This window comes from Leifsonia sp. Leaf264 (assembly GCF_001422325.1).
Classification (GTDB): domain Bacteria; phylum Actinomycetota; class Actinomycetes; order Actinomycetales; family Microbacteriaceae; genus Orlajensenia.
In genome coordinates this window covers 1-57671 of the sequence record NZ_LMMR01000010.1, presented here as the reverse complement: position 1 = coordinate 57671, position 57671 = coordinate 1, and the positions used below count along the sequence as shown (strand labels likewise).

Below are 57671 nucleotides of genomic sequence, written 5' to 3'. Positions count from 1 at the left end.
CCGGGCTTCATCGACCTGCACGGCCACGGCGGAGGCGGAGCCGACTTCGACCACACCGCCGACGACATCCGCACGGCTCTCGCCGTGCACCGGGCGCACGGAACGACCCGCTCTGTCCTCAGCCTCGTGACCAACCCCGTCGACGCCCTGGCGACCAGCCTCGCCGTGATCGCCGACCTCGCGGAGTCCGACCCGCTCGTGCTCGGATCGCATCTGGAGGGGCCGTTCCTCGCCGACTCCCACCGCGGCGCGCACAACCCCGAGCTGCTGATCGAGGCGGATGCCGCAACCATCGCCGAGCTGCTCGCCGCCGCCCGCGGAACCCTGCGCCAGGTCACCATCGCCCCCGAGCTGCCGGGAGGGCTCGACGCCGTCGAGGCCTTCGTCGATGCCGGAGTCGTCGTGGCCATCGGCCACTCGGCTGCCACGTTCGAGCAGGCGCAGGTCGCTTTCGACCGCGGGGCGACCCTCGTGACGCACGCCTTCAACGCACTGCCCGGCATCCACCACCGTCGGCCGGGTCCTCTCGTCGCGGCCTTCGGCGACGAGCGCGTGACGTTGGAGCTCATCCTCGACGGCGTGCACGTGCGCCCCGAGGTGGCGGCGTTGGCCTTCACCGCCGCACCGGGGCGCATCGCCTTGATCAGCGACGCGATGGCCGCTGCCGGGTCGGCCGACGGCCACTACGAGCTGGGCTCACTCGACGTGACCGTGACCCACGGCGTGGCGAGGCTCACCGACGGCGGATCGATCGCCGGATCGACGCTCACCCTGGACGTCGCGCTGAAGAACGCCGTCGAACTCGTCGGCCTCGACCCCGTCGTCGCCGTCACGGCGCTCACGCTCACTCCGGCGCGCGTGCTCGGACGCGACGCCGACCTCGGCCTGCTGGCCGAGGGCTACGCTGCAGACGCCGTGCTGCTCGATGCGGCCTTCGCCGTCGATCGGGTCTGGGCGAACGGCGCGGCGCTCTAGCCGCCGCACCCGCTCGCTGAGGCCCGAACTCAGGCCGAGGCCGAAGCCCACGCAGAGAACGGGCACTTCCCGCCGCGCCGCACCGGCCGCGCCCTACAGCGGTACGCCCTCCGGCCGCTGGGCCCACGCGTGCCTGTAGTAGTCGGCATTGCCGAGCTTCGACGCCGCAGCCTCGTCGATGACGACGGTCACGTGAGGATGCAGCTGCACGGCCGATCCGGGATGGCTGGCCGTCACCGGGCCCTCCAGGGCATCGGCGACAGCCGCGGCCTTGCCTTCTCCGAACGCCAGCAGCACCAGGTGGCGCGCCCGCATGATGGTGCCGAGACCCTGCGTGATGCAGTGCGTCGGCACCTGGTCGATGGAGTCGAAGAAGCGGGCGTTGTCGCGACGGGTCTGCTCGGTGAGGGTCTTCCAGCGCGTGGTCGACGCGAGCGACGAGCCCGGCTCGTTGAATCCGATGTGACCCGTCGTGCCGATGCCGAGGATCTGCAGGTCGACACCGCCGGCTGCGATGATCGCCGTCTCGTACTCGTCACCCGAGGTCAGGATGCCGCTCGGATCGCCGTTCGGCACCTCGATGCGCGCGGGGTCGAGCCCGAGCGGTTCCACGACCTCGCGGTGGATCACGGAGTGATAGCTCTCGGGATGCCCCACCGGCAGCCCGATGTACTCGTCGAGAGCGAAGCCGCGTACGGCGCTCACGTCGATCTGCTCGGCGTGGATGCGGGTCGCGAGCGCCCGGTACGTGCTGAGCGGGGTCGAGCCCGTCGCGAGCCCGAGAACGGCGTCGGGACGACGGCCGATGAGGGCGATGATGGCATCGGCGACGACGGAACCCGCCGCTTCGGCATCCGGGACTATGACGACTTCAGCCATGGGTTACTCCTGTGAGGGCCGCACCGACTGCGGCGGCCGGGAATCCGAGTGGGATGATGTGCACGCGCTCGGCGAGGTCGAGCGACGCGAGGAAACGAGAGGATGCGGCAGCGCGGTCGAGCGCGGCCCGCACCCCATCGATGAGGGGTGCTCCGAGAGCACTCAGGCCGCCGCCGATGACGACGGCGTCGACGTCTGTCGACAGCACCAGGATGCGCACTGCCGCCGAGACGCCCTCGAAGAAGCGCTCCTGCACGACGATGGCATCGGGGTCTCCGGATGCAGCATCCCGGAACAGCCCGCGGGCGGGCAGGGCATCGTCCGACGGCCACATCCGCGCAATGGCGGAACCCGAGGCCACGGTCTCGACGCAGCCGCGCTGACCGCAGGTGCAGACGGCTCCGGCCGGGTCGATCGGGATGTGCCCGATCTCGCCCGCGATGCCCCGGCCGCCACGCAGCAGCACGCCGTGCTGCACGATGCCGGCGGCGAGGCCCGTACCGAGGTTGAGGTAGGCCATCGAGTCGAAGCCATTGGCCGCTCCGGTCTCGGTCAGCAGGTGCTGCGCGCCCATGGCCGCGGCCTTCACGTCGTTCTCGACGCTGACGCTGACGCCGAGACGCTCGATCAGCGCCTCGCCGAGGCCGAGGTCCTCGACGCCCAGGTTCACGGCGTGACGCACCCGTCCCGTCGCCGAGTCGACGGCTCCGGGGATCCCGATTCCGATCGAACGCAGGTTGCCGACGCTGACGCCCGACAGGGCGGCGACCTGGCGAACGGCGTCGACCGCGGTCTCGATGACGGCCGGGCCGCCCCAGCCTGTCGGCATCCGCACGGGTTCGCTGAGGTGCCCGTCGGAGTCCATGGCGACGGCGGCGGTCTTGGTGCCGCCGATGTCGATTCCGAGTCTCATGCGCCGCCAGCCCCCTCGAGCAGACGGAGGACGCTGCGCCCGAGCAGGCGCGATGCGCCGAAGGTCGCGATGTCGGCGTAGGCGCGATCGTCGCTCGGCCAGCCCAGGTCGACCACGAGCACGCCTCCCCCGTTCGCGCGCAGCCCGTCGATGGCCTCGCGTGCGAAAGCGTACCGGTGGATGTCCTTGCCCACCACGATCACCGGGCCCGGCGTCTCCGGAAGCGATGCGCTCCCCTCCGCCAGCGGGTGCGGCGTGCTCCACGGCGAGTGCACGGGCAACGGATGCCGGTCGAGTTCCGCGAACGGTCCCCACGGGGCGACACCGACGGCGATGTTCGCGACGGTGTCGATCCGCACCACCATGTTCGGCCGGATCCCGGCGTCGAGCCAGGCCCGGGCGTGCGGTGACACGTCGAAGGCGCGCTGCACCTCGGCATCATCGAAGTCGGGTTCGGCGGCTGTCGCGGCGTCCGAGTCGGCCCCGGGCACGAGGCCGGCTTCCGCCAGTGCCGAGTTCGTCGCCCGGCCGAGCTCGCGCACGCTGAGGGCGGCCTCGAGCACACGCTCGATCGGCAGACGGCCTGCGGCGACGGCGTCGAGCACCCGGTCCTCGATCTCGCCCAGCTCGGCATCGGTGTTCTCGGTGCCGATGCAGAGCAGGTCGCAGCCGGCGCCGAGAGCGCGCACGGCGGCCTCCGGGATGCCGTGGATGCCGCTGGCGCCCTTCATGTCGAGGGCATCGCTCACGATCACGCCCTCGAATCCGAGCTCGTCGCGCAGCAGCCCCTGCAGGATGCGGCGCGAGTGCGTGGCGGGGAAGTCGGGGTCGACCTGCGGGATGAGGATGTGCGAGGTCATGATGGTGCGCGCACCGGCCTCGATCGCGGCACGGAACGGAACCAGCTCGCGCGACCGCAGGGTCTCGAGGTCGGCGTCGATGACCGGGAGTGCGAGGTGCGAGTCCTGGGCCGTGTCGCCGTGCCCCGGGAAGTGCTTGGCGCTCACGGCGATGCCGGCGCCCTCGTGTCCGCGAACCCAGGCCCCGACGTGGCGGGCGACGGCAGCGGGGTCGCTGCCGAAGCTGCGCACGCCGATCACCGGGTTGTCGGGGTTGGAGTTCACGTCGGCGTCCGGAGCGAAGTTCAGCGTGCACCCGACGGCCGTGAGCTCCTCGGCCACTGTGCGACCCACCCGCTCGGTGAGCTCCAGGTCGTCGAGGCGCCCCAGGACGGCGGGACCGGGGTAGGGCGATCCCTGGTCGTAGTAGAGCCGGGTGACGTCGCCACCCTCCTCGTCGATCGCGATGACGGCCAGCGGGTTCGCCGCGCGGACTGCATCCGTCAGCGAACGCAGCTGCGCCCGCGACACGATGTTCATCCCGAAGATGCAGACGCCGCCGAGCCCGTTGCGCAGCCTGTCGGCGAGCCATTCGGGCAGGTCGGTGCCCACGAAGCCCGGCATGAGCGTCGCCGCTATCAGTTGGCGGAGCTCTCCCCTGCTGCTGTGGGCGTCTGGGCGGGGAACGGATGCGGTGGTGGCTGCTCCGTTCATCCCTTGACCGCCCCGGCCACGAGTCCGCTCGTCATCCGGCCCTGCACGATGAGGAAGAACACGATGACGGGCAGGGCGACGAGCGTCGACGCCGCCATGACCTGGCCCCAGTCCGTCTCGCGGGTGGCGCTGGCCTGGATGAAGCCGCGCAGCCAGAGCGGGAGCGTGTGCATGTCCTCGGCGGGCAGCAGCACGAGGGCGACGGTGAACTCGTTCCAGGCCTGCAGGAAGGCGAACACCCCCGAGGCAACGAGCCCGGGAGCCAGCAGCGGGAAGGTGATGCGCATGAACGCGCCGGTGCGGCTGAGGCCGTCGACCATGGCGGCCTCTTCGAGGTCGGCCGGGATGCCGGCGACGAAGCCGCGCAGCATCCAGATCGTGAACGGAACCACTGCTGCGGTGTAGATGATGCTCACGCCGATGATCGAGTTGAGCAGGCCGGCGCTCGACACCATCTTGTACTGCGCGATGAACAGGCCCTCGGCCGGCAGCATCTGGATGATCAGCACGGCGAGCACGAAGGACTTGCGGCCCTTGAACCTGAAGCGGCTGATGGCGACGGCCGCGAGAAAGGCGAACAGCAGGCAGAAGAACACGGCGATGAGGGTGACCGACAGGCTGATGCCGAGCGCCGAGTAGAACGTGCCGTCCTCGAGCGCGTTGGCGTAGTTGTCGAACGAGCCGCCGATGGGCACGAACGTCGGGATGAACGACTGCAGCGTGCGGTTGGGCAGCAGCGAGGAGTTCAGCATCCAGTAGACCGGGAAGACCCAGGCCGCCGACACGAGGATCGCGAGGGCCGACAGCAGGATGCGGGCCGGGCGGATGCGCACCCTGGACAGCCGCTGCGGCTTCGTCTCGGGCGCTGTGGGGATGGGTGCCGGGGCCGGAGCCAGCGCGCTGGCGATGATGTTGGGAGTCACACTGGTGTCGGTCATGACTGCTCGTCCTCCTTGAGAAGGCTGCGCACGTAGAACCAGCTGATGGCCAGGGTGAGCGCGAGTACGAAGATGGAGACGGCGGATGCCATGCCGAAGTCCTGGGAACCGGCGCCGAGCTTGTAGATGTAGGTGCCGAGCAGGTCGTACTCGCTCGACTTGGATCCGGCATCCTGCAGCATCGTGATCTGGGTGAAGACCCGCAGATCCCAGATGAGCTGCAGCAGCAGCACGATCATGATCACGGGCCGGATCATCGGCATGATGATGTAGCGCAGTCTCTTGTAGCCGTTGGCGCCATCGAGCTGGGCGGCCTCGAGCACCTCATCGGAGACCTGGGTGAGGCCGGCGTAGACCGAGAACGCCACGAACGGAACGCTCATCCAGATCACGATGACGCTGGCGACGATGAAGAAGGTCGCGGGGTTCGACAGCCAGGAGAACCGGTTCATGTCGACACCGGGGATCATGTCGAGCAGGTAGTTGACGACGCCGCGCCTGCGGTCGAAGAGCCAGATCCACACCGTCATCGCGGCCACGACGGGCATGGCCCAGGCGAGCAGCAGCGAGATCTGCAGGATGAGTCGGACGGCCGTGCCGACGGCCGTCATGAGCACCGCGAGGAGCAGTCCGACGACGAGGGTGACGGCGGCCGTGATGAAGCAGAAGGCGATGGAGCGCACGACGACCTCCCACATGGTGGGGTCGGTGGCGAGGGTGAAGTAGTTGGCGAGGCCCACGAAGGGAGCCGGCAGGCCGAACTGCTGCTTGATGCCGAATTCCTGCATCGAGGTGATGATCTGCCAGATGAGCGGGTAGCCCATTCCGACGAGGAGGATGACGATCGCGGGGATGAGGAGAAGGTGTGGAACGGAGAGGCGGCGTCGGGGGCGCTGCGCCGGCGTCTTCGGGGCGGCGGCTGGGGCGTCCCGGGTGAGCGTTGCTGTCACGGTCTCATCCTCCTTTCGGGTGTGGTGCGCGTGCAGGAGATCAGGGGTAGGGGCCGCGAGCGAAGAGTCACTCGCGGCCCCTGAGGTGTTTCACGTGTTCCGGATGCCGCAGGTCTGACGGCCCGCCTCATCCGAGGGTCCGACTAGTTGAGGAGCTTGTCCAGCTTCTCGTCGTATTCGGTGGCCAGGGCCTTGACGTCGCCGCCGGCCGAGATCTTGCCGAAGAACTCCTCGAGGATGCCGGCACCCTCGACTGCAGCCCATCCGGGAGCAGCGGGGGTCAGCTTCGAGCCTGCGGCCGACTCGACGAGGGCCTTGGCGAACTGGTCGTCACCGAGGGCCGACGCGTAGTCGAGGTTGGCGGGGCCGAGACCGTTCTCGCCGAGGAGGGTCTGGTACTTCTCGGAGAAGATGATCTTCATGAGCTCCTTGGCGCCGGCCTGGTGCTTGCTGGCTGCCGAGACGGCGATGTTGGATCCACCGGCGAAGACCGGGGCTGCTCCACCGTCGACGCCCGGGAGCACGAAGGTGCCGAAGGTGTCGTCGTTCCAGGTGGCGACGGTCTTGGTCGCGTCCTTGGGGTCCGGAGCGAGGTCACCGATCGACCAGTGCGCCCATCCGGGAGCGATGATCGTCGCGGCCTCGGGTGCACCCGTCGCCTCGTTGTTGTTGATGTTGACCCACGGGGTGCTGTCGAACTCGGTCGCCGGGGCGAGCGAGGCGCCCTGGAACAGCGACTGGAACTCGGTGAGGCCCTTGACGGTCTCGTCCGAGGCCAGCGTGCCGACCCACTTGTCGCCGTCCTTCTTGGCCAGGTCTCCGCCGTTGGCGAAGATCCACGAGATGCCGTTGCGCCAGTCGGATCCACCGATGTAGAAGCCGGACTGCGAGTCGGTCTTCAGCGACTTGACGGTCTCGTCGAACTCGGCGAGCGTCGTGGGAACGGTCTTGCCGGCAGTGGCCCAGATGTCCTTGCGGTAGAAGTTGTAGCGCGAGCCGAAGTAGTACGGCAGCGCGTACTGCTTGCCGTCGACCTCGCCGACCTCGACGAACGACTTCAGCAGCTTGTCGCCACCGAGCTCGTCGTACATGTCGCTCAGGTCGGTGAAGGCACCGGCGTTGGTGAAGGTGGGCGACCAGGTGTTGCCGATCTCGGTCACGTCGGGGGTGTTCGCGGCGTCGGGAAGCGCGGTGGTGAGCTTCGCGACGGCGTCGCCCCAGCCCTGCTCCTCGATCTTCAGCGTGCCGCCGGTCTCCTTGGCGTACTCGGTCTTGAGGTAGTCGCGCAGGGTGTCGGGGGTGTCAGCGCCCATCAGCCACAGCGTGATGTCCTGGCCCTTGGCAGACTCGGTGGATGCGGCGTCGCCGCCCGTCGAGCTGCAACCGGCGAGAACGAGTGCGGCTGCCGTTGCAATGGCAGCTACTGCGTACTTTCTCTTCATTGGGATTTCCTTCTCTTGGTTGGGTGTGGTGCTTCGGGGTGGTGATGGCTCACTGCCCTGGGCGTCGCGGCTTTCCGACTCCCATTCGTCGGCGTCTCTACGAGACTCCGAGCTGTCCGGATAGGACCATGACCGCGGCGCCGCGCAGGACGATGTCCTGCCCCTGCGTGGTCATCCGCACCGTCAGAGAGCCGGTGAACTCGGCCATCGTCCTGGTGCGGATCGTCTCGATGGCCGCTGTCGCCAGCGGGCCTTCAAGCAGTTCGGCCGGGCCGCTCAGCACGATCTCCGAGAGATCGAGGGCTCCGACGACGGGGGCGAGGATGATGCCGAGCCGGCGGCCCGCCTCCCGGAGAACAGTGTCGCGCTCGGCGTCGGCTTCGGCGCCTGTCGCCGTGATCGCGGCGATGCGGGCCGCGAGCCGTGGAGCGGCGAGCCAGGCCTCCAGGCAACCGGTCTTGCCGCAGGCGCACAGCGGGCCTCCATCGGTGCCGACGACGACGTGGCCGATCTCGCCGGCGGCCGACGTGGCGCCGAACAGCGGGCGCCCGCCGACCAGGAGGCCGGCGCCGACGCCGTGGCCGACCTTGATGAGCATGATGTCGCCCTCGACACCGCCGAAGCTGTGCTCGGCGTACACGGCGGCATTGGCATCGTTGGCCACCAGGACGGGAACCTCGAACCTCTCGGCGAGCACGGCGTGCAGGTCGACCGAGGTCCAGCGCAGGTTCGGGGCCGTGAGCACGACGCCGCCGAGGTCGACGATGCCCGGAGAGCCGACGCCGATGCCGAGCAGCGGGGCCGTGGCTGCGGCGACGAGCCTGTCGGCGAGCTCCAGGACCTTGGCGATGGCCTCAGCGCCGGTGCTGCCGGCGAGGGCGATCTCGTCGCGGGCCTGGATCGTGCCTCCCAGGTCCAGCACGGCGCCGCGGAAGACCGAGTCGTCGGAGAGGTCGACGGCCACGATCTGGAAGGCGCCGTGGTCGAAGTCGAGCAGGGTGGCCGGCTTGCCGGGGCGGGCGTCCTCGCGCTGCCCGAGCTCCACGACGAGTCCCTCGGCGATGAGTTCGGCCACGAGGTCGGACACGGTGACCCTGGTGAGGCCGGTCTCTCGCGCGACGTCGGCACGGCTCTGGCCGGATGCGCGGTAGAGCGTCTGGAGCACGAGGGAGCGGTTGTGCCCCCGAGCGTGCTCGGGCAACACCTTGGCGGTCGGGCGGAGGGCCTGGCCTGGGGAGAGCTGCGTTGCCGTCATGTTTGTTAGTAAACCTTACGAACAAACAGAGTGCAAGACCGTCGTCGAAGTTAGTCCATGTTCTTTACAAACCTGTGATCTACCGGAAACACGGGGATCCCCGCCGGCAGCATCCAGAACTCACGGCAGCAGAAGGGTAACTCAGAGCGCCCCGGTGGCCGGTGTCTGCTCCACGTGCCCGGTGCCGTCGAAGACGAGCAGGGTGTCGGCGATCTTGTCGATGAAGAACCTGTCGTGGCTCACGACCACGACGGCGCCCGGGAAGTGGGTCAGCGCACGCTCCATCACCTGGGTGCTCGTGATGTCGAGGTGGTTCGTCGGCTCGTCGAGCACGATCACCGCCGCGCCGGACAGCAGGCACTGGGCGATGGCCACGCGGGCACGCTGTCCGCCCGAGAGGGTGCCGATCTTCTGCTGCAGGTCGGCGTCCGAGAACTGCAGCATGGCGAGGAAGCGGTTCACGCTCTTCTTGGTCGCCGTGAAGGCGAGGGAGTCCGGATACGCGTTCACGGCGTGGCCGACGGTGTCGGTGAGGTCGAGCTCGGCGTAGACCTGGTTGTAGGACACGAACCGTGCACCCTTCGCCCAGCGCACCCTGCCGGCATCCGGCTCCGTCTGCCCGGTGAGCACGTCGAGCAGTGTCGACTTGCCCGAACCGTTCGACCCGACCACCGCGAAGCGGTCGCCGCGGTGCAGGCTGAAGGTGAGGCCGGAGAACAGCGGCTCTGCGCCGAATCCCTTGGCGAGCCCCTCGACGGTCAACAGGTCGTTGCTGACCCGCAGTCCGTCGTAGATGGCCGTGATCACCTGGTCGACCGGGCGGGGAGCCTGACGCTTCTTGATGTCGGCGAGCTTGCGCGCCAGCCCCCTGTCGGGATTGCGGGCCGCCTCGCGGCGTGCGCTGCTCGCCGCCTGCTCGTAGGCCAGCAGCTCCTCCTCGTGCGCGAACTGTTTCTCGAGCATCTTCAGCCTCGACTGCTTCGCCTGCACGTACTCCGAGTAGTCGCCGTCGTAGTCGTGCAGGTGGTGGTTCTCGATCTCGACGATGCGGGTGACGACGCCGTCGAGGAACTGCCTGTCGTGCGAGACCACGAGCACGGCGCCCGGGAAGGTGCGCAGCCAGCCCTCGAGCCAACGCACGCCGTCGAGGTCGAGGAAGTTCGTGGGCTCGTCGAGCAGCAGCACGTCCGGAGCCTGGACCAGGATCTTCGCCAGCGCGGCCCTGTTGCGCCAGCCGCCGGACAGCCGGTCGACCGGCAGCGCGCTGCGCTCGTCATCGAAGCCGATGCGGGTGAGAACAGTCTCGATGGTGTTCTCGTAGCCCCATCCGTCGATGGCGTCCATCTTCTCGAACAGCTCGCCCTGCTCGCCCAGCAGCCGGGTCATCTCGGGTTCGTCCATCGGCTCGGCCAGCAGCAGCCCGATCTCGTCGATACGCGCCTGGGTCGCATGCACCTCGGCGAACAGCCCGCTCAGGATCTGTCGGATCGACAGTTCTCCATCGAGCTCGGAGAACTGCGAGAAGTAGCCGATGGTCGTGCCCAGCGAGACGTCGACGGTGCCGGTGGTCGGCTCCTGCCTGCCGAGCAGCAGCTCGAGGAAGGTGGTCTTGCCCGTGCCGTTCTTGCCGATGAGACCCACCCGATCGCCCTCCCGGAGCTTGAGGAAGGCCTCGCGCACCACCAGCCGTCCGTCGAACTCCTTGGACACGTCGTTCAGGCGGATCTGGCTCATGGGATGTCCTCGGGATTCGTCGGGTGCTGCGGGAAAAGACATCCGGCCCACCGCGGCGCTGCGATCCTCCGGTCAGGCGACTGGAGGACGGCGCCGGCGGTGGGCCGGACGACGGATGCTGCTGCCTACGCCAGGCGGGCCCGCAGGTTGGCGGCGATCGACTCGAGGAACTGCTCGGTCGTCTCGTAACCCTGCTCAGGACCGACGAGCAGTGCGAGGTCCTTGGTCATCGAGCCGGACTCGACCGTCTTGATGACGACGTCCTCGAGCGTCGACGCGAAGTCGATGAGCTCCTGGTTGCCGTCGAGCTTGCCGCGGTGCGACAGACCGCGGGTCCACGCGTAGATCGAGGCGATCGGGTTGGTCGACGTCGGCTTGCCCTGCTGGTGCTGACGGTAGTGACGGGTCACGGTGCCGTGAGCCGCCTCGGCCTCGACGACCTTGCCGTCCGGCGTGGCCAGAACGCTCGTCATCAGGCCGAGCGAGCCGAAGCCCTGGGCCACGGTGTCGGACTGCACGTCGCCGTCGTAGTTCTTGCAGGCCCAGACGTAGCCGCCCTCCCACTTGAGCGACGAGGCGACCATGTCGTCGATGAGGCGGTGCTCGTAGGTGAGCCCGGCCGCATCGAACTGCTCCTTGAACTCGGTCTCGAAGATCTCCTGGAACAGGTCCTTGAAGCGACCGTCGTAGGCCTTGAGGATGGTGTTCTTCGTCGAGAGGTAGACCGGGTAGTTGCGGTCGAGCCCGTAGTTGAGCGAGGCGCGGGCGAAGTCGCGGATCGAGTCGTCGAGGTTGTACATGCCCATGGCGACGCCGGAGCCCGGCGACTGGAAGACCTCGAACGACTGCGGCTCCGAACCGTCCTTCGGAGTGAAGGTCATCGTGAGCGTGCCCTCCCCCTCGAAGCGGAAGTCGGTGGCACGGTACTGGTCACCGAACGCGTGGCGTCCGACGATGATCGGCTTGTTCCAACCCGGAACGAGGCGCGGGATGTTCGAGATGATGATCGGCTCACGGAAGATGACGCCGCCGAGGATGTTGCGAATGGTGCCGTTGGGCGAGCGCCACATCTTCTTGAGGCCGAACTCCTCGACGCGGGCCTCGTCGGGCGTGATGGTGGCGCACTTGACGCCGACGCCGTGCTTGAGGATGGCGTGCGCGGCGTCGACCGTGATCTGGTCGTCGGTCTCGTCGCGCTTCTGGATGGAGAGGTCGTAGTACTCGAGGTCGATGTCGAGGTACGGGTGGATGAGCGAATCCTTGATGGCCTGCCAGATGATGCGTGTCATCTCGTCGCCGTCGAGCTCGACGACGGTGCCTTCAACCTTGATCTTGGACAATTGTTGTTCTCCTCGAAAGATGCGGGCCGATCGGCCCCGACAATCCTACCCGAGCTGCGCAACTGTCTCGACATCAAGACAGTTGCGCCCGATTTCCGGGGATGGCGTCCACGCAAAGGCCGACTTTCCGCTGCAGTCGCGCACAGGATAGCCTTGCGTCATGGGTGAGATCAGACTGGAAGAACTGTCCGCGTCGAACATCGCGGCGGCGAACACCCTGAGCCTGAAGCCCGGCCAGGAGCAGTTCATCACGCCGGTCTCGTACTCGGCCGAGACCACCGTCACGGATCCCGCCGCGGCGTGGCAGCGGGTCGCCAGGCTCGACGACAAGGTCGTGGGATTCATCCACGGCAACTTCGACCCCGACAACGACCACGACGAGTTCCGCGCCTGCATCTGGCGCATCAACGTCGACGCCGACGCCCAGGGCCAGGGTGTCGGCCGCTTCCTCGCTCGCGCCCTCGCCGAAGAGGCCCGCACCCGCGGTTTCGACAGGATCACGGTCATGTGGGAGCCGGGCACCGAGGGCCCTGAGGCCTTCTTCCACCGCATCGGCTTCGTCGACGTCGACCAGACGCAGTACGGCGACGTCATCGGTGCCCTCGCCCTCTGAGAGCGGGCGGCCCGAGCTGGCTCGGGCATCCGCTCCCCGTCGGCAACCGGCCATCGCGGAGGGCTTCGTCGCGGCCGTGCTCGACATCGTCGACTCCATCCCGCCGGGGCACGTGATGACCTACGGTGATGTCGCGGCCACGCTCGGATCCCGCGGCGCCAGGGTCGTCGGCCAGGTCATGGCTCGCTACGGGTCCGATGCGCCGTGGTGGCGCGTCATCCGTGCCAGCGGCCACCCGCCGATCGACCACGAGGAGCGCGCCCTGGTGCACTACCGCGCCGAGGGCACCCCGTTGGTGACGACGGATGCCGGTTATCGCGTCGCTGCGTCCGCGCGCTGGCGTCCCTGAGCCAGGTCAGCCGCGCTGCTCGACCAGCGCCGCTGCCGGAATGCGCGCCGCCACCGTCGTGCCGCGCCCGCCGTCGCCCATCGACAGCTCGACCGTGCCGCCGAGCGCCGCAATGCGGTCGACGAGCCCCATGAGGCCGGTGCCCTTGGAGAAGTCCGCTCCCCCGCGACCGTCGTCGGTGACGCTGACGCTCAGCCCGTCGTCGTCATTGGCCAAGCGGATGCGGCAGTGCGTCGCCTCGGCGTACTTGGCCACGTTCGTCAGGCATTCGGCGATGAAGAAGTAGAGGGTCGTCTCGGTCAGCGCCGGCAGGTTCTCGGGCACCTCCACGTCGACCTGCACCGGAACCGGCGAGCGCGACACGAGCTCCCCGATCGCCATGCCGAGGCCGCCGAGCGTCAGTGAGCTCGGGTGGATGCCGCGCGCGAGCTCCCGCAGCTGCTTGAGCGAGCCGCTGAGCTGGGCCAGCGCCAGTTCGAGGTCGGCGGCGAGCTCGTCATTGCCGTCGGCTCTCGCCTTGGTGACGGCCATCCGCAGGCTGAGCGCGAGGGACACCAGCGACTGCTGCGAACCGTCGTGCAGGTCGCGTTCGATCTTCTTGCGGGCCACGATGCCGGCCTCGATGATGCGCACGCGCGACTCGCGCACCTCCTCGAGGGTCTCCTCGAGCTCCACGCGCAAGCGCCCGTTGTCGACGGACAGCGTGAGCGCTGTCGACACGGCATCCAGCAGCTCCTGGTTCTCGCTCAGCGCGCGGTCGTGATCGATCACGGCCAGCCTCCCCGACGGCGACTCGATCGCCATGAGGGCGCGGCCGCGGGGCCTGCTGCGGTCGGGCTCTCCTGCCATCTCCACACCGCGGGAGTCGACGTAGGCGGCGAGGTCCGGTTCCCACCAGTACACCCTGAGGGCCGGATCACGCAGAGTCTCGGCGAGCACGGACTGCCAGTAGTCGCGGTCAACGCCGTCCCTGGTGTGCACCATCAGGTCGGAGACCCGGCCCCGGAGGCTGCGGATGTAGCCGAGCCCGGCGACGAAGCTGATCGGGATCGACGCCGTGCCGAGGTAGCCGAGGTAGGTGAAGAGGGCCGAACTCCCGCCGGTGATGTCCGAGATCGTCCCGTACACGACGGCGGCGCACCAGAGGATGAGCGCGACGGGCATGACGAAGGCGATGTTGCGTGCCGGCGTGGTCCCCCGCATCCACCGCACGATGACCAGCACGATGATGCCGATGATCAGGGCGATCCCGATGGCACGGAAGCCGAGATCGATGGCGACGTAGACCGGCCGGTTCGCCGCGATGGCGTAGACGTTCGGCGAGCAGGCGCAGTCCGGGTAGCGCGCCGGAGCCGGCATCAGCACGAGGACGGCGAGCATCCGGATGACGGCGGCCACCCCGCCGATGGTGAGCAGCCATTTCTCCACCGGGCCGAAGAAGCGTCCGGTCGGGTAGACCACCACGAGCCCGGCCTGCAGCACGGCCCAGAACAGGCTGACGGCCTCGAGCACCGGCCAGAGCGCCCCGTAGGGCCACATGGCCGCGATGAACGCCGGCGGCAGCCAGAGGAACGCGATCGTGATCATGATGCGTGCCGGGATGGGCGAGTCCGCCGTCTCCCATGCGATCCAGGCGCACACGGCGTAGCTGAGCCCGGCGAAGGCGTGGAAGATCGTGCCGCTCAGCGACCACGGCTGCGTAAGGGCTGCCGCCTCGAAGCCGATGACCTCCTCGACGACGATGAGCACCGCCGCCAGGACGACGACGGCGAGTCGCCGGAGCTGCAGTGGCGTCACGGTTGGCCGAGGAGGCGGAGCACGGCGAGCACGCGTCGGTGATCCGTCGGCGACTCGTCGATGCCGAGCTTCGACATGATGTTCCCGATGTGGGTCTCGACGGTCTTCAGACTGAGGAACAGCGCCGAGGCGATGCCGGAGTTCGACTTCCCCTCGGCCATGAGCGCCAGGACGTCGCGTTCGCGCGGCGTGAGCACCTCGACCGAGGGATTGCCCTTCTGCGCCACCAGCTGAGACACGACCTCGCTGTCGACGACGGAGCCGCCGGAGGCGACTGTGCGCACGGCCTGCACGAGGCGTTCCGGCTCGGCGACGCGGTCCTTGAGCAGGTAGCCCGTCCCGCCGCCGGCGCTCATCGCCCTGATGGCGTAGGCCGGCGTCGCATACATCGAGAGCAGCAGCACCCCGACCGTGGAGCCGTTCGCCCGCAGCGTCTCGAGCGCGACGATGCCCTCGTCGGTGTGGGTGGGCGGCATCCGGATGTCGAGCACGACGGCGTCGACGTCCTGCTCCTGCACCACCCGAAGCAGTTCGTCCCCGGTGCCGACGGAGGCGACGATCTCGCAGCCGCCTGCCGTGAGCACCGTGGAGATGCCGGTGCGCAACAGCATGGCGTCATCGGCGATGGCGACTCTGGTCGGTGCCCCGTCGGGGGCGACTCTCTCCGCGTTCATGATCGTCCAGTCTGTCGGGCGCCGTTCTCACGACGCTGGGGTGACGGATGTGACTGAAGGTGCTGTGCGATGGTGCTGTGCCGGCGACTCAGGCGACGAACTCGCGCAGGCCGGCTCCGGAGAGCTCGTCCTTCGGGATGAAGCCGTCGGCTCCGCTCGACTCGATGCGACTGCCGTAGTCACTCCGATCGCGACTCGATGTGAGAACGATAGCGAAGGATCCGAGCGCGCGCAGCGATGGTACGACATCGAAGCCCATCGCATCCGGCAGCATCACGTCGAGCAGCACCAGGTCCGGCAGGTCCGATTCCACGAGCGCGACAGCCGAGAGTGCGGATGCGGCGTCGCCGATGACCTCGAAGCCGTCGGCTTCGAGGAGCTTCCGCACCTGATCACGGAACACGTCGTGGTCGTCGACGATCACCACCCGAGACACCATGCCCCGATTCTGCCCCGGCTGGACGCATGCACCTGACCAGAGGGCCGAAGATCGGGGTGCACCCCGAGACTCCACGGAGGGCGGACACCGATCCGTGTCCCCTTGTCGAGGGAGGAACATGTCTTTCGAACTCGCGTACGCGCACCGGGCACAGCGGTCGCCACTCGCAGATCCAGCTCGTCGGCATCCGCACCCGAACACGGAGACGACCAGCCGGTCGGGTTCACGAAGAGGGGGAAGACCTGAACCCGACAGGTCCTCCCCCTCTTCACGTCCGTCGACGCAACCCCGCGTCCGAACGCACCGCGCCTCTGGCCCTGCGCTCCTCGCCTCGAACGTCCGGGTTGCCCCCACCGCACTGAGGTGCCTGCACCGAGGCGGCGGCTCGAACGTCCGACGAGGATCGCCTGCGTGACCTCCCCCCGATCGCCTCGAGCAGCCCACGTGTGGGTCGCGCGCTATCTCGCCCCGGAGGTCCTCGGCACTGCGGCCGCCCTGCTCGCCGCCTGGGGATCGTTCGAGACGACGGGTTCGCTCGCCATCGCCGCCGTGGCCGGGACCGTCGCCGAGACCATCGGCTATTACGCCCTCATCCTGGTGCGCACCGCGCGCGGACACGCGGCGGGCAACGGGCCGCTCGCAACGACCGTGCTCACCCTCCGCTCCCTCCTCGCCGAGTTCGGACCGGCCGAGCTCGTCGACACCCTCCTCGTCAGGCCCGCGCTGCTCTGGGCGATCCCGACCTCGATGGGCGCGACACCGCTCGCCTGGCTCATCGCGAAGCTCGCGTCCGACGTCGTGTTCTACGCCATCACCATCACCAGCTTCGAGTTCGCGAAGCGCATCATCCTGCCTCACCCGAAGGAGAACCATGACCACGGCATCCGTCTCGACACTGCTCGACCCGTCGGTCCACGAGTCCGCTGAGACTGACGGGCGGTCGTTCACGACGTCACGAGCGCGGTCGGAGCCTTCGCACCGCGAGCTCGTCCGCGCCGCCCTGGCCCGCTACAGCTCCGCCATCGGGCTGCCAGCCCTGGTGCGCCGCCACGGCTCCCCGCTGCTGGTGCTCGACACCTCGCGGGTGCGCGAGCAGCTCGACCTGCTGCGACGGGAGCTTCCGGATGCGCGCATCCACTTCGCCACCAAGGCGCTTCCGCATCCGGCCGTCATCCGCACGATCGCCGCCACCGGTGCGTCGTTCGAGGTGGCATCCCGCGGAGAGATCGCCCTGCTCCGCGAGAACGGCGTCGATCTCTCCGGCACCCTGCACACCCACCCGATCCGTACCCGTTCCGATATCGGCGACGCCTACGGCTGCGGCATCCGGCGCTTCGTCGTCGACAATCCGGGCGAGCTGTCGAAGATCGCCGAGCTGCCCCACGACGTCGACGTTCTCGTGCGCCTGAGTTTCCCGAACCCCGACGCCGGCTGCGACCTCTCGGCCAAGTTCGGTGCCACCGAACGTCAGGCGGCGGCGCTCGTCGGCGACGCGATCCGCCACGGGGTGCGCGTCGCCGGCTTCAGTTTCCACGTCGGAAGCCAGACGACGTCGGTCGCACCGTTCGAGCACGCGATCCAGCGCTCCACCCGGCTCATGGACGAGCTCGAGGCGCGCTTCGGACTGCGGTTCCACGTCATCGACCTCGGCGGCGGGTTCCCCATCGGTTACGACGAGGCTGTCCCCGAGCTCGCCGCTCTCGCCACGGGCATCCGCACGGCGATCGCCGTCGGCGGCCGCAACGACACTGTTCTGCTCGAGCCCGGCCGGTTCGTGACGGCGACCGCGATGACGCTGGTCACCCGGGTCGTCGGGTCGAGCGACCGCGTCGACGGTCGCTGGCACTACCTCGACGACGGACTGTACGGCAGCTACTCCAACGTGCTGACCGAAGGAGTGCATCCGCTGGTCTTCGCCGCGAGTGAGCTGACGACGACTCCGGATGCCGCCAGCGAGCGCGTCACTCTCGCCGGACCGACGTGCGACAGCGTGGACGTGATCGCACGCGGCATCGACCTGCCCGTGCTGGGTGAGGGCGACCTGCTCGTGAGTCCGATGATGGGCGCCTACACCTCGGTGACGGCATCCGGGTTCAACGGTCTCGAACCGACGCGGATCCACGTCATCTCGGGCACGCGCTGAGGTGCCGACGTCGTCAGCACCTCAGCGCGCAGGACGCTAGACCAGCGAATCGCGCCAGGCCGCGTGCAGTTGGGCGAAGCGGCCGGTACCGGCGATGAGGTCGTCGGGCGTGCCGTCCTCCACGATGCGGCCGTACTCCATCACCAGGACGCGGTCGGCGATCGCGACGGTCGACAGCCTGTGCGCGATGATGACGGCCGTGCGGTCGGACAGCAGCGTCTGCAGCGCCTCCTGCACGAGGCGCTCGCTCGGGATGTCGAGCGACGACGTCGCCTCGTCGAGGATGAGCACCGCCGGGTCGGCGAGGAACGCGCGCGCGAAGGAGATCAACTGGCGCTGACCGGCACTCACGCGGCCGCCGCGCTTGTTCACGTCGGTGTCGTAACCGTTGGGCAGCCCCTCGATGAACTCGTGCGCACCGACCGCCTTCGCCGCGGCCACGATCTCGTCGAAGGTCGCCTCCGGCTTGCCGATGGCGATGTTGTCGGCGACGGAGCCCGAGAACAGGTACGCCTCCTGCGTGACCATGACGATCGCACGTCGCAGGTCCTTGGGGTGCAGGTCGCGCAGGTCGACCCCGTCCAGAGTGACGGCGCCATCTGTCGGGTCGTAGAACCGCGAGATGAGCTTGGCCAGGGTGGTCTTGCCCGCTCCGGTCGACCCGACGAGTGCGACGGTCTGCCCTGACGGCAGGTCGAGGTCGAAGCTCGGCAGGATCTCCCGGTCGGCCGTGTAGGCGAAGCGCACGCCAGTGAACCGCACGTTGCCCGTCGATTCCCAGAGGTCGATCGGCTTGACCGGGTCGGGAACGCTCGGCTTCTCCTCGAGGACGCCCGAGATCTTCTCCAACGCGGCCGTCGCCGACTGGTAGGAGTTGTAGAACATCGCCATCTCCTCCATGGGGTCGAAGAACCGCCGCGTGTAGAGCAGCGCCGCGAGCAGCACGCCGATAGCCACCTCGCCGTCGATCACGCGGTACCCGCCGATCAGCAGGACTATGCCCACAGCCACGTTGCCGATCAGCACCAGTCCGGGATCGAAGATCCCGAAGAGCTGGATGACGCGGGCGTTGACGTCGCGGTAGTCCTCGGTGAGGTCGCCGAACTCCTTCCCGTTGCGCTTCTCGACGCGGAACGCCTTGACGGCACGGATGCCGGTCATCGACTCGACGAACTTCACGATGAGCTTCGCCGACGCCACCCGCGATTCGCGGAACAACCGCTGCGAACGGGTCTGGAACCAGCGCGTGAGCACGAACAGGGGAACCAGCGAGACGACGAGCACCAGGCCGCTCACCCAGTCGAGCACGAACAGTGCGACGCCGATGAAGCCCATGTACAGCACGCCGCGGATGAGGCCGTTGATGCCCTCGTCGAGCAGTTCGCGGATGGCGTCGAGATCGCTCGTCTGGCGGGAGATGATGCGTCCCGAGGTGTACGACTCGTGGAACTCGAGGCTGAGCTTCTGCGTCTGCAGGAACACGCGCGTGCGCAGGTCGATGAGCACGGCCTGACTGATGCGCGCACTGAGCACCGTGTACCAGGCGATGAGGACGGCGCCGAGGACGCCCGTGACGAGATAGGCAGCACCGACCAGTCCGAGGGGTCCCCAGTCCTGGTTCATGAGAGCCGGAAGGCCCTGGTCGATGCCGATCGCGATCAACGCCGGCCCGGCCACCTGGAAGGCCGTCGAGACGACGATGACGGCGATGGCGAGGGCGACCTGCGCCCGCAGCGGCCGCAGCAGCGAACCGAGCAGGTGCAGGGATCGCCGGCGGATCTGGCGCGACTCGTCCTTGCTGAAGTCGTTGCGCTCTTCGCCTTCCACTCCGATGACGCTCATCGGCTCACTCCCTCCTTCTCATCGAACAGATCTCGATCGGTCTGGCGCGCCTGGTCGCGGCGCTCCTCGTCCTCCAGGCTGGAGATGACGAACCTGTAGTGGTCGTTGCTCTCCAGCAGTTCGGAGTGACGACCGACGGCCGTGATGCGGCCGTCCTGCAGCAGGGCGACCCTGTCGGCCAGCATGACCGTGGACGGCCTGTGCGCCACGATGAGCGCTGTCGTCGAGGCGAGCACCCGTCGCAGCGCCGCTTCCACGAGGGCCTCGGTGTCGACGTCGAGCGCCGACAGCGGGTCGTCGAGCACGAGCACGGCGGGCTTGGCCGCGACGGCACGAGCCAGGGCGAGACGCTGGCGCTGACCGCCCGAGAGGCTCATGCCCTCCTCGCCGACCTTGGTGTCGACGCCATCGGGCAGGTCGTGCACGAAGCCGGCCTGGGCGATCTCGAGCGCCTCGGCGAGGGCGGCATCCGCTTCAGGACTCCGCTCCGAGAACTCGGGGCGACCGAGCAGCACGTTGTCGCGCACTGATGCCGAGAACAGCGTTGCGTCCTCGAAGGCCATGGCGATGTGCCGGCGGAGCTCCTCCCGGGTGAGGTCGCGCACGTCGACGCCGTCGAGGCGCACAGCTCCCCCGGTCACGTCGTAGAGACGCGTCGTGAGAGCCGTGATCGTCGACTTTCCCGAGCCTGTGAGTCCGACCAAGGCCATGGTCTCGCCCGGCTGCAGCGTCAGTTCGACGCCGTCGACGAGGTCGGGGAAGCGTTCGGGCGAATCCTGGTAGCGGAAGTGCACGTCATCGAAGTGCAGCTCGCCGTGGGGCTCCGCGATCGTGACGGGCGCCTCGGGATCGCGGATGGCGTTCACCTCGTCGAGGATGTCGAAGTAGCGGTCGGTGGCGGTGCGGGTGTCGAAGGTCATCGAGAGCAGGAAGCCGATCGATTCGACGGGGAAACGCAGCACCGTCGCCGTGGCGAAGAACGCCACGAGAGTGCCGACGCTGAGTTCGCCCTGCGAGGCCAGCCATCCGCCGACCATCAGGCAGAGGGCGAAGGCGACGTCGGGGACCATGAGCAGCCACAGCCAGATTCCCGCGATCGCACGCGCCTTCTCGATCTCCGTACCGCGCAGGTCCTCGGCCTGCGAGGTGAAGTTCTTGAGCGCGTGCTTCCCCCGGCCGAACGCCTTCAGCACCCTGATGCCGTGCACGGACTCCTCGACGGCCGTCGCCAGGTCTCCGGCCTGGTCCTGGCTGCGCCTGGCGATGGTCGAGTACTTGCCCTCGAACACGAAGCCGTAGATCCACAGCGGGATCGAGCACACGAAGAAGATGAGGCCCAGGATCCAGTTCATCGAGATGAGGATGCCGAAACCGACGATGATCGTCAGCACGTTGACCACCAGCAGGATGATGCCGAAGGCGAGGAATCGCCGGATGAGGCCGAGGTCGCTGACGGCGCGCGAGAGCAGCTGCCCACTGGGCCAGCGGTCGTGGAACGCGACCGGGAGGTCCTGCAGCTGGGCGTACAGCCCGTTGCGCATCGTCGCCTCGACGTGGGTTCCCGGCGTGAGCACGAACCAGCGGCGCAGGGCGATGAGGATCGCCTCGAGCACGCCGAGTCCGATCACGAGCATCGCCGCGGGCCAGATGGCCGACGCGTCGCCCGTCGACAGCGGGCCGTCGACGAGTACCTGCAGGATCTGGGGGATGGCGAGGGCGACCAGGCTGGCGAGCAGGGCCGAGACCGCGCCCAGGATGAGGAAGGGCACGGCCGGCTTGACGTAGGGGTAGAGCCTCAGGAGAGTCCGGATCGTTCCGGGACGGTCGTGAGGCGGGTGCTGGTGCTGAACGGATGCGGGCATGTCTCGTACGTTTCTGACTGGGTGGCCGAGGAGCCTGCTCGTGGCGCGGCCGTGCTGAGGACGGCGCTGGCGAGCGGGAATCCGCTGTCGGCGTGGTGTTGAGTGTGAGCGCCTGTCGGTCGTGCGGACCTGCGCTGTGCGGAACGGGCGTCGCCCGTGCGGCGTGCGGTTCGGCTACTCCGTGATCGCGGCGAGGCGGGCCGCGACGACAAGGCCGGTGGTCGCTCCGGATCGGGGCGTCGGCTTCTGTGTCTTCGTCATGGCATCCTCCTGCGCGTCTTCGTCGAATCTGGGTGCCACCGTCGCGTGCGGGGCGGCAGGCAGCCTTGCAGACTATACCCGCGCATCCGTCGACCGCAACGGCGGCGGCGCGCGATCTGCTTCGGATGTGTCGATTACGCTGACGGGAGTGTCGGCATGGCGGCGGACGCGGATGAGACGAGGGGGCGCCGGTGGGATCGATCCGTCTCGCCGTGTTGCGAGCACGAGCCCACGCAGGACTCCTCCTCGGCCTCGGAGCCGTCGTGGCGGTCGCGGCGCTGGCCGGCGTCGGCATCGTCGGAGGGCTCGCCACGTCGACGGCGACCGGCGTGCACGATGCGCTGGCGGCATCCGGACCCGCCACGGAGTTCGTGATCACGGCCGATCCGTCCGACCCCGACGATGCCGCGGCCGCCCAGGACGCGGTCGACGCCCTGATCGGCGAGACGGTCGAGCACGGCGACGTCGGGCGCTCCGTCGACGGGAACGACCCGCTGGTGTGGGTGATCACCCCGGCCGAGAACGCGCTGACGCCCGAGGGTGCGACCGAGCTGCGCCACGAGATCGACGATCTCGTGGCGGTGCTCGACACGGCGACCATCCCCGCCACGACGGTGTCCACCTCCGGGGCGCTGCCGGCCACCCTCGCCGAGCTCGATCGCGGTGTCGTCGCGGTCTCGTCAGTCCAGCCGGTTCCGTTGCTGCTCGTGTTCGTCTTCGCGTGGTTCGCGCTGGCCCAGATCGCACGCCTTCTCCGCAGCGCCCGATCGGACGAGGGCGAGCTGCTCACGGCGCGAGGGATGACGGCCTCGCAGCTGGGCACGCTCGCCGTGCTCGAGTCCGCCGTGACGGTGATCCCGGCGGCGATCGTCGGCACGGCGGCTGCCGTCGCCCTGCTGGGGCTGCTGCACCCCGTCGAGGCGACCTCGCTGAGCGGCTGGCCCTTCGCTGTCGCCCTTGCAGTCCTGGCGCTTCTCGTGGCCGCGGTCAGCGCCGCGCGGAGTGTGCTCGGCGGCGCGGCCGGGCGTCGGGCCGAGCGCTCGGGACGCGGCGTCGGCACCCTGGCGGCAACGGCGACCGGGGCGGTTCTCGCCACGGTCGCGGCATCCGTCTCCGTCGCGCAGTTGCTGCAGTACGGCTCGCCACTCGTTCCCTCCGCCGACGGCGGCGTGGGCGTCGACGTCATCGCCGAGTTCGCCCCCGTGCTCGTGCTCGTGGCCGGGGCGCTGATCGCCGTGCTCGTGCTGCGGCCCGTCGTCGTCGCCGTCGAGCGGGCGACGGCACGGGGAACCGGGCTCGCCGGCTCTCTCGCCGCCCGCCAGGTCGCGCGGCGCTTCCCGATGTTCCAGGTGGCCGTGCTCCTGGTCTGCCTGGCCGTGGGCAGTGCCGTATTCGCCTCGGGGTACTCCGCGACCTGGCGCGCGCTGGCCGAGGCCTCGGCCCAGCAGGCGACGGGAACCTCGGTGCGGGTGGCCCTCTCCGACGACTCGACGGCCGGGACGACGACGGCTGCCGTGCGCGAGATCGACGGCGTGACGGATGCCGCCCCCGTGGCCACGGCTCCCATCCGGGTGGGCGACGACCCGGCCTCGCTCACAGCCCTCTCACCCGCGGAGATGGCAGGGGTGCTGGCCGACGTCGGCGGCACGGTCGACACCTCCGCTCTGGCCGCCGCACTCGCCGAGGACGTGCGACCCGGCCTCGCCCTCCCCGAGGGCTCCGAGTCGCTGAGGCTCGATGTGGGCGTCTCCGCCCCGGACGACAGCCGACGCGGCGTGATCGCGCTGAGCGCCTGGCTCGCGGACGTCGACGGAGCTCTCGTCTCGATCGACCTCGGCTCGCTCGAGGTCGACGGCTCAGGACACGCCACGGTCTCGGGCGAGCTGCCGGTCATCGACGGCGGCTGGAGCCTGCTCGCCGTCGACGGCCGATTGAGTGCTGCCGACGGCGCCGACGGCATCGTCATCGAGCTGATCGCCGTCGAGACGGCGCCCGAAGCTCCCCAGACGCTGCCGCTGCTGAGCACCCCCGAGGCCACGCTGGCCTCGACCGAGCCGCTCGGGCGGATCATGACGACGGATGCCGCGGGCCAAGGAGTGCCTGCCGTGATCTCCGCCGCCCTCGCCGACAAGCGCGGGCTGAGGGTCGGCGACCCGTTCGACTACCAGTTCGACGGGCTGCTGCGCTCGGGATCGGCCGTCGTCGTCGGACTCACGCCATCGGTGCCCGGTTCGGCCGACGAACTCGCGGCCCTGTTCCCACTCGCCACCCTCGATGACGCTCTCCTGCGCGGCAACGACACGACCGCCGCGGCGAACGAGGTCTGGGCGGCGGCCGATGATCCGGCCCGCGTCGCCGCAGCCATCGAGGCCGCGTCGGCCGACGGTACCGCTGATGGCTCTGCCGACGTCGTCACGATCGCGACTCCCGGCGCCGCGACGCAGCTCGCGGAGCCCGTCGTCGTCGCCGTGTGGGTTGGCGTCGGAGCCGCCATCGCCCTCGCCCTCATCGCGACCGTCGGCATCCTCTCGGCGCTGGGCGCTGCCCGCTCCGGCGAAGTGGCGCTCCTCCGGGCGATCGGCGTGCCGTCGCGTGCGCAGGGCAGGGGACGCGCGGTCGAGCTCACTGTGGCGGTCGTCGCCGGCGGCCTGGTCGGTGCCGCCGTCGGGGCCGCGACCGTTGCGCTCACGGCCGCGGAGTTCGCCGCCGCATCCGTTGCCGAGGCGTCTCTCGTCACGGGCCTGCCGCCATCGATCGGCGCCGTCGCCCTCGTCCTGGCCCTGCTCGCCCTCGGCCTGCCGCTGGCCGTCATCATCGCGCTGCACTCCCGTTCCGTGCGTCGCCGCGCCTCCAGCCCGTCGGCCGTCGGGGAGGCGTCGTGAGTCGCCGCTCAGCGCACTCCGGCCCGGCGCTCCTGCTGCGCCATCTCGCCGCCCATCCTGCCGGTGGACTCACCGTGGCCGTGCTCGTCGTCCTGCTGTCGGCCCTCGCGGCTGCAGCACCCCGGGCGGTCGAGGCCATGCACACCAGATCGCTCGACTACGCGGTCAGTGCGCTCGAGCCCGCGCAACGCGACATCACCGGTGCGGCGATCGGCGTGCCGGACCCCGGTGCCGGCGCCGCCTCCGGGCCCGAGGCGCTGCCCGTGGAGTCCCAGGCAGCGTGGGGCGGGTTCAACGACAGGGTCGTGGCCCTGCACGACAGCCTGCCGTCTCCGCTTCGCGAAGCGACGGGTCGGCCGCAGTACTTCCTGTCGCAGGACAGCCTGCCCATCACCAGGGTCGGCGACGAGAACTACGGCGAACTGGCTCTCGCCTACGACCCCCGAGCCTCCGAGCACGTGCGGTACACCGACGGCTCACCGCCCTCCGACACGGGTGACGACGTCGTCGAGATCGGCCTCGCCACCGTCAACGCCGACATCCTCTCCTGGGGCGTCGGCGAGACCCGCCAGGTCCAGGCCGATCGTGGCGAGACGTACAGCGCCCGCCTCTCGGGCGTCTTCGAGCCCGTCGACCCTGATGACGACTACTGGTCGGACGCCCCTCTCCTGCTCGAGCCGAGCCTCGTGCAGGAGCCGCTCGGCCCTCCGGTGTACACGGTCACCGGGCTCGTCGACTCCTCTGAGCTTCCCGCTCTGGCCGTCTCCCCCACCGCCGTGCGCGTCGAGGTGTGGTTCCCGCTCGATCCCGATGCCGTGACGCAGGCCGACGCGCCGGCTCTGGTCGAGCAGTTGCGCCGCCTCGAGTCGGCTCCTCCGACCGTCGTGGTGACGCGGAACGAGTTCTTCGACTCCATGCTGTCGTTCTCCGCCGGTCCGGCCGACACCATCGAGGACACCCTGACGACGGATGCCGCCGTCGACGCCGTGCTCGCCATGACGGCTTCAGGCCCCCTCGGCGTGATGATCGCCGTGCTGCTGCTCGGCTGCCGGATGATCAGCGGCCGACGAGCTGACGCCCTCCGCCTGCTCGCGGCGCGGGGCGCGAGCGGCAGCACCCTGCGCGGCATGATGGCGATCGAGGGACTCGTGATCGGCGTTCCGGCCGCGATCGTGGGATCGATCATCGGAATCCTCGTCACCACCGGCCCGATCACGGTCGGCGCCCTCCTGCTGCCGGTACTGCTCGGACTCCTGCCGGCCGTGCTCCTCGCGCTTCCGGCGCCCGACCTCCGGCGCGGCGAGCGCGACGACCTCGACGGCGCGAGCCGGGCCTCCGGCCGGGTGCGCATCATCGTCGAGCTCGTCGTCGTCGGCCTGGCGGCCGTGGCGACCTTCGCGCTGGTGCAACGCGGGCTCACGACGGCGGCGGCGGCATCCGGAATCGATCCGCTGCTCGCCGCGGCTCCCCTGCTGCTCGCGCTGGCCGTGTGCGTCGCTGCCCTCAGGCTCTACCCGCTTCCGTTGGCGTGGCTCGCTCGGCGCTCGCATGGGCGGCGCGGCCTCAGCGCCTACCTCGGACCGGTGCGCGCGCTCCGCGATCCGGCGACCGGGCTCGCCCCGGTGCTCGCGCTGGTGGTCGGCGTCGCCGTCGCCGTGTCGTCAGGAGTGCTGCTCACGACCATCCGGTCCGGTATCGACGACGCTGCCGTGACGGCCGTCGGTGCCGATCTGCGCGTGAAGGGGACGCCGCTCACCACCGAACAGGTGGAGGAGATCGACGCCGTTCCCGGAGTCGCGGACGCCGCTACGGTGTCCGGCGCGAACAGCGCGCTCATCGACGTCGACGGGCGCCGCACCAACACCTCGATCATCGTCGTCGACACCGAGGCGCTCGGTCGGGTGCAGGGGGATGCTCCCGGGGCCCTGCCCGTCGGGTCGGCGCTGCGCGCCGACGGCGATACGGTCCCGATCGTCGCCTCGGGGGCGACGACGGCCGCCGTCGGCACGTCGGCGGATGCCACCCTCGACGGGGAGCCCATCACCATCGTCGCGACGGTCGACGGCAGCACCGCTCTGAGCACCCGGGCGAACTGGGCGATCGTCGACAGCCGGTTCGCCGACAGGGTCGGAGTCGTCAACCCCGTGACGCACGTGATGCTGCTGAGGCTCGAGCCCGGCGCAGATCTCGAGGCCACCCGGGCGGCAGTGCAGGACGTGGCAGGCGATGCCGCGACCGTCGACACCCCGGCCGACTCCGCCGCGGTCCTGGCCTCGACTCCGGCTGCGGCCGGCCTGCAGTCCGCCCTGCTCATCGCCATCGCGGTCACCGCGCTGCTCAGCGCCCTCACCATCGCCATGACCCTCGTTCTCGGAGGTCCGGCGCGCGCCCGCATCCTGGTGCTGCTGCGCATGCTCGGAGGTGGCCGCCGTGAGGCGCGCTCACTCGCCGTCTGGGAGATCGCGCCGATGGCCGTGGTCGCGCTGGTGTTCGGCGCGGCGCTCGGTATCGGCCTTCCGCTGGTGATCCTCGCCGGCGTCGACCTGCGCGGCTTCACCGGAGGCCGGCTGCAGCCCGCGCTCGCGGTGGACCCGGTCCTGACTCTCGCCCTCGTGCTCGGCTTCGCCCTGGTGACGGCCATATGCACGATCATCGCGCTGTTCGCCTCCGGGCGGGCACGCGCCAGTTCGATCCTGAGGACAGTGGAGGCCTGACACCATGGAGAAGACGGAGACCCGCGTGATCGACACGACAGAGACCGGCGAGCCCGACGTGCTCTGCTCCGACCTCGTCCGCATCTTCACGGCGCAGGGAGTGGAGGTCCAGGCACTGCAGGGACTCAATCTTCGCCTCGATCGCGGCGAGCTGGTCGCTCTCATCGGGGCATCCGGCTCCGGGAAGTCGACCCTGCTCGGCATCCTCTCGGGGCTCGATGTGCCCACGGCCGGCATCGCACGGGTCGCCGGCCACGACCTGCTCGCCCTCGGTCGACGCGAGCGGGTGGCATTCCGTCGCCGCAGCGTCGGCTTCGTCTGGCAGCAGACGGGACGGAACCTGCTCCCCTACCTGACGGCCGCTGAGAACGTCGCCGCCGCCCTCGCCGTCGCCGGCGCCCGCGGCGATCGCGAGGCCCGCGTCCGGGAGGTGCTCGAGGTGCTCGACGTCGCCGGGGTCGCCGAGCGACGGCCGGCGCAGATGTCGGGCGGTCAGCAGCAGCGCGTCGCCATCGCCGTCGCCATCGCGAACGAGCCACTTGTCCTGCTGGCCGACGAGCCGACGGGCGAACTCGACGAGGCGACCTCGGCATCGGTCCTCGAGGCCATGCGGTCGGTGAACGAGCGCCTCGGCGTCACGACCCTCATCGTCACGCACGATCCGACGGTGTCCGAGCACGTGGCCCGCACCGTGCAGATCCGCGACGGCCGCACTTCGACCGAGGTGCTGCGCAGCACGCGCACCGACGAGCACGGCGCCGAACAGGCCGTCGCCGAGGAGTTCGCCGTGCTCGACCGCGTCGGCCGGCTGCAGCTCCCGCACGACTTCGTCGGCGCGCTCGGCCTCCACGACAGGGTGCGCCTCTCTCTCGAACCCGACCACGTGGCCGTGCGCCCGGGTCAGGAGCAGCGCCGGGCTGCTCCGCCGACACCCGCTGCCATGCCGCATCCCAAGCCGTCGACGATTCAGGATGCCGCACCCACCGCTGCACCCTCTGTCAGCCCTGCTGCAGAGACGCCCGCCGCACCCACGCGCGGCCGTCACGCCGCCCCCACTCAGGAAGACGCCTCATGAGCATCGCACTGCGGGCCGAGGGCCTCAGCCGCCACTACACGGTCGGCGAGGCCACAGTGCGCGCCGTCGACGACGTCTCGCTCAGCGTCTCGCCCGGTGAGCTGCTCGTCGTGCGCGGGTCGTCGGGCGCCGGCAAGACGACGCTGCTGAACCTGCTGGGCGGCCTCGAGAGTCCCACGGCCGGGCAGGTCTGGGTGGGCGACCGGGAACTCACGAGCCTCAGTGAGAACGAGCTCGCGGAACTGCGCCGCACCGGTCTCGGCTACATCTTCCAGGGCTTCGGGCTCATCCCGGTCCTGTCGGCCGCCGAGAACGTCGAGGTACCTCTGCGGCTGGCCAGGACCGAGGCAGCCGAACGCGATGCCCGCGTCGCCGAGGCGCTCGCCCTCGTCGGGCTCTCCGACCACGCGGCCCAGCGGCCGGCAGAGCTGTCGGGCGGGCAGCAGCAGCGCGTGGGCATAGCCCGGGCACTGGTGTCGCGTCCCGGCATCCTGCTCGCCGACGAGCCCACCGGCCAGCTCGACAGCGGGACGGCCGCGACGGTCATGGACCTGATCTCAGGGTTGGTGCACGACCGCGGAATCGCGGCCATAGTCTCCACCCACGACCCGCTCCTGGTGCAGCGAGCGGATCGCGTACTCGAGATGCACGACGGACGACTGCGCGGGGCAGGCGACCTCAGCGCACCCGCACGCTGAGGCAGGTGACGCAGCCCTCGAGCTTCTCGAACTCGGAGATGTCGACTGTCACCACGCGGTACCCGAGGTCGGAGATGAGGGCGGCGCTGACCGGGGCGGAGCCGGCCATCAGCACGGTGTCTGGAGCGAGTTCGACGACATGCGCTCCCCCGGCTTCAGGCACGGCCACGAAGCGGTCGAACACAGTGGTGTCGTCAAGCAGCGGCGGGTAGCCGATCACGGTGCCGTCGGGCAGGGCCGTCGCGGCGCTCTTCAGGTGCAGGGCCTTCGTGAGCGGGACGGCGACGACCGTGTAGCCGAGAGGCGCGAGCAGCACGCGAAGCTGACGGATGCCCTCGGCATTGGTCCGCGTCGACCGGCCGACGTACACCGTCGATCCGACCTTGAGCACGTCGCCGCCGTCGAGGGTTCCCGGCAGTTCGATGCGCTCGACGTGCACGCCGGGAATCGTGCGAACGGACTCCTCGGCGCCAGCGATCTCGGCACGTCGCGCCTCGGAGCCGGGGCTGGTGATCAGGGCCAGGTCGCCGAACATCACGACGGCGTCCTCGACGAAGACGGAGTCGGCGAGCTGCGGCTCGGCCGGAACCTCCACGACGCTCCAGCCCTCGGCGGTGAGGGCTGCGCAGTAGTTGTCCCACTGCTCGTCGGCGACCTGGGTGTCGATGCTCTCGCGCTCGATGTGGGTCACCATGCCGTCGGCCAGGTTCTCGGCCGGGATGCGCACGAGGGCGATCCTGCGGGAGTCCCCGGGCTCTCCGCTGCGATAGCCCAGGACGACCGCGGTGACGCTGCGGCCGAGGGTCACCTCGCCGAGGGTCACGGCGAGCACGAAGAACAGGTTGAAGCCGAGGAGGCTCGCGACGATCTGCCCGAGGACCGCGGCGTCGACGGCCGCGCCCCCACCGGCGACGGTGATGACGGAGCCGAGCACGGCACCGATGAGCCCGGCGCCGAGACCGCCGGCGAGGGCCGGCAGCCACCAGCGAGTGGCGCCGAGCGAGTTGAAGATCGCGAGGAGCACCCCGGCCACGATCGTGGGCACCAGGAAGAAGTTGGCTGCCCCGGTGAGGGCGGCCGTCGCTTGCTGGCCGCCGATGAAGAACGCCAGACTCGTGACCGCGAGGGCGACGACGACCACGACGATCGCCGACAGCACGCCGGCAGTGATGCGGCGCCCGAGGTCGACGGCCGGTACAGGGGGTCGCGTTGCAGCACTCGAGAAAGTCATGACTGCGACACTACCGGCCGCCCACCCTCCGCTCAGGCCGCGTGGAGCCGAGCCTCCGCTATGCGCTCCGCCGCCTCCAGCGTCGTCGCGCCTGCTGCCGCCGCCTCGCGGAAGATCGCGCTGACGGTGTCGCCGATGGCCTGCACGCGCAGGTCGATCGCGTCGAGGTCGGCGTCGCCGGCCGAAGCCCCGTCCAGGTAGATGACACCGCCGCCGTTGGCGACGAAGTCGGGGGCCCAGAGGATGCCGCGATCGGCCAGTCGGCGCGCACCGTCCCGGGCGGCCAGCTGGTTGTTGGCGGCGCCGACGACTCCGCGCACTCGCAGCTCGTCGATGACGCGGTCGGTCAACGCACCTCCGAGACCGCACGGCACGAAGAGGTCGGCTTCGACTGTGTGGGCGTCGCCGGGTTCGACCCAGCGTGCGCCCAGTTCAGCCGCGAGCGCCTTCTTCGAGGCGTCGACATCCGTCACCGTGAGCTTCGCGCCACCGGCGGTGAGGGCCCGTGCGAGCCGCCCGCCCACCTGGCCGAGGCCGGAGATGACGATGCGGCGCCCAGCGACGTCGCGCGAGCCGTCGATGGCTGCCAACGTCGATTCGATCGCGGCGAAGACGCCGGCAGCCGTGGCGTCAGCCGGCTCGCCGACGCCACCCTGCTCGGGCGGCAGGCCGCAGACGTGGGCTGTGCGGAGGGCGACGATGGCCATGAGTTCGGCGCTGGTGCCCACGTCCTCCGCCGTCATGTAGACGCCATCGAGGCTCTCGACCGCGTCGCCGAGGTCGAGCATGGCCGCGTGCCGACCCTCTTCGGTGAGCACGGTTCCTCGGGGAACGTGGATGACGGCCTTGCCGCCACCGCGAGCGAGCCCGGCGGCCGCATTCTTCAAGGTCATCGCGGCCGAGAGGCGCAGGGCGTCGGCGAGGGCATCCTGCCAGTCGTCGTACTGCCAGACGCGGCAGCCGCCGAGGGCCTGGCCGAGGCGGGTCGAGTGCACGGCCACGATGATCGTGAGACCGGAACGCCGGCCTGTGACGACGAGAACGCGCTCGTGGTCGAAATCGGGGGCTGGTGCTGAAACGGCCGGGGCTGGTGCGGGCGCTGGTGCTGTATCGATGAGAGTCATCGTCGATTCTCCTTGAGGATCTGCTTCGTGGGCAGGGTGTGGCGGCACGGGGTGTGTGCCGCTCTCAAGGATACGCGCGGGATCAGCCGCCGACGAGGAGGCCGTCAGTGGAAAAAGTGGCGTTCCCCCGTGAAGTACATGGTCACGCCCGCCGCAGTGGCCGCAGCGATGACCTCATCGTCGCGGATGCTGCCACCGGGCTGCACTATCGCCGTCACTCCGGCGTCGATGAGGATCTGGGCGCCGTCCGCGAACGGGAAGAAAGCATCCGACGCCGCCACCGATCCTGCTGCTCGCTCGCCGGCGCGGGTCACGGCGAGCTGGCAGGAGTCGACGCGGTTGACCTGGCCCATGCCGACGCCGACGGATGCCCCACCCGAGGCGAGCAGGATGGCATTCGACTTGACGGCCCGACAGGCGCGCCACGCGAACTCGAGGTCGGCGCGGGTGGCCTCATCGGCCGGCGCTCCGGCGGCGAGGGTCCAGTCCTCGAAGGGTGCGAAGTGCACATCGGCCTGCTGCACGAGCAGGCCGCCCGAGATCTGGCGCAGCTCGATGCCGCTGCGGGCGTAGTCGGAGGGAAGTTCGAGCAGGCGGATGTTCTTCTTCGCGGTCAGGATCTCGAGCGCCTCCGGCTCGAATCCGGGGGCGATCAGTACCTCCGTGAAGATGCCTGCGACGGTTTCGGCCATGGCCCGAGTGACGACGCGGTTCGCGGCGATCACCCCGCCGAACGCAGACACGGGGTCGCAGGCGTGCGCCCGCTCGTGGGCGGAGGCGATCGCGTCAGCGGCATCCGGAGTCGCGACCGCGATACCGCAGGGGTTCGCGTGCTTGATGATGGCGACGGCGGGCTCGCTGAAGTCGAACGCGGCACGCAGCGCGGCGTCGGCGTCGACGTAGTTGTTGTACGACATCTCCTTGCCGTGGAGCTGGCGGGCCTGGGCGATGCCGCCGCCCTCGCGGTTGGCGTAGAGCGCGGCGGGCTGGTGCGAGTTCTCGCCGTAACGCAGCGACTGCTGGCGCGTCCAGGTGCCTCCGAGCCAGCCGGGGAAGCCCGTGCCCTCGTCATCCGGAGCGACGACGTTGCCGATCCAGGATGCGACGTTCACGTCGTAGCTCGCCGTGTGACGGAACGCCTCGGCGCCGAGCGCCTGACGCTGGGCGAGCGTGGTGCCGCCGGCCTGGACCGCCGCGATGACCTGCGGGTAGCGTGCCGGGTCGACGACGATCGCGACGTTGGCGTGGTTCTTGGCCGAGGCGCGCACCATCGCGGGCCCGCCGATGTCGATCTGCTCGACGATGTCGGATGCCGGGGCGCCTGACGCGACGGTCTGCACGAACGGGTAGAGGTTCACCACGACCAGCTCGAACGGCGCGATGCCGAGCTCCAGGAGCTGCGCCTCGTGCGACTCGAGCCGGAGGTCGGCGAGGAGTCCGGCGTGCACGGCGGGGTGCAGCGTCTTGACGCGCCCGTCGAGGGCCTCGGCGAAGCCGGTCACGCTGGCGACATCCGTGACCGCGAATCCGGCGTCGCGGATGGTCGACGCCGTCGAACCCGTGGAGACGATCTCGACCCCGGACGACGCGAGGGCGCCGGCGAGCTCGAGCAGGCCGGTCTTGTCGCTCACCGAGATGAGCGCGCGACGGATGGGGACGACGTCGCGGTCGCGGTACAGGCTGGGGTCGTGGCTGGGGCCGCTCATGATCGGGAGAGTTCCTTCAAATCGACGTGTCCGTTGGCGATGTCGAGAACGGCCTCGATGAGGAGGCGGCGCTCGACGGGCTTGATGCGATCGTGCAGCGACGACTCGGTGTCGCCGTCGTGGATCGGCACGCGCTCCCGCGCGATGATCGGTCCGCCGTCGACGCTGTTGTCGACGACGATGAGGCTCGCACCGGTCTCGCTGGCTCCGGCCGCGAGGGCGTCACGGACGCCGTGTGCGCCGGGGAACTCCGGGAGGTAGGCGGGGTGCGTGTTGATGAGGTTCGGCGAGAGCGCCGCGACCACACGAGGCGGCAGCAGGCGCATCATCCCGCTGAGCACCACGAGGTCGGGACCCCACGCCCGGATCTGCTCCAGCAGCGCGTCGCCCCAGGTCTCGCGATCGGGGTAGGAGGGGTAGGCGACCGTGAAGGTCGGGATGCCGTACTCCTCGCCGAGGGAGAGCCCGTCGGCGTCGCGGTCGGCACCGATCGCCACGACGCGTGCGGGGAACTCGGCGTCCTGCGATGCCTCGAGCAGGGCGCGGAGGTTCGACCCCCCTCCGGAGATCAGGACCACGAGCGACAGCACGCCATCGAGCCTACCCGAGCACATGCGGTGCGGATGCCGGGCGGCTGCGCCGGTGCCGAGGCTCAGTCGCGCGCAGGCTCGTCGGAATGCAGTTCAGCCATGGCGCGCTCGGCAGCCGAGCCGCGCCAGTCCGACGCCAGCAGCACGAGGACGGCCGGCACGGCGATCTCGGCCGCCGCGAGGAGGCCGACCAGCCACGGTTCGGGACCGACGCTCACGAGGCGCCCGGGACCGATGGCCCCACCCGACCACCAGGCGAGCAGCCCGAAGACGATGCCGGCGATCACGCCGGTTCCGACGCCGACGGCAGTCAGCTCGAGTCGCGTGGCGACGGACGGCACCCGGCGATGGGCCAGCCACCCAGCGGCCACCCCGAAGGCCATGGGCACCAGCACTCCGAGGATGCCGATGGCTGGCTCCCCCTGCGGCAGGGCGCCGAGAACCGGAAGGCCCGGCACGGTTCCGAGCACCGTCCCCCCGGGTGCGACGCTCGATCCGGTGCCGATCAGGAAGCCGGGACCGATCAGCCAGGCCGCGCCCCAGATGACCAGGTTCGGGAGCAGGGCGAGCTGCAGCAGCGTGATGGCGATCCCGCCGATCGCCCCGGCCTGCAGGGTCTCGTACAGGGCCGTGATGGTCGCGTAGTGCGTCACGAGCATCACGGCGACGACTGTCGCGGCGACGCCGATCACCCCGGCGACGGCGACGGCGGCTCCGCGGGATGCTGCGGCGATCCCCCCGCGCACGACCTGGGGCCAGGCGCCGATGCGGCCGCGCACCCATCGGGCGGCGGCATCCCATCGGTCGGCGGGCAGTCGTTGCAGTTCCCACTCGGATCCGATGATCATCGCGAACAGGTAGACGGCGACAGGGATCACGACGGCCTGCCCGGCAGCGGGAGTGGCGACAGTGGTCGCCGCACTGAGCGCGACGAGGGCGGCGAGGACCGCGAACGTGACCGCGGCGACGGCGATCCCGAGCAGCCTGTCGCCGCTGATGACAGAACGTCGACCGACCCGCAGGCCGCTCAGCGCCGTGATCACGGCGAAGCCGAGCAGGGCGATCGTGATGGTGAACGGCTCGGCGGCATCCGGGAGACCCGTCGTCGTGGCCAACGCCTCCGGGAGTCGCACCGTGAGGTCGACGCCGTGGCCGACGAGCCAGACGTCGACGGACGCCCGCCAGAACGGCACCCAGTCCGATGCCATGCCGAGAGTGGTCGCCCACAGGATCGTGAGCGGGACGAGCGGGATGCCGATACCGACGGCGACGACGACGAGCGCCTCGAGAGCGGCGATCAGTGCGGTCGTTATGCGGTTCATCCGTGAGGGACTCTACCCTCCGGATGCCCGGCCTCAGGCGACGACGATCGGGGTGTCTTCGTCGGCATCCTCCGGCACCGTCACGACGGGACGTTGGAGCAGCTCGCTGATGCCGAGAACGATGATCGCTATGACCGCCGTCCAGATGATGAAGGCCGGGCTGAGCGGTCGCACGAAGAGGATGAGCGCCGCCGCGATGACACCGACGGCGATCCGCACGAGGACCCGCTGGCGGTAGAGCCACTCGCCGAAGCGGCCGGTGGTCACGCCACGTTCCTCTGCCGAGGAGCGCAGCCACGACACCCAGCCGAGGAACAGCGAGCGCAGCTTGACCGCGGGACCGTACGACGACGACAGCCAGCTGACGATCGCGACGGTGACGGCGAGGACCGCCACCGAGGTGATCGTCGCGTGGATGAAGACGAGCACCTGGTCGTAGATGGCACCGGCGGCCGCGGCCGACATGATCGACGGCGCCAGGTTCGCGATCACGAGGATGCGGCCGACGCCGAGCCCGCTGGCGAGCACGACCATGGCTATCGCGAGGCCGATGCTCGCGCCGAGGATCGCGACGATGCGGCGGCGGGCGACGAGCACTCCAGCGACCAGGAAGGCCAGGGCCACCCAGGGCAGCCAGATCCCGATGGCGACGGCGACCCCGTAGAGCGACTGGGCCAGCACGGCCTGGTCGGACTGTGCGATCACGATCGTCTTGTCGATGGTCGGGATCTGCGAGGCGAAGCCGATGCCCTGGTTCACCAGGACCTTCTTCACCTCGTCGATGATGGGTGCGAGCTGCACGCCGATCTGCCCCTTGTCATCGATGCCGATGGCCGCGTTCTCGTCGCCGTTGAGGGTCGCGAGCAGCTGGTTGTGCGTCACCGTCAGCGCCTGCTCCCAGATGGCGGAGAAGGCGTCGGATTCGACGAACTTCGACACCGAGTCCTGGATGAGCGACTGGATGCCGGCCACGGCGGGAGCCCGCAGCAGGTCGAGCGCGGCAGAGGCCTTCGGGCCGAGGCCGAGCTCCTGAACGCCATCGAACAGCGAATTGGTGAGGCCGTCGACGTCGACCTGGTCGTTGATGGCGACGACCACCTGGTCCGTGACGAGCTCCTGCACCGCGGGATCGTCGGCCAGCGGCGCGAACGTGGCGACGAAGGTCTCGGTGCTCGAGAGCTGGTTCTTCGCCCAGCCCGCGACGACGGCCGTGGGGGCGAGGATCAGCCCGATGACGATGAGGAATGCCGAGAGCACGGCCCACCAGCGGCTGCTGTGGGGTCGGCGCACCTTGGTCGTCGGCACGAGGATCTCGTCGACGGGATTGATCGGAACGGTCTCGGCTGCGCTGCGGGCGGCCTCGAGCTCTGCGCGCAGGGCAGCGTTCTCGGCGGCGAGGGCTGCGGCTGCCTCGGCCTGCTCTCTGCGCTGCTGCTCGGCCTCGAGGGAGAGAGCGGTCGCCGCATCCTCCTGCTGGAGCCGCAGCTCCTCGGACTCGACTCCACCCGATTCCTCGGCCTCGCTCTGCCTGAGGCGCAGTTCGGCGTTCTCGGCAGCAAGCAACTCGAGTTGCCGCTGCAACTCTGCATTCGTCAACCGCGCCATCAGTCCCGCCCTCTCGTCACGTGTCCCTCACAGTATCGGCAAGGAACGCGCGCCCGACAGGTCTCTGGCACAAACGGCGTCAGGTGACGCCGGGACCGCACGAGGGGCCCGCCGATGCCGGCGAGCCCCTCGTCACTGCGATGGCGTCAGAGCGCTGCGAGCACCTCGCGCATGAGGCGCGCGGTCTCGCTCGGCGTCTTGCCGACCTTGACTCCGGCGGCCTCGAGGGCCTCCTGCTTCGCCTGGGCGGTTCCGGCCGAGCCCGACACGATGGCGCCGGCGTGGCCCATGGTCTTGCCCTCGGGAGCCGTGAAGCCCGCGACGTAGCCGACGACGGGCTTGGTGACGTTCGCCTTGATGAAGTCGGCCGCACGCTCCTCGGCGTCGCCGCCGATCTCGCCGATCATGACGATGGCCTTGGTCTCGGGGTCGGCCTCGAACGCGGCGAGGGCATCGATGTGCGTGGTGCCGATGATCGGGTCGCCGCCGATGCCGATGGCGGTCGAGAAGCCGAGGTCGCGCAGCTCGTACATCATCTGGTAGGTCAGGGTGCCCGACTTCGACACCAAGCCGATGGGGCCCTTGCCGGTGATCGTCGCGGGGGTGATGCCGACGAGCGACTCGCCCGGCGTGATGATGCCGGGGCAGTTCGGGCCGATGATGCGGGTCTTGTTGCCCTTGGCCTGGGCGTACGCCCAGAACTCGGCCGAGTCCTGCACGGGGACGCCCTCGGTGATGATGACGAGCAGCGGGATCTCGGCGTCGATGGCCTCGATCACGGCGTCCTTGGTGAAGGCGGGCGGAACGAAGGCGATCGAGACGTCGGCACCGGTGGTCGCAACGGCCTCGGCGACGGTTCCGAAGACGGGCAGCTCGACGTCGCCGTGGGTGACGGTGGTTCCGGCCTTGCGGGCGTTGACGCCGCCGACGACCTGGGTTCCCGCCTTCAGCATGAGGGCGGTGTGCTTGGTGCCCTCACCGCCGGTGATGCCCTGGACGATGACCTTGGAGTCCTTGTTGAGGAAGATCGACATGTCTATTGAATCCTGTCCTTGTCCGTGGCCTACGCGGCGGCGTTCGCGAGCTCGGCGGCCTTGTCGGCGCCCTCGTCCATGGTGGCGGCGAGGGTGACGAGCGGGTGGTTGTAGTCGTTGAGGATGCGGCGGCCCTCGTCGACGTTGTTGCCGTCGAGGCGCACGACGAGAGGCTTGTTGGCGTGCTCGCCGAGGGTCTCGAGAGCACCGACGATGCCGTTGGCCACAGCGTCGCACGCGGTGATGCCGCCGAAGACGTTCACGAACACGGCCTTGACCTGCTCGTCGCCGAGGATGACGTCGAGGCCGGCCGCCATGACGGCGGCGGATGCTCCACCGCCGATGTCGAGGAAGTTGGCGGGCTTCACTCCGCCGTGGTTCTCACCGGCGTAGGCGACGACGTCGAGGGTCGACATCACGAGACCGGCACCGTTTCCGATGATTCCGACCTGGCCGTCGAGCTTGACGTAGTTGAGGTCCGACTCCTTGGCCTTCGCCTCGAGCGGGTCGGCTGCAGCGGCATCCTCGAGCTCGGCGTGGTTCGGGTGACGGAACCCGGCGTTCTCGTCGAGCGTGACCTTGCCGTCGAGGGCGATGATGTCGCCCTCCTCGGTGAGAACCAGGGGGTTCACCTCGACGAGGGTGGCGTCCTCGCCGGTGTAGACCTCGTAGAGCTTGACGAACACCGGTGCGACCTTGTCGACCAGTTCGGCCGGGAACTTCGCAGCGACGGCGATGGCCTTGGCCGTCTCGAGGTCGAGGCCTTCACCCGGGTTCACCTCGATGCGCGCGAGCGCCTCGGGCTTCTCGACGGCGAGCTGCTCGATCTCCATGCCGCCCTCGAAGCTCGTGAGCGACAGGTAGGAGCGGTTGGCCCGGTCGAGCAGGACGGAGAAGTAGTACTCCTGCGCGATGCGCGCCCCACCGGCGACCATGACGCGCTTGACGACGTGGCCCTTGATGTCCAGGCCCAGGATGGCCTGTGCTGCCTCGTAGGCCTCGTCGGGGTTCTTGGCGACCTTGACGCCGCCGGCCTTGCCGCGGCCTCCGACCTTGACCTGTGCCTTGACGACGACGACGCCGCCCAGCTTCTCGGCCGCTGCCCGCACCTCGTCGGCGGTGTCCGCGACGATGCCCGGCAGGACCGGGACACCGTACTGTTCGAACAGGTCTCTGGCCTGGTACTCGTAAAGATCCACGTTGCGTGACTTCCAATCCGCATTGAGCGCGCGGCGCTGGCTTTTCAGGGGATGTGTTCGGTGACCCGAGTCCGCGCGATTACCTCGACGTCAAGACAGTTTCGGGCCATCTGAAAGCCTACCCCTCCCGCTCGGGTGGCCAGAACGCCGTCCTCGGCGACGGATGCCGGTCCTCCGCCGTCGGGGCAGGCCCTCTGGTGCACAGCACGGTCAGCGCAGTACGGTCACGATCGTCCCTGTGTGAGAAAGGCGGCAATGATGGCGACCAACGCGAGCGGCGGCGAACCTGTCCTCGAACTGCGCATCCATGGCGTGAACAACATGCCGCCGCACGAGCTGCTCGACCTCCCGCCCGACGAGGTGGAGTTCGCCATGGGAGACAAGCTCGGCAGCTTCTGGCATCCGACCGCCGAATCCCTCGAGAAGGGACGTGCCCAGCAGGAACTCGGCGAGGGCAGTCGCGGCGTCGTCGACGCTGTCGAGTCGCCGCGCGGCAGCGTGCCGGACGGCATCCATCGCGAGGCGTACTCCTGGGGCGGCATGGTGCGCACGGTGCCACCCGGGACCGGAGTTGGCGGCGCGATCATCGCGGCGGTCGGCCGCGCCTGCTGGACGGCGGTGCTGCCGTTCAGCATCGCCAACGCCGCGATCTGGAGCTGGAACCTTCCGCGCACTGGAACGCGCATCCGCTTCCAGTCCGGACTGATCCGGGTGTTCTGCGTCGTGCTCACGACCCTGCTGATCCTCTCGTTCGCCTCCGTCGCCCTCGACCTCATCGCCGTGCAGTGTTACGGAGGACGCCAGCTCACCTGCACGGCGCTGCCCGAGCAGTTCGAGATGTTCGCCGGCTGGTCGACGGGGAGGCGCATAGCGTTCTTCTCGATCGTGCCCGTCGCCGTGCTGTTCGCAGTCTTCGCCACCTCGACGCTCGCTCGGCTGCGCTACAACGTGGCGGGGCGCATCATCAAGGGCGCACCGTCGACCGATGAGCCCGTCCTCCTCGCGCAGCCGCGGTTCTGGCAGACCCGCACCGAGATCTCCCGTCTGACCTCCATGCACCTCGCCACGGGCATCGCGATGACAGCACTGCTCTGCGGGTTGGCCCTGTCGAGCGGCAGCCAGCCGGGATGGGGCATCGGCGTCTGCATCGCCGCCACCATCGTGATGGTGACGGCGGTCGTGCTCGCCTATCGAACCGACACCATGCCGTTCGAACAGCTCGAGGAGCGCAGCCCGCTCCCGACGCTCACCCTCACGGCGGCATTCCTGGTGCTCGCGGTCGCGACCGGAGCACTCTCAGTCCTGCCCGGCCTCGACATCAACGGCTACACGATGCGGATCGCGTTCAACTGGGTGCTGGTCTCGACGGTGCTGCTCGCCGTGCTGTTGGTCACGGCCACGCTGTTCTTCCCGGCGCCGGATCGCCGGCACCGGGCATGGGGCGGGATGGCTCCAGCCGTCTTCATGACGATGGGACTGGTGATCGGACTGGCGCTCTCCAGCGTCGTGAACGTGGTGGTGGGCGACTGGCTGAACGGCGACAAGCCGCCGAGTGCCCTCGGGGGCGGGCGCAGGCTGGCCGCGGCGTACGCCTCCTGCACGGGGACCGGATGCGTTCGTGGCGACCCGTCGCTCCGGCTCGGCGCCTTCTACCCCTGGTACCTCGGCGTGCTGCTCGCCTTCCTCATCGTGGCCGTGCTCATCGTGGCGATAGCCCTCATCCGTCGTCGCGATGTGCTTCCGCGCATCGACGCCTTCTGGGACGACGCGTCGAAGGAGCCGCCCATCGCCGATGGCAGCCCCCGCGGCGACCTGCGGGCGCTCCTCGCCGGCGAGGTGCGCCGGAAGCGTGCGGCCGCAGCGCGCTATCACCTGGTCGAGCCCATCCTCGGCGCCCTGTGCCTGGCCGCGATGGCCGCGACGGTGGTCACGGTGATCACGGCCTTCTCGTCGTTGAACCAGTCCTTCGTGAAGGCCCTGCTGACACCGGAGCCGTTCTCGACGGCATCGGTTCTCGCCGCACGGTGGATGGACTTCTCGCTCATTGTCTGGGGAGCCGTCGGCCTCGCCGTCGTCGGCGGTCTCGTCTTCGGCGGCTCGAAAGTCGTGCGGCCCCTCGGGCTCGTGTGGGACCTGGCCTGCTTCCTCCCACGCGCAGGCCACCCGCTGGGCGCGCCCTGCTACACCGAGCGAGCGGTTCCCGAGGTGGCACGCCGCCTCAGCTGGTGGCTCGACCTTCCGCCCGTCAAGGGTCAGGAGCGCACGGCGATCGTGACGGCGCACAGCATGGGCGGAGTCGTGGCCGTCTCATCCCTGTTCGCTCTCGCGACGCATCCGAACTGGCTCAGCCGGTATCAGGGGCGGGTGTCGCTGCTCACCTTCGGCATCCAGCTGCGACCGTACTTCGGTCGGTTCTGGCCCGAGATCCTCGGGCCGGAGGTCATCGGCGGTGAGCCGTGCCGTGCTCCCAAGCTGCGGGCACGCGATCCGTGGGCCTCGGACGGGGCGCATGTCATCGCCGAGCAGGAGCGGGCGGCGGCGGCCGGCCTGGCGTCCGAGCGCCCGGCGCCGGGCGTTGTCCCCGTCGCCGACTGGATCAGCCTCTGGCGCGCGACGGACTTCCTCGGGTTCCCGTCCTGGTCGACGACGCCGAACGATCGCGACGTGTACGCCGAGGAGGTGGATGCCAGCGGGTACGTCGGCGCCGTGGACGCGCACAGCTGGTATCCGCGCACGCCCTCCTACCGCCGGGCGCTGGGCAGGCTCGCCGGCCTGCCCGAGCGACAGCCGGGACGCCCGTAGGGTCAGGCCACCCGGCCGAGGGCTATCGCCGCGTAGAGCAGGGCGGCGACGGTCTCGCCATCGGTGATCGCGCCATCCGCGACCATCCGCATGACATCGCCCCACGGCACGGCACTGACCCGGGATATTCCCTCCTCGGCGCGGTGCTCCGCGGACGGGCCGTCATCGCCCGCGACGCTCAGCCCGGTCGCGAGGTAGACGACCTCCGGCGCGCGGCAGATGCCGTTGAGTGCGGTCATGGTGCCGATCCGTCGCCACTCCGTCGCGGCATGTCCGGTCTCCTCGAGGAGTTCCCGCTGCGCAGCGAGCAGGGCATCCTCGCCGTCGGTGCCGCCGGCCGGCACCTCGATCGTCGTACCGACGGTGTGCCTGTCGAGGGTGACCAGCAGCACCTCGTCGGCATCGGTCATCGCCACCACGAAGACGGCCTCGTTGCGCACCTCGACGACCCCGTAGATGCCGTCGGAGCCATCGGGGCGGGTCACCTGGTCCTCGGTGACCCGGATCCACGGGTTCTCGTACACGGTGCTGCTGGATGCTGTGGGCCACGTCATCCGTCGATCCTCGCAGCATCCGGATGCCGGTGCCGGAACTGCGCTCAGCCGACGGAACCCGAGCGCCGAGTCGCGAACCGCGCGACGAGCACGGCGAGCAGGCCGACCGCGGCGCCGAGGGTCGTGGCCACGACGCGATCGAGCAGCAGGCCCGACACCGGTGCGGTCGATGCGAGGTGCGAGATCGACAGCGCGAGCGGGGTGATGAAGACCAGCGCGGCGCCGTAGTGTCGGCCGACGAGGATCTCGGCGGCGAACTGGCAGACCGCGATGACCAGCACCAGGACGACCGCCGGCGGCTCCGGCAGCAGCACGGCCGCGGCCACGCCGACTCCGATCACGGTGCCGATGATGCGGTGCACCGCGCGGGAGGTCGAGTGCGGTGCCCGCGGCGGGGGCACGACGGCGACGACGCTGACGACGGCCCAGGTCGGATGCCCCACTCCGGTCAGCAGCGCGATCCCTCCGGCCACCAGCGCTCCGATCAGCAGCTGAGCGATGGTGATCCACACGGCGCCATCGCGCCAGGCGCGACGCGAGATCCTCGGCATCCGGCTCAGGGTGCTGAAGTACCGGCCCTCGCGGGTACCCGCCGCCCGGCGCAGCACCCAGCCCGAGAGGCTGAGCAGCACGGCGAAGCCCGCCGCGGCGATGCTGACGGCGATGCGGATGCCGACCTCGTCGGACGTGGTCGGGATCTCCGCGCAGATGAGGAAGCCGAACACGAAGAACAGCGGCGTCGGCGGGAACAGTCCGAGCGTCGCGGTCAGCAGCACTCCGGTCACGATGACCAGCCCGAGCACGACTGCGACGAGGCCGACAGGTGCCCCTGCGGCAGCGACGAGGGTGCCGAGGCCGACGCTCACGACCATCGCGACGGCGGCCGTCGACACACTGCGCCAGCGCGTCTCGTAGGGCTCGCTGCGCCCGTAGAGGGCGGCCATCGCCCCGAACGAGGCATATGGCGCCAGCTCCACGTGTCCGATCGCCAGCAGGATGAGCAGCGGCACTGCCGCAGCGACGGCGGCGCGAGCGGCCACCTCGAGGTCGAGGGAACGCAGCCGCTTCATCCGTTCGAGCAGGCCAACGGGCCTGTCACCACCGTCGACGGGCGACGGGCGCTCTGCAGCCATGGCTACAGCTTTTCGATCGGAGCGATCTTGATCAGGAGCTTCTTCGCCCCTGCGGTGTCGAACTGGACGTGCGCGACACGCTTCGTGCCCTCCCCCGTCACCTGCGACACCCGGCCCTCGCCGAAGTTGGTGTGACGGATGCGGTCGCCCGCCGCCAGTTCGAGGTCGCCGTTATCGCGCACCTGGGCACCGATGGCGTTCGGCCACTCGGTCTTCGGCCGCGGTGCGGGTGGCAGCGTCGGGTCGGAGCTGTAGCCGTACTGGCCGGGCCCGCGGCCGTCTCGGCGGGCGTTGAGCGCACGTGGCTGCGTTCCACCACGCGAATTCGCCATGCCGGGCGACTGCCGCCAGTCGATCAGGTCGGCCGGGATCTCCTGCAGGTAGCGGCTCGGCATGGCCACCGAGGTGTCGCCGAACTGCGAGCGCGTCATCGCGAGCGAGAGGTAGAGGCGCTGACGGGCGCGCGTGATGCCGACGTAGAACAGACGCCGCTCCTCGGCGGGACCGCCGGGCTCGTTGGCGCTCATCTTGTGCGGAAGCAGGTCCTCCTCGATGCCGGTGAGGAAGACGGCGTCGTACTCGAGGCCCTTCGCCGTGTGCAGCGTCATGAGCGAGACGGTTCCGGAGGAGTCGTCGAGGTCGTCGGCGGCCGCGACCAGCGAGACCTGGGTGAGGAAGTCGACGAGGCCCGATCCGGGGTTCTCCTTCTCGAAGTCCTTGGTCTGGGCGACGAGCTCCTCGACGTTCTCGGCGCGGGTCTCGTCCTGAGGGTCGCGGCTGCGACGCAGCGCCTCGAGCAATCCGCTCTCGGTCATGAGGAAGGTGAGCACCTCCGACACCTTGGCGGCGCCGACGCCGCCCCGGGCATCGGTCTCGGCGTTCGGGTCGTCGCTCGGGGGCGCCGCGGTGCCATCCGCCTGGACCGGCACGAGCATCGCCGCGGCCTGGTCGAGCACCGCAGCGAGCTGGAGGATCGAGTTCGTGACCTTGGGGCCGAGGCCGAGGGAGCCGGCCTCGCGCATCGCAGCGCGGAAGCTGAGGTCGTTCGTCTCGGCGAACTGGGCGAGCTGCGTCTCGGTCGCCGGCCCGATGCCGCGCTTGGGCGTGTTCAGGATGCGGCGGATGGCGAGCTCGTCGAGGGGGTTCGCGACGGCGATGAGGTACGCCATGGCGTCCTTGATCTCGGCGCGCTCGTAGAACTTCGTGCCTCCGACGACCCTGTACGGCAGTGCCGAGCGCACGAAGATCTCCTCCAGCGCTCGGGTCTGGGCGTTCGTGCGGTAGAACACCGCGATGTCGCGGTAGGCCATGCCCGCACGGTGCAGGGCTTCGATCTCATCGGCGACGAACTGCGCCTCGTCGTGACCCGAGTATCCGGTGTAGCCGGTGATCTTGTCGCCGTCGCCCACCGTGGTGAACAGGTTCTTGGCCTTGCGGTCGAAGTTGTTCGAGATGACGGCGTTGGCAGCGCTCAGGATGTTCTGGGTCGAGCGGTAGTTCTGCTCCAGCAGGACCACGCGGGCACCGGGGAAGTCGCGCTCGAACTCGGTGATGTTGCGGATGTCGGCGCCGCGGAAGGCGTAGATCGACTGGTCGGAGTCGCCGACGACGGTGAGCGAGGCGCCGGGGATGACGCCGGTCTCGTCCTCGAGGCCTTTCACGAGCACGCCCTTGTTCTCCATCTCGGCGACGAGCTCGCGCTCGACGGGACGGGTGAGCTCGCGGATGAGGGAGTACTGCGCATGGTTGGTGTCCTGGTACTCGTCGACCAGGATGTGCCGGAACCGACGGCGGTAGAGCGCAGCCGTCTCGGGGAAGGCGCGGAACAGGTAGACGGTCTCGCCGATGAGGTCGTCGAAGTCGAGCGCACCGGCCGAGCGCAGCGTGCGGGTGTACTGCCGGAAGATCTCGAGGAACACGGCCTGCTTGGGGTCGCTCATGTTGGCGCTGCGGGCATAGGCGTCGACATCCGTCAGCTCGTTCTTCAGCTTCGAGATCTGCGCCCCGGCGTTGCCCGGCGTGAAACCGAGAGTGTCGGCGTCGAGGGCCTTGATGATGCGCTTCAGCACGGTGCGGCTGTCGGCGGAGTCGTAGATGGTGAACGTCGACGTGAGGCCGGCCTTCTCGGATTCGCGGCGGAGGATGCGCACGCACGCGGAGTGGAAGGTGGAGATCCACATGCCCTCCGATGCCTGGCCCAGGAGGGCGGAGACACGTTCGCGCATCTCGGCCGCTGCCTTGTTCGTGAAAGTGATGGCGAGGATCTGGCTCGGCCATGCCTCGCGCGTCTCGATGAGGCCGGCGATGCGGTGGGTGAGCACGCGCGTCTTGCCGGATCCGGCACCGGCCACGATGAGCAGGGCGGGACCGCGGTACTCGACGGCCTCGCGCTGGGGCGGGTTGAGCCCGTCGGTGAGGCGGCTCGACGGGCCGGTGTTCGAGCCCGGCCCTGATCGGCCCGGCGCGTCGTGGACGATCATGGGGCTGGGCGCGTCGGGTTCGAAGAGTGTGCTCATGGCTGCCTCAATTGTAGGCGCGGCCGCCGACAGCCAGACGCTGCGCTGCGCTGCGGGCGATGGGGTCCGCAGTCGACGCGCGTCTGTCAGCGACGCATCCGCTCGCGCGCCTCGACACCGAGGTCGGGGTGGTCGACGAAGATGCCGTCGACGCCGGTCCCGACGACGAGGGTGAACTCGCCCAGCCAGTCGCCGTGGGCGGCCTTGCCGTGCCCGTGGCGGAAGTTCGAGGAGAGGAAGCGGTTCTCGGGGCGCAGCGTCCAGGTGAACACGGTGAGTCCGTGGTCGTGGGCGGCGTCGACGAGGGCGCGCCCTGTCAGCTCGCCGCGCTGATGGCGGCCGACGCTCTCCAGGTGGGCGGCGGCGGCATCCTGAGCCGTGAGCTCGCCCACCAGCACCGACTTGTCGACGCTGATGCCGTCGACGCGGCCCTCCAGCTCTCGGAGCCCGGTATCGGTCAGGAAGTCGGCAGCTCCCGGCGCATCCGCGCCGGCAGCGAGGCGCAGGTCCCAAGGGGTTCCCGTCGCCTCCAGCAGGTACACCCGCGGCGCTGTGACGCCTCGTTGTGCGAGGTCCTCGAGCACGGTGATCTCGAACGCCTCGACCGTGAGCCTCTCGTCATCCGTCGACCAGCCCGCAGCGGCGAGCTCCGCCGTGAACAGCTCGTCGAGCGGCAGGCCGACACCCGCGAAGTAGCTGGCGTGCTTGATCTCGGCGACCATGCCGAGCACCCGGCCGTCGTCCGCATCCGTCTCCTCGATCAGCCTGAAGAGGTCGGAGAGTCGAAGCAGCGGGAACCGTCCGTCGAAGGTGGCGTTGGCCGGACGCACCTTCGGGATGCGCTCCCTGGCGTGCAGCGTGGCCAGTTCCGCCCAGGTGAAGTCCTCGGTGAACCAGCCCGTGAGCTTCTTCCCGTCGATCTCCTTCGTGGTGCGCCTGCGGTGGAACTCGGGATGCGCGGCCACGTCGGTCGTGCCGGAGATCTCGTTCTCGTGGCGCAGCACCAGCACGCCGTCACGGGTGGCGACGATGTCGGGTTCGACGGCATCGGCCCCCAGGGCGAAGGCCAACTGGTAGGCGGATGCCGTGTGCTCCGGGCGATAGCCGCTGGCTCCGCGGTGGCCGATGACGAGCGGATGCTGGCTGGCGGGCATGTGATCAGGCTAACGACGACGGCGCACCTCGTTCGGATCGGGGTTCCGCTCGGGGCGGATTCCCATAAATTTCGCCCATGTTCCCGGTAGATTCGTAGAGAAGCGATACCACCAGTCGCCCCACTTCCCCCGCCTCGAGCGAAGGACACCCCATGGCAAACCCCGCATTCAGTCGCAACGCCGCTTTCAGCGAGAAGGGCGGCGTCACCGTCGCCACTCCCACCGCCGAGGAGCTGGCGGCGCACTACAACCAGCCGTCGGCGAACGCCGTCGAGACCGACCGCATGACCGTCGAGGACACCATCGTCAAGTCGGTCGTGAGCTTCGTCATCCTGCTCGCCGGTGCCGCCATCGGCTGGATGACCTACCCCACCGTTCCGTGGCTCTGGGGCGTCGCCGGCCTGGTCGGCTTCGTGCTGGCCCTGGTCAACATCTTCAAGCGCGAGCCCTCGGCCCCGCTGATCCTCGCTTACGCGGCCGCTCAGGGCGTCTTCATCGGCGGCTTCTCGCTGCTGTTCGAGACCATCTACCCCGGCATCGTCGTCCAGGCCGTCGTCGCCACCCTCGTGGTCGTCGGCGTGACCCTCGCCCTGTTCGCGAGCGGCAAGATCCGCGCCTCGAAGAAGGCCACCAAGGTCTTCCTCATCGCGATGGTCGGCTACCTGGTGTTCTCGCTGGTCAACTTCGGCATCATGATCTTCGGCGGAGCCAACGGAAATCCGTTCGGCCTGCGTGGCGAGGACATCCCCGGAACCAGCATCCCGTGGGGCATCGCCATCGGCATCCTCGTGGTCATCATGGCCGCCTACTCGCTGGTGCTCGACTTCGACCAGATCCAGCAGGGTGTGCGCAATCGCGCTCCCCGCAAGTACGGCTGGTCGGGCGCCTTCGGCATCATGGTCACGGTGATCTGGCTGTACACCGAGCTGCTGCGCATGTTCGCGATCGCGCGCAACTAGCTCTCGAACCGAGCCGAGCAGAACGGGTCGCCCTCCGGGGCGGCCCGTTCTGCGTATCCGGGCTCGTGTCGACTGTGCGCCAGCCGTCGACGCTCAGTCCCCGAGGGCTGCGACCTTGCCGAGCAGCACGCCGCGCTCCCGCTCGTTGCCCGTGAGCCGCGCGGCCGTGATGAGCTCGGCGCGCGCCTCGTCGACCCGGCCGAGCCGCACGAGGAGCTCGCCGCGCACGCTCGGCAGGAGGTGGGTTCCGGCGAGGGCTCCGGATGCCGCGATCTCGTCGACTATCCGCAGGCCCGTCGCCGGCCCTGTCGCCATGGCCACGGCCACGGCTCGATTGAGGTCCACGATGGGCGATGGGGCCAGCCGTCCGAGCACCTCGTAGAGCACGACGATGCGTTCCCAGTCGGTCTCGTCGGTGGACGGCGCCACCGAGTGGCATTCGGCGATGGCCGCCTGCACGGCGTAGGCGCCGCGACCCCGGCCGACCGCATCCGCTCGCTCGAGGGCTGCACGGCCGCGGGCGATGAGAGCCCGGTCCCAGCGGCTGCGATCCTGGTCGCCCAGCAGGATCGGCTCGCCCTCTGCCGTCACCCGCGCCCGGAACCGGGACGCCTGGAACTCCATCAGCGCCACCAGGCCGTGCACCTCGGGCTCGTTCGGCGTCAGCTCGGCGAGGACCCGGCCGAGCCGCAGGGCCTCCTGGCTGAGTTCCGGACGCATCCACTCGCTGCCGCTCGAAGCCGAGTAGCCCTCGTTGAAGACGAGGTAGATCACCCCCAGCACCGAGCCGAGCCTGGACGCGTACTCATCGCGGCCGGGCACCTCGAACGGCACCTTCGCGGCGGCGAGGCTCTTCTTGGCCCGCACTATGCGCTGCTGCACCGTCGCCGTCGGCACGAGGAACGCCCGGGCGATCTCCTCGCTCGAGAGACCGCCCACCACCCGCAGGGTGAGCGCGACCCTGGCCTCACGGGCGAGCACGGGATGGCACGCGATGAAGACCAGCCGCAGCACGTCGTCGTCGATGGCGTCGGGGTCCCACGGGGCGGCATCGGCATCGATCCGCGACTCGAGGTCGTGGGCGATGGCGCTGTAGCGATCGTCCAGTCGCTCGCGCCGCCGCCACCCGTCGATGGCCTTGCGCTTGGCGACGGCCGTCAGCCAGGCGCCGGCGTTGCGGGGGACGCCGTCGCGCGGCCACTGCTCCAGCGCGTCGGCGAGGGCCTCCTGCGCCAGGTCCTCGGCGAGCGAGAAGTCCCCGGTCACACGAGTGAGGGTCGCGACGATGCGGGCCGACTCCATGCGCCAGACCGCCGCGACGGAGCGACGGATGCCGTCGGCATCCGTCGTTCCGATCCCGGTCGTCATCAGCGCAGACCCGGCTGCAACGGACTCAGAGCTTGAACGTCGGATCGTTCGCAGCCCGGAACTCGGCCTCGCGCTGGATGAACTCGTTGTCCTGCGGGAAATCGCTGAGCTCGGTGACCCGGCGCACCTCGATGAAGCTTCCCGGACCGAGCGGAACCTTCTTCGCCCACTCGGCGGCCTCCTCCTTCGAGGAGACCTCGAGGATCCAGAAGCCGTTGAACAGCTCCTTCGTCTCTCCGTAGGGGCCGTCGGTCACGAGCGGCGTCTCGGAGGCGAAGTCGACGACGAAGCCCTCGCTCGCGTCGGTCAGGCCCTCGCCGGCTACCAGGACGCCGGCCTTGACGAGCTCCTCGTTGTAGCGGCCCATCGCGGCGATGACCTCCTCGAACGGCATCTCCTTGTACGCCTCGTAGGCCTCATCCGTGCCCCGCATGATCAGCATGTACTTCATCGTGTCCTCCTTGGTCGGAGCGACCTGTCGTGGTCCCTCATTCAGACGTCGAACGGATGCCGCCCGGATCGACAGCCGCGTGAAAAGAATTCTGCGGGCTCAGTAGCCGAGCGAGGCGAGCGAGGAACGCAGGGCGTCTCCGGAGGCCTGAAGGCGCGATTCCTCCTGCGCCGAGAACGGCGTCTCGCGGATCGGCCGGACTCCCGATGCGCTGACGATGCTCGGCACGGACAGGGCTATGCCGTCGATGCCGTGGTAGTCGCTCAGCACGGTGCTCACAGGCATGACCGCGTGCTCGTCCTGGAGCAGGGCCTCGACGATGCGGGCGCCCGAGAGGCCGATGGCGTAGTTCGTGGCGCCCTTGCCACGGATGACGGCGTAGGCGGCGTCGCGCACCTCGGCGGCGATGTCGTCGAGCTCAGAGGCGTCGAACACGGTGCCGCCGCCCCAGTCGAGGAGCGGAACGGTTCCGATGGAGGCGTTCGACCAGAGCGGGAACTCGGTGTCCCCGTGCTCACCCACGATGTAGGCGTGCACGCTGGATGTCGCGACGCCGGCCCGACCGGCGAGGAGCACCCGCAGCCTGGACGTGTCGAGGACCGTGCCCGAGGAGAACACGCGGTTCGAGGGCAGCCCGCTGATCTTCTGGGCGACGACCGTGAGCACGTCGCACGGGTTCGTGACGAGCACGTAGGTGGCTGCAGGAGCGCGCTCCAGGAGCGACGGCAGCAGGCTCTCCAGGATGCGCACGTTCGTGCTCGCGAGATCGAGCCGCGTCTGGCCGGGCTCCTGCTTGGCGCCGGCCGTGATGACGACGACGTTGGAGCCCTCGACGACACCGAGGTCAGCGCCCCCGGTGATGGTGCTGGACCCGGTGAACTGGGTGCCATGGGCGAGGTCGAGCACCTCGGCCTCGGCCTTCGCCGCATTGATGTCGTAGAGCGCCACATGCCGGGCCGAGCCGCGGATCAGGGCCGCGTAGGCGAGGCTGGCCCCCACGCTTCCGGCGCCGACGACGGTCAGTTTCGAGTTCTCGATCTCAGCCATGCTCCCATCCTCCCGTGCGCACGGCGGCGCCCGCCAGCCCGCGCCGATGACGGTCACATATACGAGTCAGCGGACTTCGCGTCGAGAACAGGCCGATGCAGCCGCATCCGTCGCCCGACCGCGCCCGAACTCCGCTGACTCGCACACTCGGATGTGGTCTCGACCAGCGGTGAGGGGGCGCCAGCCAACCACTCCCTCAACGCCGACGCTTTCGCGGCCGCATGGCTCGCGCCGCGGAGCTTTCGCGGTCGGGGGTCTCGCGGGGTGCGAGTTTTGACGTGAAAAAGGCACCCGGCGTTCTTCCGGGTGCCTTTTCACGTCAATGTCTGAGCTGAGGAGCGAGGCCCCCGACCGCGAAAGCGGCCTGAGGAGCGAGATGCCGCGCCGCGAGAGCGCCAGCGCCTACATCACTCCCACTCGATCGTCCCCGGCGGCTTCGACGTGACGTCGAGCACGACTCTGTTCACGTCGGCCACCTCGTTGGTGATCCGGTTCGAGATGCGGGCCAGCACGTCGTACGGCAGGCGCGTCCAGTCGGCGGTCATGGCGTCCTCCGAGGAGACCGGACGCAGCACGATGGGATGGCCGTAGGTGCGGCCGTCGCCCTGCACGCCAACCGAGCGCACGTCGGCGAGCAGCACGACGGGGCACTGCCAGATCTCGCTGTCGAGACCGGCGGCCGACAATTCGGCGCGCACGATCGCATCCGCGTGCCGCAGCAGCTCGAGGCGAGCCTCGGTGACCTCGCCGACGATGCGGATGCCGAGACCGGGGCCGGGGAACGGCTGGCGTCCCACGATCTCCTCGGGCAGTCCCAGCTCGCGGCCGATGGCGCGCACCTCGTCCTTGAACAGGGCGCGCAGCGGCTCGACCAGCTCGAACTGCAGGTCTTCGGGCAGGCCGCCAACGTTGTGGTGGCTCTTGATGTTGGCCGTTCCCGATCCGCCGCCGGACTCGACGACGTCGGGGTAGAGGGTGCCCTGCACTAAGAAGCGGATGGGCTCGCCGTCGGCGTCGGCCTCCGCGATGAGGTCGCGCTCGGCCTGCTCGAAGGAACGGATGAACTCGCGCCCGATGATCTTGCGCTTCGTCTCGGGGTCCGAGACGCCGGCGAGAGCCGAGAGGAACTGCTCGCGCGCGTCGATCGTGACCAGGCGGATGCCGGTCGCGGCGACGTAGTCCACCTCGACCTGGCGACGCTCGTCCTGGCGCAGGAGGCCGTGGTCGACGAAGACGCAGACGAGCTGGTCGCCGACGGCCTCGTGCACGATGGCAGCGGCTACAGCGGAGTCGACGCCGCCGGAGAGGCCCGCGATGACGCGGGCGGAACCGACCTGGGCGCGGATCTTCTCGACCTGCTCGGCGATGACGTTGCCGCTGTTCCAGTCGGCCGGGATTCCCGCAGCCTTGTGCAGGAAGTTCACGATGACGTCCTGGCCGTACTGCGAGTGCTTGACCTCGGGGTGCCACTGCACGCCGTAGAAGCGCTTCTCGTCGTTGGCGAAGGCCGCGACGGGGGTGGAAGCGGTCGAGGCGAGCACCTCGAAGCCCTCGGGCGCGACCGCGACGGAGTCGCCGTGGCTCATCCAGACGGTCTGCGCCGAGGGCTGGCCGCCGAGCAGCTGGTTGCCGTCGTCGGTGCGGGCCGTGACGGCGGTGGAGCCGTACTCGCGCTGGCCCGTGTGCGCGACCTCGCCACCGAGCTGCGTCGCCATCACCTGGAAGCCGTAGCAGATGCCGAGCGTCGGGATGCCGAGCTCGAGGATGCCGGTGTCGAGCGAGGGCGCGCCCTCCTCGTAGACCGAGGACGGGCCGCCCGAGAGCACGATGCCGATCGGGTTCTTCTCGGCCACTTCGGCAGCCGAGATGGTGTGAGGCACGATCTCGGAGTAGACGGATGCCTCACGCACGCGTCGGGCGATGAGCTGGGCGTACTGGGCGCCGAAGTCGACGACGAGGACTGGGCGCTGCGAGGTCTCGCTCACGGGGTGGCCTCCACTGCCGGGGTGGTCGGGGCGACGTCGGGAGCGGCATCAGCTTCCCGGCTCGCGAGATACGCCTTGACCTCGCGGGCGATGCGCCCCTCGAGGAAGAACGACAGGAACGGGATGACGCCGCCGAGGGCGATGACGATGAACCTGGTGAACGGCCAGCGCATGAGGCTCCACAGCCGGAAGTCGCTGAACAGGTAGACGACGTAGAACCAGCCGTGCACGATCAGGATGCCTGTCGACAGGTTCACCGCTGTGACGGTGTCGACGGGGACGAGTGCGAGGAAGCCGGCGGGTCCGCCGAGCTCGATCTCGAGTCCTCCGACGTACTTGAGCAGCATCTCGGCGCAGAGGGCGAGGAGGAGCGTACCGGTGATGATCGACGCCACCTGGTAGAACTTCACCGCCCCCCGGATGCGTGGAAAATCAGCGGGTTTGGGTGCGAGCGGCATGGTCACCATTCTACGGCGCGCTCAGGGTGGTCCTTCACGGCCGTTGGCCCGTCATTCGGTGCGACGGGCGGCGAGGTGCTCTGCCGCATCCGCCGCCTCCTCCTGCTCGCGCTCGTAGGCGTCGCGCACCAGGCGGTACCAGAGGAAGATCGCGAAGCCGGCGAAGACCACCCACTCCACGGCGTAGAAGACGTTGAGCCAGTTGAGCTCGACCTCCTGTGTCGGCGGCGGCGAGTCGATCGCGGTCAGTCCTGCCGCGGCTTCAGTGTCGACGAGGTAGGCGGTGTAGACGTCCTGGTCGTCGAAGTCGGCCCAGAGGTTGATGAGCGCGGCGGAGGACACCGTCGTCATCGAGTGCGGATCGGCGCCCTCGGCGGGTGCCTCCGGCGCTTCGGTCGGCAGCAGGCGGCCGATGACCGTCACGGCATCCGTCGACTCTCCGGCGAGGGTGTCGGCGATGGCGTGGGCCGTCTTCTCGTCGGCGGCCCAACCGCGGGCCACCGGCAGGCCGGGCTCGCCCGCGGCATCGACGGCCAGATGGCTGACGACCCAGAACCCCGCGTCGGCACCGTTCATCCTGTCGCCGATGACCTGCTCGTCACCGGGGACCCAGCGGCCGCTCACCGACACCATCTGACCGGTCGAGGTCTGCTTGATCGGCTCGGCGGGCTGCGCCTTCTCCTCCAACGGGACGATCGTCTCCGTCGGATGCGTCTCCACCCGGGTCGACTCCACGGCACGACTGAGCTGCCACTGGCCGAGCAGGGCGAAGCCTGCTGCGATCGCGAGGGCGGCGATCAGCGCGAGCACCCAACGTGGGCGCACCATCATCCTGAGCATGGATCTAGTCGTCGTCCTTCGGGCGGGGAGTGTCTGATCCATTCTCCGTCACGTCGAGGAGTCGCCCGACCGCATCCGACGTCTCATCTCCGGTGCTGCTGCTGAGGCCGGCTGTCGCCGCCTCCATCAGGGCGATCTCCTCGGTCAGCATGGGGTCGCGTTCCCGGCGCTGCTTCTGGGGTTTCCGCTTGATGATCCTCGCCCCGATCTTCTCGGAGTTCGCGGCGAGCAGCGGGCCGATGATCGACATCACGAGCACGTAGAGGCCGGCGAACGGAGTGATCCGCTCGTCGAGGCCGGCGCCGACCGACAGCGTCGCCAGGATGAGCGCGAACTCGCCGCGGTTCTGCAGGATCACGGCGGCGTTGATGCCGGCCTGCACCCCCAGTCCGTTGAAGCGGGCGACGAGCTGCCCCGCGGCCACGTTGAGGATGATCGTCATGACGATGGCGATGACCACCGGCAGCAGCACCGAGGGGAACGCGCCGACGTCCATGGCGAGTCCGAAGTTCAGGAAGAAGAAGGCGCCGAAGACGTCGCGCAGGGGCAGCGCGATGTGCTCGATCTTGTTGCGGAACCTGGTGGCTCCGAGCACGAGGCCGATGAGGAAGGCGCCGATCGCATCCGTCACCCCGAGAACCTCGCCGATGCCGCCGAACAGCACGGCCAGCCCGAAGAACAGGATGGTGAAGAGTTCGTCGTCCTTGGTGCGGAAGATGCGCCCGACGAGCTTGCCGCCCCAGCGCGCCACGCTGAACATGACCACGAGGAAGGCGAAGGCGATGCCGAGCTTCACGAGGATGGGCCCGATGTCGGTCTCACCGCTCAGCACCACGGACACTATCGCCAGGTAGATGGCGATGAAGATGTCCTCGACCACCGTGACGCCGAGGATCATGGGCGTCTCGCGGTTGGGAAGGCGTTTCAGCTCGATGAGCAGCTTCGTGACGATGGCGCTCGACGAGGTGGCCGTCATGCCGGCGATCACCAGGGCTTCCCGCGGGCCCCAGCCGACCATGAACCCGAAGAGCAGGCCGGCGCCCATGTTGAGCACGATGTAGGAGCCGCCCGAGATCAGCAGCTTCCCGGCATTGCCGAAGAACTCGTCTTGGTCGAACTCGAGGCCGAGGTTGAACAGCAGCATGATGAGCCCGAAGACGGCGATGAGCTCGATGTAGTGGTTCTCGAAGTTGAGCGGGAACCAGCCCGTGTGCGGGCTGGCGAGCAGCCCGACGATCATGTAGATCGGGATGGTCGGCAGGCCGACCATCTTGCCCAGGCGTCCGAGCGCGTACGCGACGATCAGCAGGATGCCGAGCGTGATGAGTTCCGGGCCGAAGTGCATGGCTCAGCCTCCGGGCGGCGCGTCGGGGGCCGACGTGGCGGGCGCGGAGGGGCTGGGCCGGCTCCCGGTGCGGAAGTACGCGAACGCCTTGAGCACCTTCTCCGGCGCTCCGGCGACCACGAGGGTGTCGCCGGGGAAGACCTTGAAGTCTGGGGCCGGGGCCGGGTTCGCGGACTCCCCGCGCACGACGGCGACGACGGTGAGGCCGGCGACTCCGGCATCGGCCGGGTCGCCGAGCGGCTGGCCGGCGATGTGGTCGTCGTAGTCGACGGTGAACCAGTCGATCGAGAGTCCGGGGATCTGGTCGAGAGCCGTGAGGGTCTCGGTGATCTGGGTGCCTCCGAGGAGCTCGGCGAGGGTGTGCGCCTCATCCTCGCTCAGGCGCAGCGACACCTTCTCGGCGTCGTTCTCCTCATCGGAGAAGGTCACCAGGTCGCTGTGACCGGAGCGGTGGGCGATCACTCCGACCTTGCCGCCGTCATCCGTTATGAAGGTGTGCAACACCCCGACTCCGGGGAGCTTGACCCGCCGAACATCAACCATGGCTGGAACTCCGTACACCTCGGGGACAGTGCTTCCACCCTAACAAGACGCCTCCGCGGGCCCGAATCCGCCGGGACGTCGTCCCGCGCCATTTCGTGGGCCTGCGCGCCAGACGATGTGGCGCACAGGCCCAGGAGATGGCGCACGCTGAGAGCAGACGGCTCCTCCCCCGCCTCGCCGCCGTCACGGCGGGTTCCCGGGAGGTCGGATGCCGCTGCGCCGAGCTGCAACGGACGCCACCCTCGGAGCATGAGAGCGCCGCTGCCGACCACCACCGAGAACCTCGTCCTCTCCCGGCGTGCGGCCGAGGTCGGCATGACTGACGCCCTGCGTGCAGCGAGGCAGACCGGAGAGGTGGAGCGGCCGCGACGCGGCGTCTACCTGACCGCGGGCGTCCGCCGTGGAATGACGGAACTCGAGAAACACCGAGTTCTCGCGCTGGCCGTCGGCGAGCAACGAGTGCGTCCGGTGTACGCGGGATTCACGGCGGCAGTCATGCACGGACTTCCCGTGGTCGACGGATTCAGTCGGGAGGTGTTCCTGCTGTCGCCGACGACGTCCGGTCGTCGGCGCAACGGCGTCGTCGAGTTCGGGCGGCGTGAGCTCGTCGGACTCGTCGAGGTCGACGGAGTGACGGCGACGGCGGTGCCGGACACCGTGATCGACGTCGCTCGTTCACGCTCGCTCCTGCAGGCTCTCGTGATGGCGGATGCCGCCCTCCGCGTCGACCGCTTCGGCGAGCGCCCGCCGCTGTGCACACCGGGCGATCTGAGGTCGGCATTCGAGCGGCGCCTCCCCTTCCCCGGCAGCAAGCGTGTGGCCGCGGTCATCGACCGCTCGACGACGCAGGCCGAGGGCCCGCTCGAGACCCTGAGCCGTCTGCGCATCGAGGAGCTCGGATTCCCGGCGCCGAGTCTGCAGCATCCAGTGCGGCTGCCGTCGGGTTCGACCGTCTACCTCGACCTCGCCTGGCCGGCGCACCGGGCGTGGGGCGAGGCCGACGGCGATGGCAAGTACCTCGGGGTCCTGAGCGACCCTGAGGATTCCCGGTCTCCCGGTCAGATCGTGATCGCCGAGAAGAAGCGGGAACAGGAAGTGCGCTCCGCCCTGCGCTGGGAGTGCGGCCGGTGGGACTGGGCCGAGGCGTGGTCCGGTAGGCCGCTCGCCGCGAAACTGCTCGCGCTCGGGCTTCCGCGCAGCCCGAGCCGGCGCCGGCGCCAGCCATGACCGGCAACCACGCCCCACGCCATTTCCGGGGGTTGTGCGCCACGTCAGGTGGGTGAATTCATACAGTCGTTGCAACGTGAGGGGTTGCGATGAGTGTGAGGTACTCGAGCCAGGTGCGGGCGTCGTTCATCGAGGCTGTCTGTGCGGGGT

The 57671-nt window shown here is 69.5% G+C and carries 46 protein-coding genes (1 of these 46 running past the window's edge); 12 read left to right on the top strand and 34 right to left on the bottom strand.

Annotated features, from left to right (window positions below; translation table 11 throughout):
• On the top strand, positions 1 to 975 hold the 3' portion of the coding sequence (locus ASF30_RS21320) for an N-acetylglucosamine-6-phosphate deacetylase (RefSeq protein WP_055911450.1). The gene continues 177 nt to the left of window position 1, outside the view; only the last 975 of its 1152 coding nucleotides appear in the window; the start codon falls outside the window, past its left edge; it ends in the stop codon at positions 973 to 975.
• A gap of 93 nt (positions 976 to 1068) precedes the next feature.
• On the opposite strand, the gene nagB is transcribed toward ASF30_RS21320, so the two are convergent.
• From nagB to ASF30_RS21275, 9 genes are all read right to left on the bottom strand, one after another.
• Positions 1069 to 1854, bottom strand: a complete 786-nt coding sequence (gene nagB, locus ASF30_RS21315; RefSeq protein WP_055911449.1) for a glucosamine-6-phosphate deaminase — start codon at positions 1852 to 1854, stop codon at positions 1069 to 1071.
• The gene (locus ASF30_RS21310; protein ID WP_055911447.1) at positions 1847 to 2767 is read right to left on the bottom strand and encodes an ROK family protein; all 921 of its coding nucleotides are present in this window, start codon (positions 2765 to 2767) and stop codon (positions 1847 to 1849) included. Before ASF30_RS21310 ends, nagB begins: the two co-directional genes overlap by 8 nt.
• Positions 2764 to 4320 carry a beta-N-acetylhexosaminidase gene (gene nagZ, locus ASF30_RS21305; protein ID WP_055911445.1) on the bottom strand — a complete coding sequence of 519 codons (1557 nt, stop codon included), beginning with the start codon at positions 4318 to 4320 and terminating at the stop codon, positions 2764 to 2766. Before nagZ ends, ASF30_RS21310 begins: the two co-directional genes overlap by 4 nt.
• Entirely contained in the window at positions 4317 to 5258 is a 942-nt protein-coding gene (locus tag ASF30_RS21300) for a carbohydrate ABC transporter permease (protein WP_082468259.1), read from the bottom strand. Before ASF30_RS21300 ends, nagZ begins: the two co-directional genes overlap by 4 nt.
• On the bottom strand, positions 5255 to 6208 hold the full coding sequence (locus ASF30_RS21295) for a carbohydrate ABC transporter permease (RefSeq protein WP_055911443.1): 954 nt from the start codon (positions 6206 to 6208) through the stop codon (positions 5255 to 5257). Before ASF30_RS21295 ends, ASF30_RS21300 begins: the two co-directional genes overlap by 4 nt.
• A gap of 143 nt (positions 6209 to 6351) precedes the next feature.
• Positions 6352 to 7650 carry an extracellular solute-binding protein gene (locus tag ASF30_RS21290; protein ID WP_055911441.1) on the bottom strand — a complete coding sequence of 433 codons (1299 nt, stop codon included), beginning with the start codon at positions 7648 to 7650 and terminating at the stop codon, positions 6352 to 6354.
• A gap of 97 nt (positions 7651 to 7747) precedes the next feature.
• Entirely contained in the window at positions 7748 to 8905 is a 1158-nt protein-coding gene (locus ASF30_RS21285; protein ID WP_055911439.1) for an ROK family transcriptional regulator, read from the bottom strand.
• Positions 8906 to 9046: 141 nt separating this feature from the next.
• Positions 9047 to 10639, bottom strand: a complete 1593-nt coding sequence (locus ASF30_RS21280; RefSeq protein ID WP_055911437.1) for an ABC-F family ATP-binding cassette domain-containing protein — start codon at positions 10637 to 10639, stop codon at positions 9047 to 9049.
• Positions 10640 to 10764: 125 nt separating this feature from the next.
• The gene (locus tag ASF30_RS21275; RefSeq protein ID WP_055911435.1) at positions 10765 to 11979 is read right to left on the bottom strand and encodes an NADP-dependent isocitrate dehydrogenase; all 1215 of its coding nucleotides are present in this window, start codon (positions 11977 to 11979) and stop codon (positions 10765 to 10767) included.
• Between the two features lie 160 nt (positions 11980 to 12139).
• Between ASF30_RS21275 and ASF30_RS21270 the strand changes: the two genes are divergently transcribed.
• Complete coding sequence (locus ASF30_RS21270; protein ID WP_055911433.1) at positions 12140 to 12592, top strand: GNAT family N-acetyltransferase; 453 nt, start codon at positions 12140 to 12142, stop codon at positions 12590 to 12592.
• Entirely contained in the window at positions 12576 to 12941 is a 366-nt protein-coding gene (locus tag ASF30_RS21265) for an MGMT family protein (RefSeq protein ID WP_442914993.1), read from the top strand. Before ASF30_RS21270 ends, ASF30_RS21265 begins: the two co-directional genes overlap by 17 nt.
• A 6-nt stretch (positions 12942 to 12947) precedes the next feature.
• Here ASF30_RS21265 and ASF30_RS21260 read toward each other — a convergent pair whose 3' ends face one another.
• The 3 genes from ASF30_RS21260 to ASF30_RS21250 all read right to left on the bottom strand — a co-directional run bounded on the left by ASF30_RS21260 (position 12948) and on the right by ASF30_RS21250 (position 15851).
• Positions 12948 to 14738 carry a sensor histidine kinase gene (locus ASF30_RS21260; protein WP_055911431.1) on the bottom strand — a complete coding sequence of 597 codons (1791 nt, stop codon included), beginning with the start codon at positions 14736 to 14738 and terminating at the stop codon, positions 12948 to 12950.
• Positions 14735 to 15412 carry a response regulator transcription factor gene (locus ASF30_RS21255; protein ID WP_055911428.1) on the bottom strand — a complete coding sequence of 226 codons (678 nt, stop codon included), beginning with the start codon at positions 15410 to 15412 and terminating at the stop codon, positions 14735 to 14737. The genes ASF30_RS21260 and ASF30_RS21255 overlap by 4 nt, the downstream gene beginning before the upstream one ends.
• A gap of 88 nt (positions 15413 to 15500) precedes the next feature.
• Entirely contained in the window at positions 15501 to 15851 is a 351-nt protein-coding gene (locus ASF30_RS21250) for a response regulator (RefSeq protein ID WP_055911426.1), read from the bottom strand.
• A gap of 411 nt (positions 15852 to 16262) precedes the next feature.
• Here ASF30_RS21250 and ASF30_RS21245 point away from each other — a divergent pair, with 411 nt between their 5' ends.
• Both ASF30_RS21245 and ASF30_RS21240 read left to right on the top strand, forming a co-directional pair.
• Positions 16263 to 16778: a hypothetical protein gene (locus ASF30_RS21245; protein ID WP_157497569.1), complete on the top strand. Its 516-nt coding sequence runs from the start codon at positions 16263 to 16265 to the stop codon at positions 16776 to 16778.
• Positions 16723 to 17994, top strand: a complete 1272-nt coding sequence (locus ASF30_RS21240) for a type III PLP-dependent enzyme (RefSeq protein WP_082468258.1) — start codon at positions 16723 to 16725, stop codon at positions 17992 to 17994. Before ASF30_RS21245 ends, ASF30_RS21240 begins: the two co-directional genes overlap by 56 nt.
• A 36-nt stretch (positions 17995 to 18030) precedes the next feature.
• Here ASF30_RS21240 and ASF30_RS21235 read toward each other — a convergent pair whose 3' ends face one another.
• Together ASF30_RS21235 and ASF30_RS21230 are read right to left on the bottom strand one after the other, a co-directional pair.
• Positions 18031 to 19836, bottom strand: a complete 1806-nt coding sequence (locus tag ASF30_RS21235) for an ABC transporter ATP-binding protein (protein WP_055911422.1) — start codon at positions 19834 to 19836, stop codon at positions 18031 to 18033.
• The gene (locus ASF30_RS21230) at positions 19833 to 21698 is read right to left on the bottom strand and encodes an ABC transporter ATP-binding protein (protein WP_055911420.1); all 1866 of its coding nucleotides are present in this window, start codon (positions 21696 to 21698) and stop codon (positions 19833 to 19835) included. The genes ASF30_RS21235 and ASF30_RS21230 overlap by 4 nt, the downstream gene beginning before the upstream one ends.
• 452 nt (positions 21699 to 22150) lie before the next feature.
• Here ASF30_RS21230 and ASF30_RS21225 point away from each other — a divergent pair, with 452 nt between their 5' ends.
• The 4 genes from ASF30_RS21225 to ASF30_RS21210 are packed head-to-tail and all read left to right on the top strand — an operon-like array spanning position 22151 to position 29328.
• Positions 22151 to 24841, top strand: coding sequence for a hypothetical protein (locus ASF30_RS21225; protein ID WP_055911418.1), 2691 nt, complete (start codon positions 22151 to 22153; stop codon positions 24839 to 24841).
• Entirely contained in the window at positions 24838 to 27555 is a 2718-nt protein-coding gene (locus tag ASF30_RS21220) for an FtsX-like permease family protein (protein ID WP_055911416.1), read from the top strand. The genes ASF30_RS21225 and ASF30_RS21220 overlap by 4 nt, the downstream gene beginning before the upstream one ends.
• A gap of 4 nt (positions 27556 to 27559) precedes the next feature.
• Complete coding sequence (locus ASF30_RS21215) at positions 27560 to 28630, top strand: ABC transporter ATP-binding protein (RefSeq protein WP_082468257.1); 1071 nt, start codon at positions 27560 to 27562, stop codon at positions 28628 to 28630.
• Entirely contained in the window at positions 28627 to 29328 is a 702-nt protein-coding gene (locus ASF30_RS21210; protein WP_055911414.1) for an ABC transporter ATP-binding protein, read from the top strand. Before ASF30_RS21215 ends, ASF30_RS21210 begins: the two co-directional genes overlap by 4 nt.
• On the opposite strand, the gene ddaH is transcribed toward ASF30_RS21210, so the two are convergent.
• From ddaH to sucC, 8 genes are all read right to left on the bottom strand, one after another.
• The gene (ddaH, locus tag ASF30_RS23545; protein WP_055911412.1) at positions 29309 to 30559 is read right to left on the bottom strand and encodes a dimethylargininase; all 1251 of its coding nucleotides are present in this window, start codon (positions 30557 to 30559) and stop codon (positions 29309 to 29311) included. The two genes, ASF30_RS21210 and ddaH, sit on opposite strands and share 20 nt — an antisense overlap.
• 32 nt (positions 30560 to 30591) lie before the next feature.
• Positions 30592 to 31683 carry a Glu/Leu/Phe/Val dehydrogenase family protein gene (locus tag ASF30_RS21200; RefSeq protein WP_055911410.1) on the bottom strand — a complete coding sequence of 364 codons (1092 nt, stop codon included), beginning with the start codon at positions 31681 to 31683 and terminating at the stop codon, positions 30592 to 30594.
• A gap of 104 nt (positions 31684 to 31787) precedes the next feature.
• Positions 31788 to 33389 carry a bifunctional phosphoribosylaminoimidazolecarboxamide formyltransferase/IMP cyclohydrolase gene (gene purH / locus ASF30_RS21195; protein ID WP_055911408.1) on the bottom strand — a complete coding sequence of 534 codons (1602 nt, stop codon included), beginning with the start codon at positions 33387 to 33389 and terminating at the stop codon, positions 31788 to 31790.
• Positions 33386 to 33979, bottom strand: a complete 594-nt coding sequence (gene purN / locus ASF30_RS21190) for a phosphoribosylglycinamide formyltransferase (protein WP_055911406.1) — start codon at positions 33977 to 33979, stop codon at positions 33386 to 33388. Before purN ends, purH begins: the two co-directional genes overlap by 4 nt.
• 62 nt (positions 33980 to 34041) lie before the next feature.
• Positions 34042 to 35301: a cell division protein PerM gene (locus ASF30_RS21185; RefSeq protein WP_055911404.1), complete on the bottom strand. Its 1260-nt coding sequence runs from the start codon at positions 35299 to 35301 to the stop codon at positions 34042 to 34044.
• A gap of 33 nt (positions 35302 to 35334) precedes the next feature.
• Positions 35335 to 36897, bottom strand: coding sequence for a hypothetical protein (locus ASF30_RS21180; RefSeq protein WP_200918507.1), 1563 nt, complete (start codon positions 36895 to 36897; stop codon positions 35335 to 35337).
• Between the two features lie 155 nt (positions 36898 to 37052).
• A complete protein-coding gene (gene sucD, locus ASF30_RS21175) occupies positions 37053 to 37940 on the bottom strand; it encodes a succinate--CoA ligase subunit alpha (RefSeq protein ID WP_055911400.1) in 888 nt (295 codons plus the stop codon).
• A 29-nt stretch (positions 37941 to 37969) separates the two neighbouring features.
• Positions 37970 to 39139: an ADP-forming succinate--CoA ligase subunit beta gene (sucC, locus tag ASF30_RS21170; protein ID WP_055911398.1), complete on the bottom strand. Its 1170-nt coding sequence runs from the start codon at positions 39137 to 39139 to the stop codon at positions 37970 to 37972.
• A 258-nt stretch (positions 39140 to 39397) separates the two neighbouring features.
• On the opposite strand from sucC, the gene ASF30_RS21165 reads away from it, so the two are divergent.
• Positions 39398 to 41941 carry a hypothetical protein gene (locus ASF30_RS21165; protein ID WP_157497568.1) on the top strand — a complete coding sequence of 848 codons (2544 nt, stop codon included), beginning with the start codon at positions 39398 to 39400 and terminating at the stop codon, positions 41939 to 41941.
• 2 nt (positions 41942 to 41943) lie between these two features.
• Here the strand turns inward: ASF30_RS21165 and ASF30_RS21160 are convergent, their stop codons facing one another.
• From ASF30_RS21160 to ASF30_RS21145, 4 genes are all read right to left on the bottom strand, one after another.
• Positions 41944 to 42495: an NUDIX domain-containing protein gene (locus ASF30_RS21160; RefSeq protein WP_055911394.1), complete on the bottom strand. Its 552-nt coding sequence runs from the start codon at positions 42493 to 42495 to the stop codon at positions 41944 to 41946.
• 44 nt (positions 42496 to 42539) lie between these two features.
• Positions 42540 to 43628, bottom strand: a complete 1089-nt coding sequence (locus tag ASF30_RS21155; protein WP_235480449.1) for an FUSC family protein — start codon at positions 43626 to 43628, stop codon at positions 42540 to 42542.
• Between the two features lie 2 nt (positions 43629 to 43630).
• Positions 43631 to 46144 carry an ATP-dependent helicase gene (locus ASF30_RS21150; protein ID WP_055911392.1) on the bottom strand — a complete coding sequence of 838 codons (2514 nt, stop codon included), beginning with the start codon at positions 46142 to 46144 and terminating at the stop codon, positions 43631 to 43633.
• 86 nt (positions 46145 to 46230) lie between these two features.
• Positions 46231 to 47298: a glycerophosphodiester phosphodiesterase family protein gene (locus ASF30_RS21145; RefSeq protein ID WP_055911390.1), complete on the bottom strand. Its 1068-nt coding sequence runs from the start codon at positions 47296 to 47298 to the stop codon at positions 46231 to 46233.
• A 152-nt stretch (positions 47299 to 47450) separates the two neighbouring features.
• Here ASF30_RS21145 and ASF30_RS21140 point away from each other — a divergent pair, with 152 nt between their 5' ends.
• Positions 47451 to 48257, top strand: a complete 807-nt coding sequence (locus ASF30_RS21140) for a Bax inhibitor-1/YccA family protein (protein ID WP_055911388.1) — start codon at positions 47451 to 47453, stop codon at positions 48255 to 48257.
• 93 nt (positions 48258 to 48350) lie between these two features.
• Here the strand turns inward: ASF30_RS21140 and ASF30_RS21135 are convergent, their stop codons facing one another.
• From ASF30_RS21135 to ASF30_RS21100, 8 genes are all read right to left on the bottom strand, one after another.
• A complete protein-coding gene (locus ASF30_RS21135) occupies positions 48351 to 49625 on the bottom strand; it encodes an RNA polymerase sigma factor (RefSeq protein ID WP_055911386.1) in 1275 nt (424 codons plus the stop codon).
• Positions 49626 to 49650: 25 nt separating this feature from the next.
• Positions 49651 to 50076, bottom strand: coding sequence for a YciI family protein (locus tag ASF30_RS21130; RefSeq protein WP_055911384.1), 426 nt, complete (start codon positions 50074 to 50076; stop codon positions 49651 to 49653).
• A gap of 99 nt (positions 50077 to 50175) precedes the next feature.
• Positions 50176 to 51123 carry an L-lactate dehydrogenase gene (locus tag ASF30_RS21125; protein WP_055911382.1) on the bottom strand — a complete coding sequence of 316 codons (948 nt, stop codon included), beginning with the start codon at positions 51121 to 51123 and terminating at the stop codon, positions 50176 to 50178.
• 407 nt (positions 51124 to 51530) lie between these two features.
• Entirely contained in the window at positions 51531 to 53108 is a 1578-nt protein-coding gene (gene guaA / locus ASF30_RS21120) for a glutamine-hydrolyzing GMP synthase (protein WP_055911380.1), read from the bottom strand.
• The gene (locus ASF30_RS21115) at positions 53105 to 53566 is read right to left on the bottom strand and encodes a DUF3817 domain-containing protein (protein ID WP_055911592.1); all 462 of its coding nucleotides are present in this window, start codon (positions 53564 to 53566) and stop codon (positions 53105 to 53107) included. The genes guaA and ASF30_RS21115 overlap by 4 nt, the downstream gene beginning before the upstream one ends.
• A gap of 51 nt (positions 53567 to 53617) precedes the next feature.
• Positions 53618 to 54394 (bottom strand): SURF1 family cytochrome oxidase biogenesis protein, encoded by a 777-nt coding sequence (locus ASF30_RS21110; protein ID WP_055911378.1) that lies wholly within the window; start codon positions 54392 to 54394, stop codon positions 53618 to 53620.
• 16 nt (positions 54395 to 54410) lie between these two features.
• A complete protein-coding gene (locus ASF30_RS21105) occupies positions 54411 to 55751 on the bottom strand; it encodes a cation:proton antiporter (RefSeq protein ID WP_055911376.1) in 1341 nt (446 codons plus the stop codon).
• A 3-nt stretch (positions 55752 to 55754) separates the two neighbouring features.
• Positions 55755 to 56294 carry a cation:proton antiporter regulatory subunit gene (locus tag ASF30_RS21100; protein WP_055911374.1) on the bottom strand — a complete coding sequence of 180 codons (540 nt, stop codon included), beginning with the start codon at positions 56292 to 56294 and terminating at the stop codon, positions 55755 to 55757.
• Between the two features lie 249 nt (positions 56295 to 56543).
• On the opposite strand from ASF30_RS21100, the gene ASF30_RS21095 reads away from it, so the two are divergent.
• A complete protein-coding gene (locus tag ASF30_RS21095) occupies positions 56544 to 57521 on the top strand; it encodes a hypothetical protein (protein WP_055911372.1) in 978 nt (325 codons plus the stop codon).
• The last annotated feature ends 150 nt before the right edge of the window (positions 57522 to 57671 follow it).

Excerpts from the sequence above, each read along its gene's own strand:
- ASF30_RS21230 (WP_055911420.1), bottom strand. The coding sequence starts at position 21,698 with ATGCCCGCATCCGTTCAGCACCAGCACCCGCCTCACGACCGTCCCGGA.
- ASF30_RS21200 (WP_055911410.1), bottom strand. The coding sequence starts at position 31,683 with ATGACTCTCATCGATACAGCACCAGCGCCCGCACCAGCCCCGGCCGTT.
- ASF30_RS21270 (WP_055911433.1), top strand. The coding sequence starts at position 12,140 with ATGGGTGAGATCAGACTGGAAGAACTGTCCGCGTCGAACATCGCGGCG.
- ASF30_RS21135 (WP_055911386.1), bottom strand. The coding sequence starts at position 49,625 with ATGACGACCGGGATCGGAACGACGGATGCCGACGGCATCCGTCGCTCC.
- ASF30_RS21140 (WP_055911388.1), top strand. The coding sequence starts at position 47,451 with ATGGCAAACCCCGCATTCAGTCGCAACGCCGCTTTCAGCGAGAAGGGC.
- ASF30_RS21285 (WP_055911439.1), bottom strand. The coding sequence starts at position 8,905 with ATGACGGCAACGCAGCTCTCCCCAGGCCAGGCCCTCCGCCCGACCGCC.
- ASF30_RS21115 (WP_055911592.1), bottom strand. The coding sequence starts at position 53,566 with ATGCCGCTCGCACCCAAACCCGCTGATTTTCCACGCATCCGGGGGGCG.
- ASF30_RS21250 (WP_055911426.1), bottom strand. The coding sequence starts at position 15,851 with ATGGTGTCTCGGGTGGTGATCGTCGACGACCACGACGTGTTCCGTGAT.
- ASF30_RS21290 (WP_055911441.1), bottom strand. The coding sequence starts at position 7,650 with ATGAAGAGAAAGTACGCAGTAGCTGCCATTGCAACGGCAGCCGCACTC.
- ASF30_RS21095 (WP_055911372.1), top strand. The coding sequence starts at position 56,544 with ATGAGAGCGCCGCTGCCGACCACCACCGAGAACCTCGTCCTCTCCCGG.
- ASF30_RS21215 (WP_082468257.1), top strand. The coding sequence starts at position 27,560 with ATGGAGAAGACGGAGACCCGCGTGATCGACACGACAGAGACCGGCGAG.
- ASF30_RS21160 (WP_055911394.1), bottom strand. The coding sequence starts at position 42,495 with ATGACGTGGCCCACAGCATCCAGCAGCACCGTGTACGAGAACCCGTGG.
- ASF30_RS21110 (WP_055911378.1), bottom strand. The coding sequence starts at position 54,394 with ATGGTGCGCCCACGTTGGGTGCTCGCGCTGATCGCCGCCCTCGCGATC.
- nagB (WP_055911449.1), bottom strand. The coding sequence starts at position 1,854 with ATGGCTGAAGTCGTCATAGTCCCGGATGCCGAAGCGGCGGGTTCCGTC.
- ASF30_RS21150 (WP_055911392.1), bottom strand. The coding sequence starts at position 46,144 with ATGAGCACACTCTTCGAACCCGACGCGCCCAGCCCCATGATCGTCCAC.
- ASF30_RS21210 (WP_055911414.1), top strand. The coding sequence starts at position 28,627 with ATGAGCATCGCACTGCGGGCCGAGGGCCTCAGCCGCCACTACACGGTC.
- ASF30_RS21240 (WP_082468258.1), top strand. The coding sequence starts at position 16,723 with ATGACCACGGCATCCGTCTCGACACTGCTCGACCCGTCGGTCCACGAG.
- ASF30_RS21235 (WP_055911422.1), bottom strand. The coding sequence starts at position 19,836 with ATGAGCGTCATCGGAGTGGAAGGCGAAGAGCGCAACGACTTCAGCAAG.
- sucD (WP_055911400.1), bottom strand. The coding sequence starts at position 37,940 with ATGTCGATCTTCCTCAACAAGGACTCCAAGGTCATCGTCCAGGGCATC.
- ASF30_RS21105 (WP_055911376.1), bottom strand. The coding sequence starts at position 55,751 with ATGCACTTCGGCCCGGAACTCATCACGCTCGGCATCCTGCTGATCGTC.
- nagZ (WP_055911445.1), bottom strand. The coding sequence starts at position 4,320 with ATGAACGGAGCAGCCACCACCGCATCCGTTCCCCGCCCAGACGCCCAC.
- ASF30_RS21310 (WP_055911447.1), bottom strand. The coding sequence starts at position 2,767 with ATGAGACTCGGAATCGACATCGGCGGCACCAAGACCGCCGCCGTCGCC.
- ASF30_RS21125 (WP_055911382.1), bottom strand. The coding sequence starts at position 51,123 with ATGGCTGAGATCGAGAACTCGAAACTGACCGTCGTCGGCGCCGGAAGC.
- ASF30_RS21255 (WP_055911428.1), bottom strand. The coding sequence starts at position 15,412 with ATGAACGCGGAGAGAGTCGCCCCCGACGGGGCACCGACCAGAGTCGCC.
- ASF30_RS21100 (WP_055911374.1), bottom strand. The coding sequence starts at position 56,294 with ATGGTTGATGTTCGGCGGGTCAAGCTCCCCGGAGTCGGGGTGTTGCAC.
- ASF30_RS21165 (WP_157497568.1), top strand. The coding sequence starts at position 39,398 with ATGGCGACCAACGCGAGCGGCGGCGAACCTGTCCTCGAACTGCGCATC.
- ASF30_RS21130 (WP_055911384.1), bottom strand. The coding sequence starts at position 50,076 with ATGAAGTACATGCTGATCATGCGGGGCACGGATGAGGCCTACGAGGCG.
- ddaH (WP_055911412.1), bottom strand. The coding sequence starts at position 30,559 with ATGACTTTCTCGAGTGCTGCAACGCGACCCCCTGTACCGGCCGTCGAC.
- ASF30_RS21300 (WP_082468259.1), bottom strand. The coding sequence starts at position 5,258 with ATGACCGACACCAGTGTGACTCCCAACATCATCGCCAGCGCGCTGGCT.
- purH (WP_055911408.1), bottom strand. The coding sequence starts at position 33,389 with ATGAGCGGCCCCAGCCACGACCCCAGCCTGTACCGCGACCGCGACGTC.
- ASF30_RS21155 (WP_235480449.1), bottom strand. The coding sequence starts at position 43,628 with ATGGCTGCAGAGCGCCCGTCGCCCGTCGACGGTGGTGACAGGCCCGTT.
- ASF30_RS21185 (WP_055911404.1), bottom strand. The coding sequence starts at position 35,301 with ATGAACCGCATAACGACCGCACTGATCGCCGCTCTCGAGGCGCTCGTC.
- ASF30_RS21280 (WP_055911437.1), bottom strand. The coding sequence starts at position 10,639 with ATGAGCCAGATCCGCCTGAACGACGTGTCCAAGGAGTTCGACGGACGG.
- ASF30_RS21145 (WP_055911390.1), bottom strand. The coding sequence starts at position 47,298 with ATGCCCGCCAGCCAGCATCCGCTCGTCATCGGCCACCGCGGAGCCAGC.